The sequence below is a fragment of the Candidatus Gorgyraea atricola genome (genome assembly GCA_030765235.1).
Lineage (GTDB): Bacteria > Omnitrophota > Gorgyraeia > Gorgyraeales > Gorgyraeaceae > Gorgyraea > Gorgyraea atricola.
In genome coordinates, this window is record JAVCCW010000001.1 from 1 (window position 1) to 57,671 (window position 57,671).

53 protein-coding genes, 3 tRNA genes and 1 riboswitch (1 of these 57 running past the window's edge) are annotated in these 57,671 nt (G+C 40.0%); of the genes, 1 reads left to right on the forward strand and 55 read right to left on the reverse strand.

Annotated elements, in window-relative coordinates; translation table 11 throughout:
- From P9L93_00005 to pyrE, 38 genes are all read right to left on the reverse strand, one after another.
- Positions 1–1,005, reverse strand: a 1,005-nt coding sequence (locus P9L93_00005) for a DNA adenine methylase (GenBank protein ID MDP8229475.1), incomplete at its 3' end; no start/stop codon positions are given.
- 182 nt (positions 1,006–1,187) lie between these two features.
- Positions 1,188–1,263 (reverse strand) — tRNA-Phe (locus tag P9L93_00010).
- 96 nt (positions 1,264–1,359) lie between these two features.
- The gene (locus P9L93_00015) at positions 1,360–1,947 is read right to left on the reverse strand and encodes a transposase (protein MDP8229476.1); all 588 of its coding nucleotides are present in this window, start codon (positions 1,945–1,947) and stop codon (positions 1,360–1,362) included.
- Positions 1,948–2,094: 147 nt separating this feature from the next.
- Complete coding sequence (locus tag P9L93_00020; GenBank protein MDP8229477.1) at positions 2,095–2,913, reverse strand: hypothetical protein; 819 nt, start codon at positions 2,911–2,913, stop codon at positions 2,095–2,097.
- Positions 2,914–3,186: 273 nt separating this feature from the next.
- Positions 3,187–3,924, reverse strand: coding sequence for a hypothetical protein (locus tag P9L93_00025; GenBank protein MDP8229478.1), 738 nt, complete (start codon positions 3,922–3,924; stop codon positions 3,187–3,189).
- A gap of 55 nt (positions 3,925–3,979) precedes the next feature.
- Positions 3,980–4,192 carry a DUF2007 domain-containing protein gene (locus tag P9L93_00030; protein ID MDP8229479.1) on the reverse strand — a complete coding sequence of 71 codons (213 nt, stop codon included), beginning with the start codon at positions 4,190–4,192 and terminating at the stop codon, positions 3,980–3,982.
- A gap of 398 nt (positions 4,193–4,590) precedes the next feature.
- Positions 4,591–6,213, reverse strand: coding sequence for an ATP-binding protein (locus P9L93_00035; protein MDP8229480.1), 1,623 nt, complete (start codon positions 6,211–6,213; stop codon positions 4,591–4,593).
- A 316-nt stretch (positions 6,214–6,529) separates the two neighbouring features.
- Entirely contained in the window at positions 6,530–6,877 is a 348-nt protein-coding gene (locus tag P9L93_00040; protein MDP8229481.1) for a DUF5684 domain-containing protein, read from the reverse strand.
- Between the two features lie 26 nt (positions 6,878–6,903).
- Positions 6,904–7,251, reverse strand: a complete 348-nt coding sequence (locus tag P9L93_00045; protein ID MDP8229482.1) for a hypothetical protein — start codon at positions 7,249–7,251, stop codon at positions 6,904–6,906.
- Between the two features lie 127 nt (positions 7,252–7,378).
- Positions 7,379–8,176, reverse strand: a complete 798-nt coding sequence (locus tag P9L93_00050; protein ID MDP8229483.1) for an FAD:protein FMN transferase — start codon at positions 8,174–8,176, stop codon at positions 7,379–7,381.
- Positions 8,177–8,332: 156 nt separating this feature from the next.
- On the reverse strand, positions 8,333–8,974 hold the full coding sequence (locus P9L93_00055) for an arginine decarboxylase, pyruvoyl-dependent (protein MDP8229484.1): 642 nt from the start codon (positions 8,972–8,974) through the stop codon (positions 8,333–8,335).
- Between the two features lie 3 nt (positions 8,975–8,977).
- A complete protein-coding gene (locus P9L93_00060; protein MDP8229485.1) occupies positions 8,978–9,406 on the reverse strand; it encodes a hypothetical protein in 429 nt (142 codons plus the stop codon).
- Positions 9,407–9,467: 61 nt separating this feature from the next.
- Positions 9,468–9,800 (reverse strand): cupin domain-containing protein, encoded by a 333-nt coding sequence (locus P9L93_00065; protein MDP8229486.1) that lies wholly within the window; start codon positions 9,798–9,800, stop codon positions 9,468–9,470.
- Positions 9,773–12,424, reverse strand: a complete 2,652-nt coding sequence (locus P9L93_00070) for an SdrD B-like domain-containing protein (GenBank protein ID MDP8229487.1) — start codon at positions 12,422–12,424, stop codon at positions 9,773–9,775. Before P9L93_00070 ends, P9L93_00065 begins: the two co-directional genes overlap by 28 nt.
- A gap of 213 nt (positions 12,425–12,637) precedes the next feature.
- Positions 12,638–13,111: a hypothetical protein gene (locus P9L93_00075; protein MDP8229488.1), complete on the reverse strand. Its 474-nt coding sequence runs from the start codon at positions 13,109–13,111 to the stop codon at positions 12,638–12,640.
- On the reverse strand, positions 13,108–13,920 hold the full coding sequence (locus tag P9L93_00080) for a hypothetical protein (protein MDP8229489.1): 813 nt from the start codon (positions 13,918–13,920) through the stop codon (positions 13,108–13,110). The genes P9L93_00075 and P9L93_00080 overlap by 4 nt, the downstream gene beginning before the upstream one ends.
- 18 nt (positions 13,921–13,938) lie before the next feature.
- Positions 13,939–14,484 (reverse strand): hypothetical protein, encoded by a 546-nt coding sequence (locus P9L93_00085; protein ID MDP8229490.1) that lies wholly within the window; start codon positions 14,482–14,484, stop codon positions 13,939–13,941.
- Positions 14,485–14,494: 10 nt separating this feature from the next.
- The gene (locus P9L93_00090; GenBank protein ID MDP8229491.1) at positions 14,495–15,028 is read right to left on the reverse strand and encodes a hypothetical protein; all 534 of its coding nucleotides are present in this window, start codon (positions 15,026–15,028) and stop codon (positions 14,495–14,497) included.
- Positions 15,029–15,073: 45 nt separating this feature from the next.
- Positions 15,074–15,613, reverse strand: a complete 540-nt coding sequence (locus tag P9L93_00095) for a hypothetical protein (GenBank protein ID MDP8229492.1) — start codon at positions 15,611–15,613, stop codon at positions 15,074–15,076.
- Between the two features lie 55 nt (positions 15,614–15,668).
- Positions 15,669–15,760, reverse strand: a riboswitch (cyclic di-GMP riboswitch).
- Positions 15,761–15,815: 55 nt separating this feature from the next.
- Positions 15,816–16,364: a hypothetical protein gene (locus tag P9L93_00100; GenBank protein ID MDP8229493.1), complete on the reverse strand. Its 549-nt coding sequence runs from the start codon at positions 16,362–16,364 to the stop codon at positions 15,816–15,818.
- 72 nt (positions 16,365–16,436) lie between these two features.
- Positions 16,437–16,970: a hypothetical protein gene (locus P9L93_00105; GenBank protein ID MDP8229494.1), complete on the reverse strand. Its 534-nt coding sequence runs from the start codon at positions 16,968–16,970 to the stop codon at positions 16,437–16,439.
- 347 nt (positions 16,971–17,317) lie between these two features.
- Positions 17,318–18,031 carry a response regulator transcription factor gene (locus P9L93_00110; protein ID MDP8229495.1) on the reverse strand — a complete coding sequence of 238 codons (714 nt, stop codon included), beginning with the start codon at positions 18,029–18,031 and terminating at the stop codon, positions 17,318–17,320.
- 228 nt (positions 18,032–18,259) lie between these two features.
- Complete coding sequence (locus P9L93_00115; GenBank protein MDP8229496.1) at positions 18,260–19,330, reverse strand: tyrosine-type recombinase/integrase; 1,071 nt, start codon at positions 19,328–19,330, stop codon at positions 18,260–18,262.
- Positions 19,308–19,499 (reverse strand): helix-turn-helix domain-containing protein, encoded by a 192-nt coding sequence (locus P9L93_00120; protein ID MDP8229497.1) that lies wholly within the window; start codon positions 19,497–19,499, stop codon positions 19,308–19,310. The genes P9L93_00115 and P9L93_00120 overlap by 23 nt, the downstream gene beginning before the upstream one ends.
- Before the next feature lie 63 nt (positions 19,500–19,562).
- A complete protein-coding gene (locus tag P9L93_00125; protein MDP8229498.1) occupies positions 19,563–19,742 on the reverse strand; it encodes a helix-turn-helix transcriptional regulator in 180 nt (59 codons plus the stop codon).
- A 58-nt stretch (positions 19,743–19,800) separates the two neighbouring features.
- The gene (locus P9L93_00130) at positions 19,801–21,624 is read right to left on the reverse strand and encodes a hypothetical protein (protein MDP8229499.1); all 1,824 of its coding nucleotides are present in this window, start codon (positions 21,622–21,624) and stop codon (positions 19,801–19,803) included.
- A gap of 323 nt (positions 21,625–21,947) precedes the next feature.
- Positions 21,948–22,763, reverse strand: a complete 816-nt coding sequence (locus tag P9L93_00135) for an FRG domain-containing protein (protein MDP8229500.1) — start codon at positions 22,761–22,763, stop codon at positions 21,948–21,950.
- Between the two features lie 356 nt (positions 22,764–23,119).
- Complete coding sequence (locus P9L93_00140) at positions 23,120–23,575, reverse strand: hypothetical protein (protein ID MDP8229501.1); 456 nt, start codon at positions 23,573–23,575, stop codon at positions 23,120–23,122.
- A gap of 224 nt (positions 23,576–23,799) precedes the next feature.
- A tRNA-Asp gene (locus P9L93_00145) sits at positions 23,800–23,877 on the reverse strand.
- 63 nt (positions 23,878–23,940) lie between these two features.
- Positions 23,941–24,018, reverse strand: a tRNA-Val gene (locus P9L93_00150).
- A 56-nt stretch (positions 24,019–24,074) separates the two neighbouring features.
- Positions 24,075–24,524: a V-type ATP synthase subunit K gene (locus tag P9L93_00155; protein MDP8229502.1), complete on the reverse strand. Its 450-nt coding sequence runs from the start codon at positions 24,522–24,524 to the stop codon at positions 24,075–24,077.
- A 31-nt stretch (positions 24,525–24,555) separates the two neighbouring features.
- Positions 24,556–26,340, reverse strand: coding sequence for a hypothetical protein (locus P9L93_00160; GenBank protein MDP8229503.1), 1,785 nt, complete (start codon positions 26,338–26,340; stop codon positions 24,556–24,558).
- Positions 26,337–26,951: a V-type ATP synthase subunit D gene (locus tag P9L93_00165; GenBank protein ID MDP8229504.1), complete on the reverse strand. Its 615-nt coding sequence runs from the start codon at positions 26,949–26,951 to the stop codon at positions 26,337–26,339. The genes P9L93_00160 and P9L93_00165 overlap by 4 nt, the downstream gene beginning before the upstream one ends.
- A 2-nt stretch (positions 26,952–26,953) precedes the next feature.
- Positions 26,954–28,249 carry a V-type ATP synthase subunit B gene (locus tag P9L93_00170; GenBank protein MDP8229505.1) on the reverse strand — a complete coding sequence of 432 codons (1,296 nt, stop codon included), beginning with the start codon at positions 28,247–28,249 and terminating at the stop codon, positions 26,954–26,956.
- 68 nt (positions 28,250–28,317) lie between these two features.
- Entirely contained in the window at positions 28,318–30,039 is a 1,722-nt protein-coding gene (locus tag P9L93_00175; protein MDP8229506.1) for a V-type ATP synthase subunit A, read from the reverse strand.
- Positions 30,036–30,524 carry a DUF2764 family protein gene (locus P9L93_00180; protein MDP8229507.1) on the reverse strand — a complete coding sequence of 163 codons (489 nt, stop codon included), beginning with the start codon at positions 30,522–30,524 and terminating at the stop codon, positions 30,036–30,038. The genes P9L93_00175 and P9L93_00180 overlap by 4 nt, the downstream gene beginning before the upstream one ends.
- Positions 30,521–31,123, reverse strand: coding sequence for a hypothetical protein (locus tag P9L93_00185; GenBank protein ID MDP8229508.1), 603 nt, complete (start codon positions 31,121–31,123; stop codon positions 30,521–30,523). The genes P9L93_00180 and P9L93_00185 overlap by 4 nt, the downstream gene beginning before the upstream one ends.
- Positions 31,124–31,161: 38 nt before the next feature.
- A complete protein-coding gene (gene pyrE, locus P9L93_00190; protein MDP8229509.1) occupies positions 31,162–31,728 on the reverse strand; it encodes an orotate phosphoribosyltransferase in 567 nt (188 codons plus the stop codon).
- A gap of 122 nt (positions 31,729–31,850) precedes the next feature.
- Between pyrE and P9L93_00195 the strand changes: the two genes are divergently transcribed.
- Entirely contained in the window at positions 31,851–33,569 is a 1,719-nt protein-coding gene (locus P9L93_00195) for a methyltransferase domain-containing protein (protein ID MDP8229510.1), read from the forward strand.
- 6 nt (positions 33,570–33,575) lie between these two features.
- Here P9L93_00195 and pyrF read toward each other — a convergent pair whose 3' ends face one another.
- The 17 genes from pyrF to P9L93_00280 all read right to left on the reverse strand — a co-directional run.
- Positions 33,576–34,265, reverse strand: a complete 690-nt coding sequence (pyrF, locus tag P9L93_00200) for an orotidine-5'-phosphate decarboxylase (GenBank protein MDP8229511.1) — start codon at positions 34,263–34,265, stop codon at positions 33,576–33,578.
- On the reverse strand, positions 34,247–35,185 hold the full coding sequence (locus P9L93_00205) for a dihydroorotate dehydrogenase (GenBank protein ID MDP8229512.1): 939 nt from the start codon (positions 35,183–35,185) through the stop codon (positions 34,247–34,249). The genes pyrF and P9L93_00205 overlap by 19 nt, the downstream gene beginning before the upstream one ends.
- The gene (locus P9L93_00210; GenBank protein MDP8229513.1) at positions 35,176–35,967 is read right to left on the reverse strand and encodes a dihydroorotate dehydrogenase electron transfer subunit; all 792 of its coding nucleotides are present in this window, start codon (positions 35,965–35,967) and stop codon (positions 35,176–35,178) included. The genes P9L93_00205 and P9L93_00210 overlap by 10 nt, the downstream gene beginning before the upstream one ends.
- Before the next feature lies 1 nt (position 35,968).
- Positions 35,969–37,198: an endonuclease Q family protein gene (locus tag P9L93_00215; GenBank protein MDP8229514.1), complete on the reverse strand. Its 1,230-nt coding sequence runs from the start codon at positions 37,196–37,198 to the stop codon at positions 35,969–35,971.
- On the reverse strand, positions 37,195–38,460 hold the full coding sequence (locus tag P9L93_00220) for a dihydroorotase (GenBank protein MDP8229515.1): 1,266 nt from the start codon (positions 38,458–38,460) through the stop codon (positions 37,195–37,197). Before P9L93_00220 ends, P9L93_00215 begins: the two co-directional genes overlap by 4 nt.
- Entirely contained in the window at positions 38,444–39,415 is a 972-nt protein-coding gene (locus tag P9L93_00225) for an aspartate carbamoyltransferase catalytic subunit (protein MDP8229516.1), read from the reverse strand. Before P9L93_00225 ends, P9L93_00220 begins: the two co-directional genes overlap by 17 nt.
- A gap of 56 nt (positions 39,416–39,471) precedes the next feature.
- Positions 39,472–39,726, reverse strand: coding sequence for a GIY-YIG nuclease family protein (locus P9L93_00230; protein ID MDP8229517.1), 255 nt, complete (start codon positions 39,724–39,726; stop codon positions 39,472–39,474).
- 41 nt (positions 39,727–39,767) lie between these two features.
- Positions 39,768–40,325 carry a bifunctional pyr operon transcriptional regulator/uracil phosphoribosyltransferase PyrR gene (gene pyrR / locus P9L93_00235; GenBank protein MDP8229518.1) on the reverse strand — a complete coding sequence of 186 codons (558 nt, stop codon included), beginning with the start codon at positions 40,323–40,325 and terminating at the stop codon, positions 39,768–39,770.
- 225 nt (positions 40,326–40,550) lie between these two features.
- Positions 40,551–45,629 (reverse strand): HEAT repeat domain-containing protein, encoded by a 5,079-nt coding sequence (locus P9L93_00240; GenBank protein ID MDP8229519.1) that lies wholly within the window; start codon positions 45,627–45,629, stop codon positions 40,551–40,553.
- 3 nt (positions 45,630–45,632) lie between these two features.
- A complete protein-coding gene (locus tag P9L93_00245) occupies positions 45,633–50,540 on the reverse strand; it encodes a metallophosphoesterase family protein (GenBank protein MDP8229520.1) in 4,908 nt (1,635 codons plus the stop codon).
- Between the two features lie 187 nt (positions 50,541–50,727).
- The gene (locus P9L93_00250; GenBank protein MDP8229521.1) at positions 50,728–51,951 is read right to left on the reverse strand and encodes a glycosyltransferase; all 1,224 of its coding nucleotides are present in this window, start codon (positions 51,949–51,951) and stop codon (positions 50,728–50,730) included.
- Entirely contained in the window at positions 51,938–52,612 is a 675-nt protein-coding gene (locus tag P9L93_00255) for a DUF5752 family protein (protein MDP8229522.1), read from the reverse strand. Before P9L93_00255 ends, P9L93_00250 begins: the two co-directional genes overlap by 14 nt.
- Positions 52,613–52,627: 15 nt before the next feature.
- Positions 52,628–53,422: a trehalose-phosphatase gene (gene otsB, locus P9L93_00260; GenBank protein MDP8229523.1), complete on the reverse strand. Its 795-nt coding sequence runs from the start codon at positions 53,420–53,422 to the stop codon at positions 52,628–52,630.
- A complete protein-coding gene (locus tag P9L93_00265) occupies positions 53,406–54,884 on the reverse strand; it encodes a trehalose-6-phosphate synthase (protein ID MDP8229524.1) in 1,479 nt (492 codons plus the stop codon). The genes otsB and P9L93_00265 overlap by 17 nt, the downstream gene beginning before the upstream one ends.
- 143 nt (positions 54,885–55,027) lie before the next feature.
- Positions 55,028–55,330: a YggT family protein gene (locus tag P9L93_00270; protein MDP8229525.1), complete on the reverse strand. Its 303-nt coding sequence runs from the start codon at positions 55,328–55,330 to the stop codon at positions 55,028–55,030.
- Complete coding sequence (locus P9L93_00275) at positions 55,330–56,388, reverse strand: mechanosensitive ion channel family protein (protein ID MDP8229526.1); 1,059 nt, start codon at positions 56,386–56,388, stop codon at positions 55,330–55,332. The genes P9L93_00270 and P9L93_00275 overlap by 1 nt, the downstream gene beginning before the upstream one ends.
- A gap of 113 nt (positions 56,389–56,501) precedes the next feature.
- Positions 56,502–57,671, reverse strand: partial view of a hypothetical protein gene (locus tag P9L93_00280; protein MDP8229527.1) — the end only. It continues 4,002 nt past the right edge of the window; 1,170 of the gene's 5,172 nt are visible here — the last part of the coding sequence; its start codon lies beyond the right edge, outside the window; it ends in the stop codon at positions 56,502–56,504.

Below are 57,671 nucleotides of genomic sequence, written 5' to 3' on the forward strand. Positions count from 1 at the left end.
ATATCCAATTAAAAGCCACTCCCTGCAATTCTTTTTATGCTCTTCTGAGGCCATTGCTTCACAATGGCGGTATATAAACTCATTTGCCTGGCATTTCCTGTATTTAGATACTATGCCTATGAGCTTACTTAGCTCGTTCTTTCCTCCTGCATTGCCAAAACTTATTATCCAAAGTGGAAATTTTTCAGACTGTGCCAATAAAGCATCCAGGATATTCATTCCATCATCTGCTGAAAATTTACTCTTTGGCTTAGTATCTTCTAATATCCTATCCAATACTTTATATTCGCTCTCATAAGAAAGAGTTCCTGAATAAGGCGGGTCTAAATATAATAAGTCTCCTTCCACGCTGTTTATAAAATCAAACACGTCTTTCCTATAGACCTCGTTCTTATAGCCATTGGAGAATACGCCTTTGTTCACTCTTTGTTTCACAAGCCTCAGAATAGCCAATGGGGTCTTTAGATTATCCTTTATGTGTTTGGTATAGGTTCGTTTTATCTCATCAAAGCGCCCTTCTTCCATTGGTCTATTAAATGCATTAGGAGAGCTGAATTTTGAATAGGGCCTGACACAGAAAATATACTTGAGCAATAAATATATATCTATCAGCCTCTTAGCATTGGCAAAGGCATTATCCAAAAACAAGGCGTGTCTTTTGGTAAAGACATCTGGCACAAACTCCTGTTCAATAAAATGAGTGTTCTCTGGATTAGGCATAAATAATCTATGAATATCGGATTCCGCAAGAAGTGTATTATTGTTTTCTATCAGGGCCTTACCTGCGATATAACTTCTCTTTGCAATATCATTGGCAATCACTTTAAACCCTTGTGCCTTTGCATATAAACTTACAGCGCCGCTCCCAAGAAAAGCATCTACAAAAATCGCTCCCTGCCATTTCTCTCTCGGCAGATATTTAGAGATGTGTCTGAATATCACAGGACATAGTTTTCGTTTACCTCCGAAATATGGCAACAAGGCATTAAACATTCTCAATCGCATAGTGCCCTCCAAATAAAAAAATCACGTTTTCGTCACGTTTTTGACCTAAATGGGCACACCCTATCTGTGACGATATGTGAGCATACGTGCTGATAAGTGTTTTTGTATGTCTTAGGGAAATATAGGGTTTGGAGAGTTTTTGGAAATTTCGTAAGGGATTTTGGCAATCCCTAACATTAGGGTGGTGCCGAGGCCCAGAATCGAACTGGGGACGCACGGATTTTCAGTCCGTCGCTCTACCTGCTGAGCTACCTCGGCAAATTTAACTTTAGTTTATTTTATCAGACCCGCCCATTATGTCAATAAGAATATAGAATATAGACGTCCTATTTGGGTACACCCTACTATTAGTATTCATACAATCTTAAATTCCTTATCCATGATCTCTTCATAGGGTCGCGATGTTGAAACATATTCTTTATATGCACGCTGTCGCTCTTTTAGATTTTTGCCAAAACCCTCATAAAGAGGGTTTTCTGTTATTATATTATTTTCTTTGCCAGATGTATAATGAATGCAGCTTGACCATCTGTATTCATCAGGGCTTTTGACTATTCCAGCTCTTACAGGATTACGTTCAATATAGCGGCCGCATTCTGATAGATATTCATCTCTTGAAACCCACTTAGTTCTGTATCTGCTTTGGTATAAATAACCTTTATAGGCATATTTCCTCCTATAATAAAACCTATAAGATTGCAATAACGCCTGCATAAATTTTGCCAACACCTCTTTATTGAATATCTTAAGCAATAAATGCGGATGGGTAGACATAAGGCAATAATGATAAATTTTAAGCCTGAACTTACGTAAATACCTCCTTACAATTGATAAAAACATCTCAAAATCTTCATCATCCTTGAACAACTTTAAGCCATTATTCCCCTTCTGGATAACATGATACATAGAATCATCATATACCAACCTTTTACTCGTAGGCATAATAAAACCCCCCTTTCTGTCTTACTATATAAGACACAACAAGGGGGCCAAATTCTTTCAAATTTTTTATATTATTTCAAAGTAGGGTGTACCCAAATAGGACGTCTACTATCGACTCCTATCGACTCCTTTTTTGGTGATCACATATTAAACTTTAGATTTCTGTTGCCCCGGCATTTTCTCTATTGGGTAACCACCTTTCACAAGACCTTCTTGTATATCTAATAAAATAGCATACTTATTCATTGTAAATTGCGACAAATTCATAATTAGTTTTTCAAAAAAATCTTTTATTTGAGTTAATTCACCCAAATTTTTCAATGGCGATTGATTTTTATGGACCACATCGTGTCTTTTGTCAAAGATTTCACTCAGCTTCTCAAGATCATAAGCAGCAAGTATCCCATCTGTAAAAGAAGAAAAATCAAATATATTCTCTATATCGGGCATAATTTTTTTATATGTTTTAAATTTCTCTTTTAGACCTTGCCTTGAAAAATGCTCTAATATTTTCATCCTAAAGCCCTCTATTACAGAATCATAGTCTTTAAGCTCCAAAATTCGTTCGAGAGAAACATTTTTATCCTGTGCTAATCCTAATATAGCTCTCGAATCCTTAATCATAATCGACTGTAAAACATGCAGAAAAAACGTCTCCATGATCGTACACAACATTACGAGATTCTGATTTATTAATATAGGAGTATATTCTTTTACTTTTCTCATATTAAGGATTTCCAAATCCTGAACAACTCTTTCTTTAATTTCCTTAATTTTTTTAGGGCTAACCTCATTAAAAACATTTTTATCTAAAAGCTCTTGAATCATTCGATCGGATCCTTGTGTCATTGTATTCACTATAAAACCTTGAACATCACCTCGTTTAATTATGCTCAAGGTATTATAAACTACTAAATAGGCATCTCCCAACTTAGATATAAAATCCATCATTTTTATAGTTATCATTTTATGTCCCCTATCAATATCCCTTTTCTTTCTCGCCAACCCCTCTCCAAACCACCCTTTTAACAGCCTCTGCCCTCGCCTTGCCCCTAAAACACAAAAAAGGCAACCCCAACATTACGCCAAGATTGCCTCAATTCTCTCTAGGCATAGGGATGCTTACTTCACCGCTACCTCTAACATCCCCAACCTTTCCACTGCCACCTACATGGATAGTGCTACAGCCAGAGATGCAAAGGATTGAAATTAATATTATTACTATTAATTGTTTTTTATTCATTTCTCTCTCAATGTCTTAATTGCCCAGATGATGAATCTAATGAGTAAATAGACAGGATAACCATACACTGCTACAAGTCTACCAAAATTCAATATTTGTACCATTAAAGCATATTTAAACAATATAGCTGCATCTGTATCTTTGAATAGACTAATAGTAAGTTTTACTGGAATAAACTTTGTAGAATAGCCAAACAATATAATAAGAATCCCAACTGCTATAATTCCCAACAGAATAAGCCATTCTCTTGCTATAATCCTTACAACTTTGTTTCTTTCTAATCCTAACATATGTAAAAATTCTGTTAATGTAAACCTAGTGCTATCTTTTATATCCTTGCGCATTCTTGATATAATACCAATTGCTTCTTTCTTTATGCTTTCTAACATCCCCCCTACCTTATCTCGACCTAGTTTCCCCCATTCGGTTCTATACAATTTCTCATTCAGTGTATTTGTATCTTCAAGCAATTTTTCATCTTTGGTAATTAAGACCATCTCTCCTAAAAATGTTTGAGAGCTTCCATACATCTCATCAAATTTAGAATCTACTGCAGGATTTCCTGGAATTTTACTCCATATGAAATTACGCATTCTTACCCAATGAGCAATAATTGAATCGCATACTTTAATTTTATTCTCTATGGTTCGTTGTTTAAAATTCAACCTGACTAAAAAAACGTTGGAACCAAAACCAACAATAAACCCTATGATTATCATAAACAATTCTTTCATTTATACTTCCTCCTTAACACAAAAAACCAACCCAGATTAACTCCAGATTGGCTTATTATTTACTGTCTACAGCCTTTATGATTTCAGTGGCTCGCTCAGCATCTTTTTCATCTACTACAAGCTTATAGCCACCTGTAAAAAGAACAAGCGATGGTCCCATGCCACCGCCGTCATCAGCAACTATATTTGCATTGATATGATTGGACTTGAGAAGGCCTAATACAATATTAGCATCAGCCTCAGTTAGGTATGTTGCAACTGTCTTCATATGCCACACCTTTGTGGTTAATGGAGGCATTATACTCCTTCTGGGCCATTAAATCAAGATTTCTTCCTCCAATTCATCTTAAACAACTGCTTTAGCCCCACTCTTTTCTCTAACGGCCTCTCTACCACGTACCAGAGCCCATCCTTAGCCATAATAGCATAGACTACTCCCTTACCCTTCCAGAAGAACAGAAGATCATCGTAGTTACTGGACATGGTATTATGATAGAGGGATTGGGTGAGTTAGTCCATAGACTGTGGGGCGTGCCCCGTTCCAAATTCTTAAAGCTCATCGAACAATCCATAAGAATTGCACGCAAGTAGTTCCAAAAGATAAATCGCGTATCACTCAGAATTTGGAATGGGGCAGGAAATTGTGGCTGGGGGGGGCAACAGGACTTAAATACCTGTTAGTGTGTCCTCGGAAGGAAATTTGTCAGTTATGCTGGATTGGGAAAATTCATCGAGGTATTTTACATACTGGTTAGCTTTCTCGACTACTTTGTTTTTAATAGCTATTACATCGCTATCCGTTGCTTTTATAAAAAAGTATCCTACAATAGTTGTCCCAGAAGATTTTTTATTTTCCCAGGCAGTCGGTTTGGAATATTTTTTAATCTCACTGCTACCTGGTATATGAACTGCTAAAATGTCTGTAAACGTTAAAGTCACTGGTAAGCCCAACCCTTCACCTTTACCTCTTCCTGGACTTTCTCCGTGTGTAAACGCTCTTTCGATTGATACTTTATTGCCTTCTTTATCAATAAAACCTGTGCCGTTATCAATAACTGATACTTCTGAATAAGTAGCTCCTGTTTCTAGCATTTCTATCTGTTTTACTACTAAAGCGACTCCATCCTTTACATGTTGATAAATATTGTCTAATGTATGTCTTAAAAACGAGTCGTCAAAGTCATCATATTCAAAATTAACTTTAGATAAATGTTTTTTTGCCTCACGTTGATCGACCCTCTTCAATAAACGACTGTCAATATTAACTTCTTTATTTATGAATTTTGGACCAGCCACAACTATAACTTGAATATCCTTTCTACCCTTAAGCTCCTCTACTATCTTATTAAATCTAGGCCAATCGTGTTGAAGCATAGACAGTTCTGCTTGTAGTATTAACTGGTCAACAGATAAGTCGGCTAAATTCTCCCCCGACGCAAGATTCCCTTCAACTTTGATAATTAAGTCAAATTTCGCCAAATCCTCTTTATCATATTTAAAATCGTCAGGTCGGACTAATTTAACCCTAGCTCCCAACTCCCGCAATACTCCAGGTATGGAGTTCATACCACGTCCACCTAACCAAATAGAACTAATCTTCGGTACCACATGGTTTCTCCCTACCCTTAATAAGACAGGATCGTTCGAATATTTTTTTCGTCCTTCCAAAAGTTTCTGCGCCATGTCTCTATTAGACTGTTCGATTACATCTATATCTGTACCCAACCCGCCGCGGCGCTGACTATTAATATCATCAATAAGAATAACAGGTATATTGAAGCGCTTAAGAGTGCTCAACAACCGTAATAGATAAGGTCCCCGTATTTCTCTATCCGCCCTTGCAAGTTCAACAGAATTTTTGGCGGATAAAAGCTTATAATATTCATCCAGGAAATCTTCTACTGAAACAGAAGGATCATTAAGTTTATCCTCAAGTTGATGAGGTAACTCCAAGGCAACCGAAAAATTCATAGAGAGTTCCCCTAGTTGTTCAACATAATTAAGAAAAAGTTCACGATCCCAAATTTCATCATCTTGAGGCATTTGTTCTCCGCGATGCATATCTCCAACAATCACAATTTCACCAGCTCTGAGACAATCCGCAATTATGGACAATGCTTCGCTTGCTTCAGCAAGCTTACTAGCTGCCTTTGAATTCTGGAAAATAGACGGGACTCTTAACGCATCCCCATCAACAGGACAGGAATAAAGGATGTTATTACATAAGAATGCAATACCTAGCATTAATACTATAATTTTTAAACTATACCCTTTTCCAATCTTCCTCATAATTCACCCATAAAAATAGCCCTGTAAGGCTATATTGCTCCTATGTAAGTAATTATATCATATAAATAGGGGTTTGGGAAGGGATTTCTTGTGCCCAAAATGTGCCCATGAGAGAGCCTAATTGAGCCGGTTAGAGCCGGAGTGAGCCAGAGTGAGCCGGTTAGGCTAACTCTAAGTGTTATTTACAATTACAGCAATTTCAAGGGGTTATGGAAAATCTTGGGAAGGTATTTTCAGTCCGTCGCTCTACCTGCTGAGATTTTGAACTTATCCACAATCGTAGGGGACACTTAAGTGTCCCCTACGACTACTACGGCTACGGCTTTGAGAATGCCAAGTATCCTGGTATAAAAATACCCACTAAGGGAATAAGCATGAGTAATCCTACCCAACTAGGTTTTCCTCTAACTTCTGCAAGTGCCATCCAAACAACGATATTTATGACAATGCCTACTAAAGGAACAAAGAATAACAAAATCCACCACCCTGGCTTGCCAGCTATCTTACATACTAGATACATATTAATTATTGGAATCCAAGCCATCCATAAACTTTGAGCTCCAACCTTACTGCCTATCACCTGAAGGCAAATAGCAAAGTAAACATGGGCAACTGCTATTAAAAACAATGTCAATCTAGGATTCATCCCTAATGCCTCTTCCATGTCTCCCTCCTTTCATGAGTTATAACCTATAATTGTTTTTTTGATTCGCTTAATACAATCATTGGAATTATAATATCTCCTACTAAAGGAGAAATAAAAATGCAAAATTGAAATAGATTTATAAGCCAGATACCTTTACCCATAGCCTGACATACATATCTTATCCTAAAGATTATGATAATCTTTATAATAACAAGGCTAACAAAAAAAATAGGCACTACTATTGTAAGAAAGATATTCTTTAAAAACATAAAAAGCAACGTCGTCCACATCAAAGCTGCAAAACTAAATAAATAACTCAAAAAAGCTCTCTCGAAACTTTTTCTAGCAGAAGTTATCTTATTTTTATCAAGATTCGAAGCATGCATAATCATTCTCTAGGACTCCCCTCTTACCGTCCTAAAGTATACCCCAAATACCTCAAAATTTCAATTTTTGTGCAAAATAAGCCTTTGAGAAGAGAGTTAAGTTTACATTTAAAGCAAGACCTTAAATGTAAAGTTATTGATAGATGTAGGTTTCGATATCGTCAAGGTCAAGGGGTTTGCCTGTTACAAAGGCTGCTGTGGAGAGGGCGTCGGCTTGTTCTGCTGAAGGGGCTACGATGGTTACGCTACCTATGTCTTTGGCTGGGTTTCCAGTTATTGGGTTGATTATATGTGAGGGTCTTTCGTAGTTGGCTGATGTGGAGATAGCCTTGTCTTTAATATCCAGCTTATGTATGATTTTGCTTTTATCCTTTGGATCTCGTATGCCTATGCGCCAAGGCAAAGATCCAAGACCAAATATATTGCCGCCAAGATTTACAAGGGCTCTCTCGATACCGTGGTTACGTAAAACTTGTGTAGCTCTATCAACTGCGTATCCCTTTGCTATGCCACCTAAATCTATTTTTATATCACTATCTGCAAAACGTATGGATAATTTGTCTTTATCCAACATTATATCTCTGTACTTGCCTTCCTTAGTCACATCAAAAGCGCCCTGCGTCAAGTTGCTATAATAAATAGAACGGCTTATAAGCTCAAGTAGCTCTTCGCTTACAACTACTTCTTCCTGCCCTGCCAGATCATTTACTTTTGAGAGTTCGCTCTCTTTATCAAACTTGCTGCAAAGCCTTTCTACGCGCTCTATTTCTGCAAAAGCTGCTTTTATAGCAGTCTTATCCTGCGAATAACATGAAATCTCGCAGAATGTATCCATTAAGATTTTAGTCTCTTTAAATAATCCAGGCTGGCTACAAGCTGAAATACCGACTATAAGGAAAAAATACAAACAGAAATATCTCAAGATTTTCATAAATAGGGTAGGATTATTACCCGCCTTCGCTCAAATAAAGCGAATCTTCGAAGTATGCTTTGGCGGGTTAATTCGCACAGTGACTTATGTTCACTTACGGAGTTTACCCTCCGAAGCTTTAGCGAAGGAGGGTTCGTTCCATAAGTCACGTGCTCATTAAAATAAAAATACAGCTGCTGCTACTACAGTCGACCAGTTGCCTGCAGGATCTACTATTGTGGACTGAGTTATATTGCCTGTCTTAACTATCTTATCGCTGATCTTATACTCTTTTTTTACCTCGTCCCAGTCTTTGGAATCATCAAAGTCTGAAAGCCCGAGCGTTGATGAAAGCATCCTGGCCGCTAGCTCCTCCGCATAATCACCTGCAGTCTCATCTGTCTGGCCATACGCGTGATGTTCACTTAAATATCCATATGCGCTATCGCCTGCTGGGATCGCGCTTCCTACAGACGCGGCTATGAGCCTCCTGGATTCATTAGAACTGCAGCGCGCCAGCACGCAATACGTTATGAGGCCCGGCACCAGCTCTTTCATGCCTTCATTTCGTGAAATGATCTTACATCCTGGAGGAAAGATGCTCGAGACCTGCACGATATTACATTTCTCAATGCCTGCGTCTCTAAGCGCGAGCTCGTACGAGCGAAGTTCTTCTCTGTGAGTGCCTACACCTTTAGTAAAAAATATCTTTGTTGGCACCAGCTTAACCGGACTAATCACTGGCTGCTGCACTGCCGGCGCTGGCTGCTGTTGAACTGGCTGCTGTTGAGCTGGCTGCTGTTGAGCATTATTGTTCATATCTTATTCCTCTATGACTGTTTCTTCTTCAGCGCCTAATTCTACCTCTAAAGGAGCTATTTCTTCTTCTACCAAAACATCCACCCAGCTCGCAATAAGTGTTCCGCTCTCATCAGTATAATAACCGACCTCTGCCTCTTCGCCTGTCTTTACGTCAGAAATTTCTATGTCTTCAATGCCCCTCCACAGGATAGTCTCACCATCAACTACAGAAAATTCCCTTGTAACGCCATCAGCTGTCTTCACGCTTATCACGCCTGTCGATGCGTCAATAGATACAACATCACCTGTAATCACGCCTTCGTCTGCTTCATCGATTAATTCAATATCTTCTCCAGCTATCACTGCGTCCTCTACTGCATCCTGAGCAAAAACCGGCACTGCCAGAAATAACATAAGAAATAAAATAGCTAATAATTTGAGCTCTCTCATATTCTCCTCCTCCTTTTTATTTTAAATCCTTAGAGAAATTATAGCACAAAACTTATTTTTTTCAATTAAAAACATCAGCAGTCACAAAAATGTACTCGAGCTCCACACTGCTGTTATTCTTAACATCGTGATCTGTCCTTGGTGGAATATACAAAACTACATCTTTTTCGAGCTTGAAAATACTATCCTTGCCTACTTTTGCCTCGCCATTTCCCTTTAAAACAATTATCACCTCTTCGCGTTCGCCTGTTGTATGCGCGCCAACGCTCTGGCCCGGCTGCAATATCACATGACCAGCCTTAATCCCAGCCGTACCTGAATCTTTACTAAATAGTCTCTGGTATTTTTCCATCGATTCTAATTTTATTAATCGTGCTTGGGTATTTTTAGCCATCTTTGCCACCACCTCTCTCTTGGTTTTTGCTTTTTCTCTGATTTCTCTGGATGAATAACTTCTACCTTTGGCGCAGTATATGTCTTAATAATCTTTTTCTCTTTCTCAATAGAACCAAAATCTATATCTAATATCTCCTGGCCAGGTTTTAACTCAACCGCGTATGCAGCTACAGTTGTAAGTCTATGTCTATACGGCAACCAGACTTCATCTATGCTAACATGATATTTGCCAGGCAAGATCCCGCTAAAACCATATTTACCGTCAATGTCTGAAAATGTATCTCTGTATATCTCCCCATCCTTTATAAGCAACACCCTTACTAGAGACAGTCCCTTTTCTTCTTCGTCCATCGTAACGTTTTTATTCTTATCTTCGAAGATCCTGCCCCTGACTTTAGAAACCCTGACAAGGGGTATGGTTATGCCGCTCAGTCTTCCCCTGGGCACCTTTAATGCGTAAGGCAATGAGATCTTTGGCGTCAAGCCTACGGGGATAGAAGAGATGTCTATATCTAGTTCATATTCGCCCGGCACTATAGATGGGAATCTAAATCTACCTTTTTTATTAGTAGGCGCTCGACTCTCATCGAGAATAAACATTATTCCAGCAATCCCCTTTTCCCCTTTATCAGCTGTACCGTTATTATTTTCATCAATAAATACATTCCCATCTACTGAGCCTCTTATTTTTATAAATGGCAGGAGTATATCAAAGCTCTTCCTTGCGCTGAGCCAGAACTCCCATTCGTTAGTAACATCTGTGCGATTATTCCTCATCTCCCCTTCCACAGAAAGTGAAAAATCAGTCGTGGGATCATAAGTGATGTCAAATGACAGGATGTCACTCGCCTCTTCCCCTTTTGTGCCCTCTTGAGAAAAACTAACAGAGGAATAAAGTTTATGCGAAGGGTGATATATCAAACCAAGCTCTTTCCTTAATACCGCCTCCTCATCTCCCGCGATATCTTCTTCCAGATTATAACTATACGCAACCCATCCGCTGATCTTCTGCCATCGCTTATACGCCCGGCCAGTATATTCCAGCACTTTGGTGTCGACCAATTTTATATCATCCTTTGTCTTGCTGTATTTAGAATCAAAAGAAACCGATAGCGTGCCAAATGATTCATTTGCCCTGAACGCGACTGCTTCTTCTTTAGAGTCAGAAAGAAGCACCTGCTGCGTGCTCTGGCCCTTATTTATTTCATAAGAAAGAGAAAAAAATGGAAAATTCTTTTTAGAAAAAGAGGTCCCGAGCTCGATCCTGTCTGTATCATCAGTGGCCCTGGCAGGATCGCCTTCCAGATTATTGGTGCTTTGATTTTTATGGACCCACACCCATAATGGTTTAAAAAAACGATAGCTTGCGTATGTCCTGTAACCATCTGTATCTTTTCTTCGGCCAGGATAATCAGAACCTGCGCGGATATATTCAGCGCTTAGATAAACGCGTTCTCTTTTTAATATAGAGTTTACCCACCAGGCTGCATCTTTTTCTTCGCCGCTTCCGTTATCAAAGCGGCCGCCAGCATATTCACCCTGTATGAGAAAATTTTGCGCCTTGTGGATCGCGAAAACACTCGCCATCTCTTTTTGCTCGGCAGAACGTGAAGCAGCCGGGTCAAGTTTATCCTCATCTGACTGGAAATAGTTAATCCCTACCTCAGTAGTCCCGTCGATCTTACCTGCGACCCTACCGCCTAAAAAATCCTCTCTAAAACTAGTATCCTCTTTTTCCATGTCGAAAAATGTAAAGTTCATAGGGCCTTTGTCAAAGCGAACCCTCGCGCCTTCCTCTGAAAGCGAGCTTATAGTAAGCTCACTCAGGCTAGCCGAGACATCTCCCAGTCCTATATCCCAATTCTCACCCCCAAATTCTAACGCGATCTCCTCCTGGCTAAATCCCCTATAATTCTTTTTATCTTTATGATAAGGCCCTCTGTATGTAAAATCCATCCAGTATTTATCATCGAGCTCGCCACCTATAGTAAAATCCACATTTACTCCACGAGACTCGTCTGTTCCTAATCCAGACAGGTAAACTGTTAACTGCGCGGGTAAAGTCTTATACATGCCCTGCTCTTTGGCGCCCCTTCTCTCTAAGATAGAAGTATAGACAACCCTTTTATCAAAAACACCTTGCTCAAGAAGCATGGACTCCACTTTTAATGTCAAAACGTGTTTTGTTCCCGTAGATACATCCAAAGGAATATGTATAGTAGCGATCACCTCAGCCTGCTCTCCCACTCCCAACTCTACTGTATCCATAGAAAGGGCTACCTTCTCCTTATGGGCTGATGAGGCAGTGATCTCGAATTTATCTCTTCCATTCCCTAGATTTAAAATAGTAAACGAATAACTAAGGCCCTGACCAGGCCTGCCTTTAGCGTCTTTAGGTGGACCAATAAGTTTTATGCGGGCATGGGGCAGTATCTTGACGTTCACTCTAGCACTATCGCTTATTTGCGGATTAAGCTGAGAGGCTGCGGAAAGGACTATTTCATAAGGGGCATCCGCTAAAGCAGTAACAGGAACAGATACAGTCAGAGGCAGCGCCTTGGTTTGTTTTGGCAAAAGCGAGATAGATTTTAGCGAACTTATGATATGCCATCCCTCAGGCACGCTAGACTCAAGATCATAAGTGTCTTCTCCTGTCCCAGAATTAGTAATGGTAAAAACAGAGGTTAAAAGACTTTTAGGAGAGATGATCCTCTCTGAGGCTGAGCTAAGTCCTACTTCTACACTTAGCCCCTCTTCAGCAAAAACAGTCCCGGCGGGAAAAATCAGCGCGAAGACAAAAATTAAAGAAAAAAAAAGATCTCAAAGCTCATTCCTCTATTGGGTAGTCAATGTATATACGAGTGTAATATCATAATTGCCAGGGATATCCCGCGCCCATGAAAGAGCTATTTTGTAATCTGTAAATATATCCAGTTTCTTAGCGCTCCTGGAACCCCTTGCCACCTCTACATCATAATTAGTAATACTTGTATACCTGATCTGTGTAGCATGAGAGCCTTTTGCCTTCCAGGAAAAATCATCTATGGGCTTAATATAACCGTTGATACTACCCATATCACTGTCATTCGTCTTTACCGTGAGCTTCCAGTCGTTAGCCGTGTCCCTTAGCCTTATGAGACTGCCGGAGATCTTTTCCTTGCATCCGTTTTCATAATCATCAGCATTTATAATACCCATATTCAGCAACTTCGGCCTGATCTTTAAAAAAGTACTGGCCGCGTAAACTAATTGCGCTGAAATAACTAAGCATATGGAAACTAAAATAAAAAGTGTCGCTCTATTCTTCATTTCACCTCAAATACTGCTTCACCTGCCACAAGATATTCTTCGCCATAATCCAGGACCGCCAGCGCGGTATATTGTCCAGGCGCCAATTCTTCCTTGAGCAATGTCGTTCTTGTCCTGGCTGCCTTGGGATAAGAATTAAATTCCTGCACTTCCATGCTAGTAACCGTTTCGCCTGTAAGATCCTTGATATCTATCGTACCCTTGCACTTGAGCAGCGTCTCTCCTTCATTTTCAAATACCAGATCTATCTTGAGAAGTTCATCATCCTCGCTCCAGCTCACATTGACTTCTTTGATCTTGCCGTCACTTTTTTCTGCACCCGGGGCATTTTCAAACACCCTTACCCCGACTCTTTGAAAAGACAGTATGCTAAATTGATGCTCTCCTTTTTTAGCGCTTTTTATTGTGGGTTTGGTTGTCTGTTCCACAAATACCATCCCCCAATAAGTACCTCTTTTTTCTGGAGGAACGCTCATCTTAAACCTTATTGCCCTGCTTTCATCAGGCCCTAACTCTAATTCTTCAGGCGTAACCTCTAACCACGTCGCGCAGCTGCGCTCAACCTCTCCTGGATCAAGAAACACCTCTTTGCCATCCACCTGGATCCAGAAATCCCCTGTATAGACCTTGAGTGCTATTGTCTCGTCTCCTCTATTCCTGACATAAAAGGTGTAAGTGGCCTCTTCTCCACTAGCCACATCTGTATGAAACTCCATGGGAGTAGCGACAAACGCGGCAAAGGCCATACCCGTCACTAACAGAAAACTCGCTGTAAACATAGCCGTAATCACAAATATCTTTTTACTCATACTAGCTCCTTTTTGAACTTAAAATGATTGTGTAGAAAGCGTGTATACAATAACTATGCTATAGCTACCGGGAATATCTTTTTCCCAGTCCAGTGCGACCCTATATCTACCTCTATAAACATCATCATTTACACCTGCGTCATAACTGGCAATTTCCTGGTCATCCAAAGAAAGTGAGGTGAATTTTTTAAAGCCTGTTTGATGTCCGGTCTTTGATGTGATCTTAAGTTCAATATCTCCTGTGGCCTTTTTATAACTACCCGCGGCACTCCAATCAGAGCTCACTTTTACGCCAAGCTTCCAGTTCGTATTGGAATCTACCACCAGCTTAGGAGATTTCTTTTTGCCTTTTGCGTATCCTGCCTCATATGCCGCTTCACCTGACGCGTCCTTTAATAGATTCATAGTCTGGTTCGAGTTGTCGATCAGAAGTTTACATATCGAAGGGACCAACATGGTAATCGCGGCTGTATCATTCTCATCCGCAAAGACAGATCCTGAAAAAAATAAAACCCCCGATAGCAATATGACTAAAAAACTATTTAAGGCCATAGAGATCTTCATATGCTACTATTCATCCTCCATTAGCAACTAGCGTGAATGTTACAACCGTCTCATAAGTCCCTGGAAGATCCTTTTCGTAATCCAAGAGAACCTTGTATTGACAAGGGTGATCTTCTCTAGTCGTACCTGAAGAACTGGCGGCAAACTCTTGATCTTCCGCAGAAAGCGCTTTGTAATCTCCGAATCCATTTTCAACATTTGCAGTTGCCCTGTCTCTCAAATGAAGATCTGTTATTGCCTTATCATATGGGCCGCTAAAGCCGCTGCTTTTAGCGCTGATCTTCCATGTTTTATTGGCAGAAATTCTCAAGATAGGCTTATCAGATGCAAACTCCACAAAGCCTTCATCAAATGCAGTGTATGTTTCTGGATTATTGGTAAGTATCTCTGAAACAGCTTGATCGCTAATACCCAGATTAAAGGATGGCTCAATGATCAGTGTGACTGTGGAAACCCCATCATCTGCATCTTCTGCTGCCTGCAAGAAAGGTGCGATGATAAGGAAAAATCCTAGACATAAGATCAAAACCTTGTGTACGCTCACAACGATATTCTAAATGGTTAAGTCACAAAAGGCAAGAAAATATTCTTACGCACCCGAGGTGGAGAGTGTATAGGTCACTGTGGCAGTGTATTCGCCTGGTATGTCATTTTCATAGTCCAGGAGGACCTTGTACTGGCAGGGATGAGACTCGTTCTTAACACCTTTATTATGAGAGGCTATTTCCTGGTCAGATGCAGAGAGGGCCTTATAATCACTGAACCCATTGCTTGCATGGCCAACGTTATCATTTTTTAGCATAAGATCCGCGGTTGACTTGGAATAAGGCCCGTTAAAGCCACTGCTCCTCACGCTAAGCTTCCAGTCTTGGTTTGAACTGATCTGTAGTGTGGGCTTATCAGGTAAGAATTCTACGTAGCCAGCGCTAAACGCGCCTTCAGCGCTTGAATCCTTTACAAGCGTCTCTGACACATTTTCATCAGTAATAGTTAAATGGCAGGCAGGCTTTATGATCAGTGTAACTGTGGACACGGCCTCATCTGAATCTTCGCCTGCTTGGCCATATTTATAAGGTATAAGCACGGCCAGTATAAGACACAAGATTAAGATCAGTCGCCTTTTTTTCATTTCAGCACCCAAATAAAAAAACCTATCCCCTTGAAAGAGAATAGGTCTTAATGGTTTCGGCAACCCAGCCGCCCTTGCCCCTTTTACAGGACTGTAGGCCTGTTGGCTTTGCGTCCCACTCTTTCAAGTGGTTTGCTATTATCGTACCTTAATTACATTATAAGTATACCATAAAATCATTGCTTTTCAAGGGGTTGTATTATTATGAGGCATCTGTGGAAAGCGTGTAGGTCACTGTAGCAGTGTATTCGCCTGGTATGTCATTTTCATAGTCCAGTAGGATCTTATATTGGCAAGGGTGGTCTTCATTCTTAACGCCTCCTGAATATGTGGCTATGTCCTGATCCACTGCTGAAAGCGACTTATAGTCATTAAAGCCATTGGTCACATGTGCTGAGCCAGCATCCTTAAGCTGCAGATCGCCTATGTCCTTAGTATAGCTGCCATTAACAGTAAAACCACTGCTCCTGGCGCTTAATTTCCAGTTCTTATTGGCGGAGACCTTTAGACTGGGTTTACCAGCATCGAGCTCTGCGTAGCCATCATTAAAAGCCTGTTCAGCATCCACATCCTGGTCAAGTGTTATTGAAGAATCAGGCTGGCTAATAACAAGTCGGCATACATGAGGAATGGTGAGGCTTACTACTGAGGTCTGTGTATCAGTATCGTCCTGTGCTGCAAAAACTATACTATATCTACCAGCAATAACTAAAACTAAAATTAATATTAATATTGTCTTTATTGATTTCATGGTTGAGTCCTTGTGGATGCTGCCGGGCAGGCTTTAAAAGCTTGCCCGGCAAGGCAAACTAATCTTTTAAAATTACGACTGTGTAGCCAATGTGTAAGTCACTGTAGCAGTATATTCACCTGGTACATCCTTTGTATAGTCCAGAAGAATTCTGTACTGACAGTCATAGTTTTCATTCTTTACACCTATAGCATTAGTAGCAATGGACTGATCTATTAGAGCTAGCCCTGTAAAACTGTCAAATCCTCCTGCTACATAACTGCCTGTATGTAGAAGCTGCAGGTCTCCAACTAACTTATCATAGGTACCAACAGTTGCGAAGCCACTGCTCTTAGCAGACAATACCCAGTTCTTATTTGCAGAAACCTTTAAATTAGGCTTGCCAGCATCAAGATCCGTGTACCCTGTATCAAAATCTGTCTCAGCATCGCTATCCTGCACAAGCGTCTTTGAGGAAGCTGACTGACTGATGACCAGTTTTGCGGCATGCGGAATAGTAAGGCTGACAGCGGATGTCTCTACATCACTATCTTCACCAACTGCGTAAACAGCGCTTGAACCCACTACCAAAAGACCTACCATTAACATTATCATTAATTTCTTCATTTCCTGCCTCCTTTTTGTGTTTCCAGGTTTATCTCTTTGTAACTCCTTAAAAGGCAAACTATCTTACTGACATCACCTCCCTTGTTCACCCTTGATTGCTTGATTGTCACTTTGTTCAAACTCATCTCTTGTTTTCCTTTCTGAACCCACTACAACTATAGCACCCCCACATGAACTTTCCCTGAAGGAAATCTGAAGTTTTTATGAATTCTTTTCAGGTCTATTTTCTTATTTTTTTGTGGATGGTTCTGATTGGTTTAAGGCGATTTTGGCAAGATAAAGCCTTTGCGCAAATTTTGCGCATCTGGCTTTATTTTTAATAGATATTGTCCTGATTAGTAGATGTTTTAGGCCTGGAACTTATAACCTATGGTATGAAGAGTCTCTATACGCTTACCTTCTTTACCTAACTTCTTGCGAAGATTAGCGATATGTTTATCAATGGTATGGCTTGTTTCAAAATACTCACGTTCCCAGATAGTGCCTGATAAAAAAACCCTATTTAGAACGCGGCCCTGCTTCTTAATAAAGAGATAAAGGAGCGCGAATTCCTTGGGGGTCAAATCTATCTGTTTTCCTTTAATATATGCCATATGTGTGGACATATTGATTACGATATTACCTGCTTTAACTATCTCTTCCTCTGAGTTTTGCTTGTGGTTATTAGAACCAATAAAACAGCGGTGAAAAACCGCCTTTATCCTGGCAAGAAACAGCTCCCTCTTTAAAGGCTTGGCAATATAGTCATCCGCGCCTGAGTTCAAGGCCCGTATCTCATCATCTATGTTGGCAACCTTATCCATCATAATAAAGGGAATCCTGCTTGTAGGCTCGTTCTTCTTTAAGATTCCCAGGACATCCCAGCCGCTCAGATCTACAAGCTCTGTATTCACGATTATCATGTCTGGCTTCTTGCGCCATGCCAGCTCTACTGCCACATCAGCTGTCCTGGCAGAGAGAACCTTGGCATGCTGCTGCTGAACAAGGACCTCCTTTATGAATTTAACTGTCTTAGAATCTGAATCAGCTACTAAAATCTTTTGGCCGGTATTATTCTTCATGTCTTTCTATTCGCCTCCAAGCTTATTAAAAACTATTTAAATATAAACTAAAACCCTAAGATAAATATAGCATAACAAATCTTTTGTGTCAAGGGGAAACTATTAGGAAAGAAATAAAACTGGGTTAGATTTAGGTGTGGCGGGGACGACGGGGGATTAACCCTCGTTAGCCATTTATCGTCGGTAAAATCGTCAATTTTTAAAAGAACGTAACAGAATCGTAACAAACTACCTGTCCAACCGCTCTAATTTCTTAATCTTCCTATTAGCCTCTGGCCTAAATATATGAGCATAACCTTCTGTAGTCCTTAACTCAGTATGCCTCATCTGCTCCATTATTTCTTTTGTATTCAATCCTGCGTTAAATAAGAGGCTGCAATGTGTATGCCTAAGTTCATGTATGGTGCTTATACCAGTGATATTTGCCTTCTTTAGTATCTCTTTTAGTCTCCTTATGATTTTTCTTGTCCTAATGCCAAAAGGTATTCCATCTTCTGTAGTAAAGACATATTCACTCCTACTTTTCTTTTTAAGTCCATCTAAGACCTTTATAAGCCCATCATGCATACTGATATAGTCGGGTTTTTTCTTGCATTTTGGCTGCATAACCCATAAGACCTTGTTCTCAAAGTCAATATCCTGCCACTTTAGCTTAATAAGCTCAGTAAATCTAAGCCCTGTATGAATGAATGTATAATAAATAGGGAAGTAGAAGAGATACATTTTCTTTGTGGCTGCCATAAAGGCCTGATACTCGAGAGGAGAGAGGGCGCTTTTCTGCTTTGCATCATTTACCTCAACCTTTTTACAGCCCTTAGCCGGATTATCCTTTACTAAATTATGCCTTATTGCAAAATTAAACTGCGTACAGAGATTTTTTAAATGGTTATTGCAGGTGTTAGCCCTGTTTCCTTTAGATTCTCTTAGATATGTAATGTATTTATCTATTACTGCAGTTGTAATTTCAGACAGGAGATTCAGGCCAACAAGGTCTAAGAACCTCATAAACTCATTTATACAGCTTCTATGGGATTTAAAAGTCTCGTAAGGATAGCGCGCCTTATAGTGTTTTAGAAACTCCTCTGCGAAATGTAAATACGGCATATCGCTAACAGCTTTTTCACCTGTACGTAGTGCCTGATGTTCTGTAAGTCGGGTTAAAAGCTTTCTCCTTGCCAATTCCTTATCGTCAGTCTTAGTGCTCTCCTGGCGGCGCTTACCCTTAGCGTCATAATACCACATCCACCATACAGAGCTATCTTTCCGCCTATATAGATCACCAAACTTTTTCGCTGTCATTGCCTTTACCATTCCCTCTTATTGCCCTATCAACCTCTGCAAGAACAAATCTGGGCTTTCCATTAAACTTATAATGAGGTATCTTTGCCGTGCTTACATAATAGTAAATCGTCCCTGTGGGCAACCCTATAAACTCAGCAATCTCTTTTACGCCTACATATTTTTTCATATTCACCCCCTTGCTACTGACCAACTGACTGGACAATTGTCAAGATTTTGATTAAAAAAATATCTAAATAACCCCTTCTTTCTTCAGAAGCTTTAAATAGGCCTTTGAGATATTTGATCTTCCTCTAAGCCACCTATTTAGCGTGCCATCAGGAACCCCGATTTTCTTCGCGAATTCCCATTGACGGAGGTTATGTTTTCGCATGTAATCCTGAATCTTCGCAAGTATTTCCCGTTCCGTCATCTAAGGGAAGTATACCCTGTGACTTGACAATTGTCAAGTCTTTCTTTGTGAAAAAATATTAAAGAAAAGTTTGGTTAACAGCGGGTATCTCTATTGGTTTCACATCTTGATCTGAGATACTATTGTGTAATGCATCGAGCTCTTGGATGCGCCTTAATGGAAGAGCGCTAAACTTCGAATTAAACAATTTCCGTAAAGACTCGGCTTCTTTCTCTTGAAAATGTGGATTATTTACAGGCTTGAGTTCTGGCATATTAAAATAAGAGCTGATATTGTTTATTAACCAGTTTATTTCCGTGGAACGTAAATATAAAGGTAGTCCTTCAGATAAACTCTTACCTTTACTTCTTATATAAAGACAAAAATCCATAATGTAAAAATAAAAACAACTGCGTAAATCATCATCTAAAGTATCAATAAAAGTCTTTAGATAAAGAATTTCTATGTCTCCATAGATCTCCTTGGATGTAAATTCATTACAGCGTAGAAGTGCCTCGTTCCAACTGCGTATTACATCAAATCCATGTGAGACATCTCCGGAGAAAATATAAAAAGGCCAAAATAACTCTTCGCCATCTAGAGTATACATATATGCAAAACGTATGTCCCCTTTTTCTAATTCCGATTCTTCATTATTTGCATTAAACCCGGATTCTCTTATGACGTCTTGAACAAATTCACTCGGATTGCTAAGATGATGAAAATCTGCCAATTCATTTAATTTGTAATTTTGTTTTGTCATTTGCGAGAAATTCATGCCGTGATTGACAAATTCTGCAGCTAGTCCAGCGACAAATTTTGGAAAATATATCCATGCACCAAATTCATCACCATCTTCATGCAAATAAGGTATTTTAAGTAACATTGTTTTAGTAGCTTTCCAAATTTCGCATTCACGTTTAAACAATGCAGAATTTTCATCATACCAGTCAGGATGTTTTGAGCGTTCAAGTGCTGTCTCTATCTCATCAATGCGCGGCAAAGTAGAATGATGTAATGTAACAACTGCAGCACATTCCTTGTATTCTCTTCTCTTTTTAACTGACGATAGAGTATGATATTGGCCATTTGAATCCACATATCCCTGAACATCAAAAAGAAAAATATTTCTTGCTAAGTATTTGTCAAATCCTGCATCCCAAGCCTTTTTACAATTAGGCATTTCTCTGTTGGCCATGGTTCTTTTTCTCGCTAGACCTGCGTCTCTTGTATAATAACCTAATTCATACCTATCATCAAGGGGTGGCCCATATTCTATTCTGTCAGGACCAAAACGTTCACTAAATCTAACAGTTTCATTTGAGTTATATTCTTTATCCAGTCTTGCCTGTTCTGAAATACCCAGCCCTCTAACCTGAATCACATAGAAAGTTTCTCCATCAAGAACAACACCTTTTTTTATTGGAAAGAATATGGCTCGGAGACTAGACCTAAAAGAAAAAGCTATTCTTGCTTTTTTCTTTAGGTCTGGATTTTGTTCTATAGTTTGCTCGGGGACCGAAAATACACTAAATAAATCTATAGCTTCTTTTTCACTAATACCCAATTGTTCTAAGAACTCATGTCCTACTTCAAGCTTGAGAGATGGCGTGGGCAGTACCCATTGTGGAATCAGGTAATTAGCTCCCATAGATTTCAAATATGCCCTAGCTTCTTCTATTGTCCTAAAACTCATTGCCTCAAGAATAGCTTTTTTATTCTTTTTAGCTTGTATTGAATCTATAATTTGTTTTCCTCTTCCATTGGTGACAGGTATTCGCAGTGAACAATCTGAAATAGGACCAGAACAAACTTCTTGGTTAAATATGAATAAACACAAGAATACCGTGCTTATTAGAGATAGTGCCATCTTAAAATTGCATGTTTTTCTAAACATTTTCATAATCCAGGCAAAAAATAACCCTTTTATGGGGCTAATCTGGTTCTTTTAACTGCTATACTTTACATATATAAGTATGCCATAGAAATAGGGGATTTTCAAGGAAATTTATGCTTTGTGGAAGTTGTTGTAACTTTAAGAAAAAGAAGGGGTTAAGTTGAACTAAAACCAAACTACATAACCTTATGAGTTTACTGGTATTAAAAACCAGCGTATCTATATAATGCGATCTACTTTTTGATCTTTTATTCTAAGCGAGTTGTTATGCGTTTATTTGTACATCTTGTATAACATCACTCGCTGTATTGATTTGTCATAAATCTCTATTATTTTTTTGTATTTCTTAATTTTAAAAGCTCATAAATCATGTTTTTAGTATTTATTTCGCTCTTTGTTTTACCTCTTGGAAAAAGCAGAGAAACATCAGTTGCTACTTTCTTACAAACACTTTCAAGTGATGGAAAAAGTTGTATGGGTGTAATGTTCATTAACCCTAGTTCTCTCATCACTTGAGGTCGCTCTGTGCAAGAGATTCTGTATTTATATAGAAATTTTTGACTAAATTTTTTCTCATTTACTTCGATATGGCTTTCTATATTTTCTAAATTTGTATACAAAAACACGCCCTGCTGGAGGAGTTGCTTGGGGTTTCCGATAGATGAAGGCTGAAGTGCAGAGACATGAGTATTTTTGTCTCGATAATCATATGATTGCTTAAATGTTTTTACCCAATTAGCCAGATCAAAACAATAAATGCAAACATAATCATTTTGAGGTGAATAGTGATTTATTTCATCGAAAGCAAAAAAGGCAGCAATAAAAGGTGAGTATGTCCAATCGAGTAGCGGCGTAGGAAAACCATTGTGTCGAAGATATGCAACAAATTGTGCAAGTTCAAGATTATTATTTAAATTACGCGCCCTGCCTTCCCATGTTGCTACTGTTTCGTGAGCATAGGGTATAATATGATCGAAATAAAATTCGATATCTTCGGGAGTTTTAAACTGTTCTGTTCTATGTAGAGTCGTTTTCAAGTTCCATATACTGTTGGATTGACCACGATAAATATATTTTTTATCAATTAGAATCTGTTTTTCTACCTGATCTTTGAATTGTTTCCAACTTATATCAATAAAATTCATTTTCAACTCCCTTGTTATAACAATTGATAGGCGAACTCCCAGTTTGTATTTATTGTTTCTTCCATTTATAATTATAACAAATATATAGTGTTATGTAAATTTGTTATTATGAAACCTTTCTGGTCCAACAATGCTCAGATACTTTGATTTTTATAGAGATTGCTTTGTCGCTTTGCTCCTCGCAATGACTCTTGTGCTTAATCTTTGCAATCCACGCCTTGGGAAGCCAGATTTCTCTATCATCAAACTTGATCAGAATAGCTTTTTGGTTTTCTTTGATGAGAATGGCGTCTATCCATAAGTATGTCTTGGAGTTTAAGAGGTCTATCGTTATGATCTTTGGGAGAGACATTGGGTTACAAAAGGCCTTTCTTTCTTAAAAATTCTCTATCTGCTTCGCTCATACCTTGGAATCGCTTGAAAGGTATTTTATCTTTATTATTTTCATAACTCTTATATATGGAGTGGACATTATGTCCACTCCCAGGCTTTATTTTGTCCACTCTGAGGCGCTTTTTGTCCACTCTCTCTGGGGCCAGGACGCTGTCTAATATAAGGTATTGGGTGGGGGCTTGGCCTTTACCGCTTACAAAGTCTATGACGCCTTTCTCCTGTAGGGCGAGCCTGGATCTTTGGAGCATTTTGCGGTTTATGCCTAGGTCATCTGCAATGGTCTTGTCTTTCCATGTGAATATGTTGCCAAATCTGGAATAGAGGCCCCGGAGGTAGATTAGTAGGAGCATAGGGGTTTTGTTGATTTTGCGCTTGCGGCAGGTTGTGAAGAAAACGTAGTGAAGGTATTGGTAGTGCATGAGTTCCTTATTTAGCTTCTCGACTCGGCCTTCGGCCTCGCTCGAAGAATATTAGAGATTGCTTCGGCGCTTCGCGCCTCGCAATGACACTGGTTGAAAACGTAACAGAACGTAACAAAAATTGTCTAAAATTCAAGATTCTCAAGAAAATAAAAAAACCCTATTCACCGTCTCTCGACGATAAATAGGGTTTTAGTCGTAATCCTAATTATACTACAAAGTTATGGCGGGGACGACGGGGCTCGAACCCGCGACCTCAAGATCGACAATCTTGCGTTCTATCCAAACTGAACTACGTCCCCTGATTTTCAAATGGCTTGCCATCCGAAGTATGCTACGAAGATTCGCCCTGTGTGAACGTAGGATGGTGGGCGGTACAGGGCTCGAACCTGTGAAACCTCTTCGGTGTAAGCGAAGCGCTCTACCAACTGAGCTAACCGCCCTTTAAAGCGCTTTAATAATATACAACATCACCCAATATTTTGCAAGCACTAAAAAATTATAGCTTTCCGGCGGCCATTAGGATGAAGACCATTACAAAGAGGGCAACGGTTTCGATTATGCCTAGCACTATGAGGTAGTTACCGAATCCCTTGCCAGTTTCTGCCATTGCATCAGCTGCTGCTGCGCCTGCCTTGCCCTGCATCCATGCTGACATCCCCATTGCAATACCGCTAAGTATGCCTGCGCCAGACATGAATTGTCCCTTATTCGCAAGCTCTACAAAGGCATTCATTACGATCATGCCGTAGATGGTCTGGGAGAGCGGCGCGCCTACGAATACCGTGAGAATAAACGGCGCGTTCTTATTCTGCGCAAAGCATTTCTTCCATGAGCCTACTGCTGCCATGCCTGCTGCGCCTGCGCCAAGCGCAGAACCCATTGCAGCGAACGCAAGTGAACCTGCGACGCCAAGGTCTTTAAATTGCAATAATACATTTGCATCCATCAGCCTACCTCCTTTGGGGTCAAATTCAGACTCACAGCTTACCTCGACTTTCAGCCTCGGTAAGCTGTGTCTTCATTTGAAATGGCGTATATTCCACGCCTGACCATTCCATGTTCATGTGGCTTGAAAACTCAAGCATGTTTAATCTCACGCCATGCACTAGAATAGCCATGGCGCCCAATAAAATATTCAATGTATGCCCGAATAAAAGCACAAACGCTGTTAGAAATCCGGCAAATATGTTTCCATAACCTATGCCTGAGGCCATTTGGTTAAACGCGTCTGCCACTGCCACAGTTGCCGCGCCCACCGCAAACAGGCGTATATATGAAACAATATCTGTGAAACTATTAATTACATTGAGAAGAAGGCCTCCTATGCCAGAGCCGACTGTCTTAAATAAACTCTTACTAGGGTTCGTGCATAAAATAATGAGGCTAGCGCCTATTATTAAAAGCCACTTTGCGCTCTCAGCAAATGCCTCGCCTAAAATCAATGTCTTTGCTATAAAATATGCTGCCCACAGCATGCATATCCATCCTGCTTCAGAAAACGCCTTTATTGACGGCATTTTTCGGATAAATTTCCACAGATGCGCAATACTCAGGTGAATAGCGCCTATAAGAAAACAGAGTGCCTGGATAGTTTCCTCTTGCCTTAAAAGCGGGAGGAGCGGATGAACTCTCTCTGGCAACCATGCCTGGCCAAAGAATGTACCTGTTAATAATCCCCACGTAATAGCGCAGAGACTTAAAAGATATGTAAGAAAAAATATAGACCTGTCCTTCACCTTGTTTCTAAATTTCACATGGCAGAATAGATTCAGAACAAAAAATATTGCGCCGTAACCAGCGTCACCTATAAGCATACCGAAAAATATTGAAAAGAATACCAAAAACCACAGGCTTATATCTACTTCCCTGTAGCCAGGAATAGTGTTTATCATCTTAAAAAGAGGCCTGATCATCTCTATCCATCGAGGATTCCTTATTAGGGTAGGGACATTGTCGCTCTCCAATGGATCCTCGACAATAAGGCCCCAGCTTTCTCTTTCTGCTATTTTTTCAATAGATTTTACCTTGTCCCGAGGAGAGTACCCTATTAGATACGATAATTTCTCAAAGCTCCCAAGACCTGCAGATACCTTGTTAAACTCTATTAGCGAAGAAAGTTTTTTCCCGTATGAAAAAAGTGACTTTTTATATTTTGAAAGAACTGCCAGGCCATTTTCTATCTCGCGCAATTTCTCTTCTTCTCTTTTTAGGCTCGCTAACATCTCTTCAAGGCCTTGTTCAGGTAATTGTATGACCTCAAAAGGCAATTTTATCTCTTCTCTTGAGATGGCTGCACAATAAAAGATGTTACCTTTATTAAAAAGCTCCTTTATTATTATGCCTTCTGGTATATTACGTAACTCTTTCTTTGTGAGCTTACAAAGCCTTACCCATACACCCTTTGCCTCGAGTTTGTAAATAAGTTCTGGGTCAAAATCTCCCCAGTCTTTCCATTTTTCTATAGCCTTCTTTATGTTCTTTATTCCCTCTGTAAGAACTTCTTCTTTATCTACGAAATTCAAGATCTCCTGCATTAGTTTATCTGGATGGCTATGTGTTTTTTGGAATCCAGGTGGATCAGGCAATGCATCTATGGCCTTAAAAAGAGAAAGATATTTTTCTTTGAGAAGGCTTATGTTTTCATTTTCTGGAGGCCTTTGGTGCTCGACATGCACAACGCCTGATCTTGCCAAGGCCTTGAGTGTCGCGTCAATATCCTTTGACTGTACTATTATGCTCAGTTTTTTCATTGAAACTATCATGCTACACCTTCTAAAACCATTTCCTCGATCTTACTCTTTGCTATCTTTGAACGGCCCACTGCATTTGTCTGCTGGTCGCCTAGATATATCCTTATGAGGTGGATGTTTTCTTTGCACTCGGGTATCTTTATTTTTTCAAATAGATTAACGCGCTGCGTGGCTATTCTTAATTCATGCTCCAGGATTCGCATCTGCTGTTTGATTATTTTTTCCTCTTCTAAAAATACTACGAGCGTTCGTATTTTATTAATAGCAATGTCTGTCCACAAGGGCGTCAAAAACAGATCATACTCTGGCTCCTCAAAGTCCACGCGCTCAAAAACCGGGATATCCACGCCAGCAATGTTTGCCGCAACAGTAACTACATTGCCCTCTCTCACCCATTTGGCAATGTGTTCAGTGCTTTCATTCAAGAGGCCTGCCCATTCACTGATTTCAGTCTCAAGGTTATCTATCTCCTGTATCTTTAATTTTAACCTGGCGTGCACCTGTTGTATTTCCAGCTGTAGCTGCTGTTTTTTTAACTGCAAAAAAGGCAGGAAATGCTCGAACTGCCTCAACGCATCTCGCTGCCTCTTTAGTTCGCCTTTTGTAAATCGAACCTTTGGCATGATTATTTTTTCGGCCAGAATTCTTCTATTAGTTCAGTCTTAATGCCTGTCTCAAATGGCTCGAAATTCTCTGCCATGATCTCCCAGCCTAGATCCAGGGCCTTTTCAAGTGGGATGTTCACAGAAAGATTCATCATCCTCTGCTCAAAATTCTTTCCGTATTGCAAAAGTTTTTTGTCCCACTCGCTCATCTGGAAACCCATTGATTGTTTTTCCAAACTCGAGCGATAATCAGCAAACAGCTGGATCATCCTGTCCATCACAGCGCGGTGGTCTTTTCTGGTCTTGCCATTTACCTGTTGCTTGAGACGACTGAGACTACCGAATGGCTCAATAGACTTATTCCTTAAATAGAGTTGGCCCTCTGTTATGTAGCCAGTATTGTCAGGCACTGGGTGAGTAACATCATCGCCTGGCATCGTAGTCACTGCCAGGATCGTAATAGAGCCGGCTGTATCAAAATCCACTGCCTTTTCATAGCGGCTAGCGAGCTGGCTGTATAGATCGCCTGGATAACCTCTATTAGATGGTATCTGTTCCATAGTGATCGAGATCTCTTTTAACGCGTCTGCAAAATTCGTCATATCTGTTAAAAGCACCAGCACGCGCTTTCCTTTAAGCGCAAACTCCTCTGCAACAGCCAGGCTTATGTCAGGGACTAAAAGACATTCAACAGTAGGATCAGATGCTGTGTGTACAAAAAATATCGAGCGTGAAAGCGAGCCGTGTTTATCTAAGGCATCACGGAAAAAGAGATAGTCGTCGTATTTAAGGCCCATGCCTCCTAAGATAATCAGATCTACCTCTGCCTGCATTGCAATGCGCGCAAGTACCTCATTGTATGGCTCACCAGGTACTGAAAAGATAGGAAGTTTTTGGGACTCGACAAGAGAATTAAACACATCTATCATCGGGATGCCAGTGCGGACCATTTTGTTGGGTATGATCCTCTTAGCAGGATTTACAGGCGGGCCTCCTATTTCTATCATATCTTCTTCAAGCCGTGGGCCATTGTCTCTGGGTAGGCCTGCGCCATTAAAAATGCGGCCTAAAAGATTTTTACCAAATGATATCCTCATTGCATGGCCCAGGAATCTTACTTTATCCCCTGTTGAGACACCCTGACTTCCTGCAAAGACCTGAAGATGTATGCGCTCGTTGTCGATCCTTATAACCTGGGCAAGGGACTTACCTGCCCTTGAAGATATCTCTGCAAGGTCCTTGTATCCGATATCCTTTGCCTCGACTGTCACGACATTCCCAGCGATCTGAATTATGCGGTTATATATTTTCTGCATATATTTAGAACTTGTAGGCGTCCTATTTGGGTACACCCTACGATACTCTCAGAATTTGGAATGGGGTTCTATTTAAAGACCTTTGTCTTTATATCCTTTTCCTTCTCAAAAAATACATCTGTTTTCCACTCGATGGAATTCCACTCTATGAACTTCTGTCTTAAGGTTTGAAAGAATTTCCTGGCAGAATCTTTGTCTTTGAGAGAAAATTCTTTCTCAAGGAATTCGTAAATCACGCCAAATATGTATTTTTGTCTCTCTTCTATAGTAGCCGCATCTACTTCATCAAATGCATTCTGCTGCAGATACACTGAATCTATAAACTCTGCCTTTAGATATATGATAAAATCCTCTAAAGACGTGCCTTCCTCACCTACTACCTTCATCATCTGACCTACTTCATTGCCTTTCTTAAGGATCTCCTGCGCGAGTTGTATCTGTTTCTCGTCTATAAAGCTCTTGTATTTGCTCCAGCTCTCAAGGGGGTCTATTGCAGGATATTTTCTCGCGTTAGAGCGATCTCTTGAAAGGCCATGGAATGCGCCTACTACCTTAAGCGTGGCCTGTGTCACAGGCTCTTCAAAGTTTCCACCAGCAGGACTTACTGTGCCGCCTATTGTTACTGAGCCAATGTTACCATCGCGTAGCTTCATCAGTCCTGCCCTTTCATAAAACGAAGCAATCCTTGTCTCAAGGTACGCGGGGAACGCCTCTTCACCAGGGATTTCCTCCAGACGGCCTGACATCTCGCGCATTGCCTGTGCCCAGCGCGATGTAGAATCAGCCAGGAGCAATACATTGAGTCCCATCTGGCGATAATATTCAGCTATTGTAACAGCTGTATATACACTTGATTCTCTTGCAGCAACAGGCATTGAACTGGTGTTACAGATAATAACTGTGCGCTCTATTAAAGGTTTGTTTGTCTTAGGATCTATTAATTCAGGGAATGTCCTGAGAGTCTCAACAACCTCTCCTGCCCTTTCACCGCATGCAGCTATGACTACAATATCTATCTCTGCGTGCTTGCTAATAAGCTGCTGCAATACAGTCTTGCCAGAACCAAAAGGACCTGGCACGCAATATGTGCCGCCCAATGCAACAGGCATCAGTGTATCCATGATCCTGATTTTAGTAACAATAGGTTTTTCAGGTTTTAATTTTTCATTATATGCGGTTATTGGAATTTTTACAGGCCAGATCTGCTGCATTGCAGCATCATGTAGTTTGCCTTGTTCATCTTTTAGCTTTGCAATTACATGCTTTAAATCATAATTACCTTTAGCTACAATACTGTCGAGCACTAATTCACCCTGCAGGCCAAATGGAACCATTATCCAATGCTTAAATATGCCTTCTTTTACAAAACCAAGTTTTCCGCCTGAGCGCAATTTATCACCCTTTTTTGCAAAAGGCGTGAATTCCCATTTTACCTCATCAGGCAATGCCTCTAGATATACTCCGCGTTTTAAGAAAAATCCGCATTTTTCAGCAAGCTGCGGCAATGGATTCTGCAGTCCATCAAATATCTGACCTAAAAGCCCCGGGCCTAATTCAACTGATAGAAGTTCTTCTGTAAACTCAACCTTTTCCCCGGCCTTAAGACCCTTTGTATCCTCGTAGACCTGTAACTCTGCGCGGTTGCCCCTGACGCGTATAACCTCTGCCTTTAGTCGTTCCGCGCCATGCAGAATATAGGCCACCTCATTCTGCACCACATAGTCGCTAAACTCCGCGATAACCATGTTTCCATTTATGCCTACTATCTTCCCTTGTCTTTTATCGCTCATACTTTCACCAAAGTCTCTAAAACCTGCGTGCCGTCTTGAGAATTTATTGTTTGCCAGCGTTCTAAAATCTTTAGTTTCAATGCATATGTAACTAAAAAATCCATGTTAAAATAATGGCATTTTGATAATTCTTCTAATTTTTCCCATCTGAGCTGGTCAAGGAATCGCTCTGCCTCAAGAGGTGAATCCATATTCACAGCCCAATGCGCTGAGGAAATTAAAAGCGGATCGCGATTATCTTCGCCGTGGATATATTTGCTAGGATCCTTTGATCTTTTAGTAGCTCTAAAGACTGCAATTTCATTCCTGAGGGCTATACTAAACCTACCCCATTCTTTCCATTCTTCAGCTCTTTCTATAGTCTCCATGTCACTTGGGCTAAGCTGAGTCTTGCATGACTTTAGAAAATCTTCATAGGATATGGCTGGTTTTTCGCCGAACTCAAGCATTGGAAGGCTGGAAACTAAATAATAATATTTTCTCATTTTAATAATTTCGTAAGTTCTGGATTAAGATACGCGCAAAGAGCCTGCGTAAGTCCTTCGTCTGTAAAATCAAAAAATGATTTTCCCTTGTCAAAACTTATGGAGAAGCCTGCATTGATATTAGGTGATGCCTTAAACTCTATTCCTTCTTTAACCTTTTCTTTTAATTTTGATAGCATCGTCTTCTTAAGCTTTTCAAGGTCTTCTTTCTTTACCAAAACTGCTACGTCAGAACTGGCTCCGCCTTTTTTAATGTAATTTTCTATCAATTCTACTAACAAATTTACAATATCCTCGCTAGACACAGCCTTTGCAGTCTCTGAAGCAACAATTTTACTAAAGATCTTTCTGATCTCATCCTTTAGAGAAAGCATTAGATCTCTGGATGCCTGTTTAAGAGCGACCTCGCCTGTCTTTTTTGTTTTCTCAGCAATATCTTCGGCCTCCTCGATTATAGAGTGCGCCTTGTTCTTTGCGCTAGAGATGATCCTCTCAGCATTCTTTTTTGCCTGCAGCTCTATTACCTTGGCATTTTCCCCTGCCTGCTGCACACCCTCCTGATTGATCTTCTCAAGAAGCTCTTTTAATTTCTCGGACATGATCAACACCTCTTTTGGCACACTAAAGTGTGCCCTACCTAACGACTGCCTGGTTTTGTGATTTCTATGCCCTTTTTGCACAAAGGGCACTCTTCGGGGGGAAATACTGGGAGATCTAATTTTAATAGACTAATTGATTTTACACCAAAATCGATTTTCTTTCCACTTCTATCTATAATACTACCTACGCCTACTATAGTAGCACTGAATGATTTTACAACCTCTAAAACCTCTTTTGTAGAAAGGCCCGTAGTAATAACATCCTCGACCACTAAGACCCTATCTTCAGGCTTTATATCAAATCCTCGCCTTAAAACCATCTTGCCATCTTTACGCTCTGTAAACAAAGAGCGCACGCCAAGTGAGCGAGCCACTTCAGATGATACAACCACTCCTCCCAAGGCAGGCGCTACTACACAGGTAGGTTTATCCTTCTTAAAATTCTCTGCTAATTGGCTACATAATTTCCCTGCATATTCAGGATGTTGTAACACAAGCGCACACTGCAGGTAGTCCCCACTATGCAGCCCACTGGAAAGCCTAAAATGCCCCTTCAAAAGTGCGCGAGTTTCCTCGAAAATCTTAAGAATTTCCTCTTTTTTCATTGAAATAATCATAACACAGCAAAGCTAAAAAAACAATTGAAATAATGCTATTTTTGGTGTATACTTAATATAGATATAAGCAATGGCGTCAATCAAAAAAGGCGCCTTTTTCTGTGCGGATTATGAGAAAGATTAAAAAACAATTCCATGTTAAAATTATTTCATTAGCAATAAGTATTCTCTTCTTATTCACTAGCACAGCATCTACCTGTCCTCTGCCTAGTAATACGCTAAGAGTTCCTATTGGAAATTACGAAAATATAATTAAAAAGATGCAGTCCAAGTCAAAACAAGCAAAGGTGGAAATCTTTAATTTATTATGCGCTAACAACTGGCTTACTGTGGAAGAAATTAATAGAAATACAGGTCTTTCTAAAACAATCGTTCAAGAGAGTTTGGACTTTCTTTTAAGTGCAGGAGTCGTTATAGAAAAAAACGAGCATATCTATAAGATCAATCCAATATTGGAAAATTTAAGCTTAGTAAATAAAACGCAAAGTGTGTTGAAAGATAGCCGAAGACATAACGAAGATAAGCTTAAACAAGATATTAAAAATCTCATACCAATTCAAGAGTTAGTCAAAAGATTAGCACTTCATAAATATCCTGGGGAATACATATATAATACAGAGCTTGCAATTCATGCAGTTAATACTTTAGGAAATCGAAAAGAAAAAGAGGCTATAGGGCCGCTTATTGATCTTTTAGATCAAGCTTTTCGTGGCGAATGGTATTCTCTCGTTATTAGCACTGTAAGGGCCTTGGGCAAAATAGGCGCTAAGGAGGCAAAATATCCATTAGGTAGGCTATTGCAAAATAAACGCCCCGAATACAGAGCAACAGCAAGAGAGGCCCTTTTGCAAATAGACTCTCAGTTTTATTATGACTTACAAAAAAAGACAATATTGTCTGTACTTTCTGCTAAAGAATTAGAGCTTTTAATACAACGTTTGGGAGGAGGAGATTATGATACTCAGGCTTTTGATAGATTACATAGTAAATTAGACAAAGTGTACGCATTTGATACAGTATACGTAGTTGTTAATAAAACAGGTGGGATTAAAGCATGGAAAGAGGCACCAAAAGAAAAGCGCAAAAATCTTGTATCGGAAATTAAAGAAGATTACGATGAGTATGAACATAGCGTTTCCAGAAAGCCTGGCATAAAAATAGCCCTTAGGTCTATTTTTGGAAAAGCAGTTCCTGCAGATATTATAAATAAAAAGAGTAAGGTTCTGCTTCTAGGAATAGGCGAAGGGATAACAGCTAATTTAGCTGTACAACAAGGCATAAAAACTATAGTTGGCCTAGACATCTCAGCTAAAATGCTTAAACTAGCTGAGAACAATCTTGAAAAACTTGAGAAGGATGTAGATATACGTCTAATAGAAGGTGACATGTTTGACATAGGAGAGTTGTTTAAGAATGAAAAATTCCCTATAATCACATTGAGCAATGTGCTCATATTCTATCCATATGATGATAGAAAATATGTATTATCAGAAACGCTAAAATTATTAGAAGAAGGCGGGTATATCGCTATTTGTTATCGAAGCGCGGATGAAGAACATCATGCTAAAAGGAATGAATGCCTAATGCAACCTGAAGATTATGTAGGTCTCCTAAAAGAAGAGTTGGGTTTTGATGATGCTGGTTATTATATTGGGGCTGTGGAGAGAGATGAAGATTCTAGCTCTGATGTTTCTACTGGTCCTAAAGAAGAAACAATATTAAGCCACACTTATATTGTCTGGGGGCGAAAAAAGCTAAAAGGTAAGTTAAAATCAAGAATCGGTTCTCAGCTAATAGGTAATATAAAAAATCTTAAGCGCCACTTATAAAAAGCATCAACCGCTACCCTTCTCATAACCTGTAACAATATCCTGCAATGCCTTAGACGGGTCTTTCACTTTTGTGACTGGTCGGCCGATTACAATATAATCTGCGCCAGACTTAATAGCTTCTTGTGGCGTGGCAGTTCTTTTCTGGTCTTGTTTTGCGCTTCCTTCTGGTCTTATTCCTGGTGTGACGATTAGAAAATCTTTTCCTAATTCTTTTCTGATCTTGGCTGTTTCTTGAGGAGATGCTACGACGCCGTCAAGGCCAGACTGTTTTGCTGATTTAGCGAGATTTAACACTTGAGCTTCTGTGGCGTTAGCTATGCTTGTAAGAACAGTCACGCCTAAAATTCTTGGTCTATCTACTCCTAACTTCTCACTTTCCTCTTCTGCGCCTTCAATAGCTGCCTTCATCATATCGCTGCCGCCTGAGGCATGGACATTAAACATGAATACGCCTAGCCGCGTAACAACTCTTGCAGAATTTTTGACTGTATTGGGAATATCGTGAAACTTTAGGTCTAGGAAGATTTCTTTATCATATTTTTTGATAATATCTATTACCTTTGGCCCGCAGGAATAAAATAACTCCATGCCTACCTTGAAGATACTTACGTGAGGACTAAGGATAGTTAGAAGTCGCTCTGTTTCTTTGATTGTACTCACATCCAACGCTATTATTATTTTTTCTTTGTCCATGCCTCGATTCCTTTTATTATTTTTTCACACACACTTGGGTCTACAAAATTTGCTGTGCCGATCTGAACTGCTTTTGCGCCTGCCAGGAGAAATTCTATCGCGTCTTCTGAAGTCATTATACCACCCATACCTATGACTGGCTTATTAATATTCTTCGCAACCTCCCAAACCATCCTTAGGGCAATTGGCTTTATAGCTGGCCCACTTAAACCACCTGTAATATTGCCAAGCTTTGGCTTTTCTGTCTCAATATCTATTGCCATTGCAAGAAATGTATTCACGAGACTCACTGCATCTGTACCACCCTTACATGCAGCCTTAGCAATCTCCACAATATCAGTAACATTCGGCGAGAGCTTTGTAATCAAAGTCTTATCTGTGACCTTCCTAACGCTTTTAACAACATCATAAGTCGATTCCGGACACTGCGCAACCAACCCTTGTCCCTTGCCTGCCCCGTACGAAATCTTTGATTCTCGTATGGGGTCCCTTGCCTGCCCCGTACGAAATCTTTGATTCTCGCATGGGGTCCCTTGTCCCTTAACATTTGGGCACGATATGTTAAGCTCAATACCATCCACAGCTTCTTCCTTATCAAGTCTCTTTGCTAGCTTTACAAAATCTCCTGATATGCTCACAATAATCGGAACGCCTATCTTTGCTAGATACGGCAATTTCTCGTCGATAAAATTCTCAACGCCCTCGTTCTGTAGGCCTATAGCATTAAGCATACCTGATGCAGTCTCACAAACCCTTGGCATAGGATTGCCATCTCTTGGCTTAAGCGTGATCGTCTTTGTAACAATCGCGCCAAGCTTCTTCAAATCCACCAGCTCTTCAAATTCCTTTGCATACCCAAAGGTACCTGACGCCACCATCACCGGATTCTTTAATTTAAGTTTTCCTATTTTTATTTCCATATCAAATCTTTTGCATCAAACACAGGGCCATCCTTACACACTAACTCACACCCTTGTCCCTTGTCCCTTGTCCCTTGTCCCTTTACTTTAACGGCGCAACCCAAACACACCCCAACCCCGCACGCCATTGTCTCCTCCAATGAAACTTCACACATTAGTTCTTTCTTTCTGCATATAGCAGTAATACTTTTAAGCATTGGCTTAGGTCCGCAAGCATACACCCTTGTCTCTTGTCCCATGTCCCTTGTCCCTAATAACTCTGGCACAAATCCCTTGTGGCCGCAGCTTCCATCATCAGTAGCGATATGGACCTCTGCGCTCAGATCTTTAAAATCCTTTTCGCACAATATTAAATTTTTAGTCCTAGCGCCAATTAATACAGTAGTTTTTATTTTTTTCTTTGCCAATTCTTCAGCGAGAAAAACAAGCGGTGCCACTCCTATGCCCCCGCAGACTAAAATAGCTGATAGCTGAGAGCTGACAGCTGAAGGCAATCCAAAACCATTGCCCAAAGGTCCTAAAACATCAATATGTTCTCCTGGTTTTCTCTCAGATAAAACCTCTGTGCCCTTACCTATTACTTCATATAAAATCTCTAGATCTTTAGCCCGGTGAATGCTAAAAGGTCTTCTGAGTAATGGATCCAGCCCATCACTGCACCGTATCTGCACAAATTGGCCTGGCTTTGCAGTCTTTGCAATATAAGGCGCATCAAGCGTCATCTTGTAATAGCTGTCACTTATCTTCTTATTCGATAAAATTTTAGCCTTTATGTCTTTCATGTCAAAATAAATCCATTTGTTTCTCGGAATTATCCTCTTTCTTCAATATTTCTATCTTACCATATTCTCCGTCAAAACCTGGTAAGATATTTACGTTGCCGTTTCTTACATTTATGATAGCCTTTGCTATTTTTTTCGGGAGCTTAGTTAAGAGTTCATCTTTTCTTACTTCTGTAAGTACTTCAAATTCCGTACCCACTCTCGGGACTATTGCGCTATATTCTTTTTCAACAGCCTTTGAGCCATCACCCACGCCCAGCACATCTGAAATGATCTCAGAAAGTGGTATCATCCTCTTATATGGAACGCTTCCTTTAGGCACAAACCCTTCTGGCCTGTCTGCAAGCGTGTCTACTCTATTCATCACGCCTACTGTCAGTGACTTCCCGCACACAGGACAAGTATTCTTGTTCTTTTTCGTTTCAGAAGGGCTAAATCTTACTTTGCAATTCCTATGGCCATCGTAATGATACTTGCCCTCTTCAGGAAAAAACTCCACTGTGTGCAAAAACTTCTTATTATCCTTTACCTTTAATGCGTCTGTTACAGATTTGTAGGACATCTCTACATCAAAGACATTTGCCTCTCTTCCGATCTTCCGAGGACTGTGTGAATCAGAATTTGAAATAAGATTAAATCTATCGAGCTTACTCCATCTCCAGTTCATCCCAGGATCCGACGATAAACCAGTCTCGAGCGCATAGATATCCTTGGTGTATTCCTCAAAACATTCCTCTATTGAATCAAATCCAGACTTTGAGCCGAATAAACTAAACCATGGCGTCCATATATGGCCAGGCACAAGAAACACGTCTTTACTGACTCCGAAAACAACCTCTGCCAGTTCTTTTGCGTCTATGCCTATAATAGGCCTGCCATCACTGGACAGATTCCCATAGCCAGAGAGTACATCATTTATTTTATCAACTACTTTAAAACTCGGCGCAAAAATAAGATTATGGATCTTACGAACCTTGTCATTTTTAGAATATATGCTCGATATCTCTGCGGTGAGTATAAAATTTACGCCATTATACTCAAAAAACCCATTGCCTGAATCCTTCAGGTGCTTTTTTAATTCCTCAAGCCAGAGATGGTGCGTAAAATCTCCCGTGCCCAGAAGAGATATGCCTTTGTACTTTGCCGTCTCAGAAAGTGTCTTTACCTCCATTTGCGGGCTTGTTGCGCGGCTATATTTAGAATGTATGTGAAAATCAGCTACGAATTTCATACTACCTTTCCCTTGCAAATCGTGTATTCAACTATGCCTTTTAATTTTCTTCCTAAAAATGCGGAATTCTTTGACCTAGACAGAAAATGCTTTTTCTTGACCACCCATTCCTTTTCCGGAGAAACTATAATCACATCTGCTATAGCGCCAACACTCAATGTACCTTTGTCTATACGCAGAATCTTTGAAGGATTACTAGACATCTTCCTAACTAAATCGCTCCAGCTAAGTATCCCCGGAGAAATCAGCTCTTTTATCGCCACTGCAAGCTCTGTCTCTAAACCTATGCTCCCTAACGCTGCATATTCGAACTCAATATCTTTTTCATTCTCTGTATGAGGCGCGTGATCAGAAGCAATCGCATCTATAGCGCCATCCTTCAGTCCTTGTTTTATCGCGCTAACATCTTCTTTGGCCCTTAAAGGAGGATTGATCTTCATATTCGTATTGTAATCTATCAGATCATCTTCGCTCAGACTAAAATAATGAGGCGCAGTCTCTGCGCTCACCTTTATACCTTTTTTCTTTGCCTTTCTTATGATCTCTACTGACTCTTTGCAGCTTACATGCGCAATGTGGACTGCTGCACCTGATTTTTCTGCCAGTTTAATATCCCGCTCTACCCTTTTATGCTCTGATTCGCCAGAGATTCCTCTCATGCCAAGCCTTGTAGCAATAAAACCGCGATTGATCATGCCTCTACCAGAAAGAGACTTATCCTCAGAGTGGCATACCACAAGCATTTTTTCTTTTTTCGAATCCTTAAGCGCCTTTAACATCAATTCACCATCGTCGACAGATAAACCATCATCTGAAATAGCAACTGCACCTGCTTTTTTTAAAGCGGCAATATCGCATAGCTTCTTGCCATTTCGACCCATTGTAATAGCGCCAGCAATAAGTACATTAACATTTGCGGTTTTATTTATTATATTCTTTAAGAGTTCTACATTCTCTGTACTATCTATTGCAGGCGTGGTATTAGGCATTGCAAGAACAGTTGTCACGCCTCCTTTAGCCGCGGCCTTTGTGCCGCTGGCAACAGTCTCTTTGTCCTCTCGGCCAGGTTCTCTTAAATGAACATGCATGTCTACGATTCCTGGCATAACTATCTTGCCCTTTGCGTCAATCGTTTTTTCTGCGTCTACCTTTATAGTATCTGCCACCCTGGATATCTTATCCCCGATTATAAGGACATCCATTACCTTTTCTATTTTATTAACTGGGTCTATCACTAGACCGCCCTTAATTAGTATTTTCATTGCTTTTCTTCTCTCTTGCCTGTGAAAGCCAATATAGTACAGCCATTCTCACTGCTATACCATTAGTGACCTGCTCCAGAATTACAGAATTAAGACCATCTGCTACGTCGCTTGATATCTCGATACCTCTATTTATCGGGCCAGGGTGCATTACAATAATGTCCTTCTTGGCCTTTTTCAATCTCTCTTCTGTTATGCCAAATTTTTTAAAATATTCTATTTGCTTTGGAAATACGCCCTCTTCATCGCGCTCAAACTGCATCCTCAATACATTTACAGCGTCGGCATTCGAAAGCGCCTCGTCTATATTATCAGTGATGCCAACACCCATCTTTTCTATGCCAGGTGGTATCAATATCTTAGGCGCGCACACTGTGACCTTTGCGCCCAGCTTAGTAAGACCCCATATGTTTGAACGCGCTACGCGCGAATGCGCGATGTCCCCGACTATGCTGACTTTTAAACCTTCTATGCGGCCTGATTTCTTTTTCAGGGTAAATATATCCAAAAGACCCTGTGTAGGATGTTCATGCCAGCCATCTCCTGCATTAACAACGCTTATATTCACATGTTTCGCGAGCATGGCTGCCGCGCCTGAGCAATTATGCCTCACCACAATAATATCTGCCTTTAATGCCTCTATATTTTTGCCAGTATCGTTTAGTGTCTCGCCTTTTTTCACGCTCGATGTCTCAGTGGCAATATTTATTACATCAGCTGAGAGCCTTTTGGCAGCGATCTCAAAGGATACCCTTGTCCTTGTAGAAGGTTCGTAGAATAGATTGACTACAGTCTTGCCTCGAAGCGCAGGGACCTTCTTAATAGGCCTATCCAGTATCTCTCTAAAAGAATCCGCAGTATCTAAAAGCAATTCTACATCTTCTTTTGAAAGATATTCCAGGCCCAGAAGATCTTTGTGAGCCCAGTTTGGTTTTTTCTTAGTCTGCCTGGTCATTTTTAATGAGCACTTGACTTACGGAGTCCGTAGGACGACGTAAGTCAATGTGCGAATTAAACCCCACACCCAGCAATGTATTGCTTTAAAGATTCTTTCAGTCTACTCTTTAGAGCAGTCAATGCTTGAGCATGAAGTTTTAATTGTTTTTCTCTATTCCGAGCATCGGTTTCTGATTTATAAGCTTCATAATATATAACTTCAGAAGGATATTTACTGCTGTGTTCTCTATATCGTCTCTCCAAATCATTCGTATAGCCATAATAAAGTTCTTTTGTCCTCTTACTTTTCAAGACATATACAAAATACATTGCTGGGTGTGGGGTCAATTCGGACAGACAGCTTACGAAAATCAATGATTTTCGTAAGCTGTGTCCTCATTGACTTCTATAAAAACACTGTCTTCTTTATCTATCTCTTCCAAGTTTAACTGTACCAGTTCATTTTGCGATGTCGGCAGATTCTTGCCCACATAATCAGCCCTTATGGGAAGCTCCCTATGGCCCCTATCTACAAGAATCGCCAGCTGAATAGTCTTTGGCCTCCCAAAATCTACAAGCGCGTCCAGGGCGCACCTGATGGTCCTGCCCGTATATAAAACATCATCGACTAGGATCACGGCCTTACCTTCTATATCAAAATCTATCTCTGTTTTGTGCATTATCGGCTGCTCAGATACCAGACTTAGATCATCCCTGTAAAGCGTTATATCGAGCGCTCCTACAGGTAAGGTAACGCCATCTATGCGATTGATCGCCTGAGCGATCCTCTCCGCAAGCGCGTACCCTCTTGTCCTAACACCAATGATCACAAGATCTTCTGAGCCTTTATTCCTCTCCAATATCTCATGGCTCATCCTTGTAACCGCACGATCTATCTCTTCTTTTGTCAGAACATTTTTCCTTGCCAACCTAGCCTCCAAAAAAAATACCTTCCCGCTACCTGCCCCGTTCGATAATTACAACATCTTCATTATCGAACGGGGATTATAGCAAGAAGGTCTATGATTTATGCCCTCTAAATTATTCATTTTCTCTTCCCTTTCCAGCCTCTCAGGGCTGATTTAAAGGTGTTTATTATTAAACATATTATACTATTTTTGTATGCTCCTGTCAATCATTTTATCCGTTAAACTCTAGAGATCGCCCATCCGAACTTTTATGGTTTTCAAGTTATCAACAAAATCTAAAACTAAATGAGTTCTATTATACCCCAGCAACTCTATTAGATCTTTGCGTTCAATCTTGAAGTGTTCTGCTGCTCCTGGTCCACCATAAAATCCCCAACGAATTATATTCTCTCCTAATAACCCATGGAAGATAATCTCTTTTCCTGTGTCAAGATTTTTTATCCTGTACTTGCCTCGCAAAGATAACGTCGGCCTCTCATTAAATGCTGAGGCAATCCTGTCAGACTGCTCATGCGATATCTCAAAATTAAAATGAGTATATCTGTCATAAAACCGTACTGGCTTTGCCAACATCCCCCCAGGACCAACCACCCTATCAAGAAGCGCTATCCCATTTACTAACACTCTCCCTAATTTCAAATGACTTAAGTTCTGCTCGTCTATCACTTCTATATTAGCCTTGATTAATTCTTCTTTGAGATCATCATTTTCACCTAAAAAATTCCGGTCCCTATCTCTGCCTGACCTTAGCCGCTCCTGAATCTGTTCAACTGTATCTCCGCCCAACATCAGTACCGTACTTATTGCCGTAGTGGTATTTCTCCCCAAAACAGTGAACTTATTCGAATCTTTATTAAGCGCCACCAAGGCCGTACTCTCCTCTGCAAGATGTATCTCTTCGGGAAATTCTATCCAACGCGGTCTGCCCTCTTCATCTATAACAAAATCCATATTACCTGCATGCAGTTTACATAGCTGTTGCCCCTCATAACTATCATCCTTAATCAACCCCCTTACAATAGTTGAGTTAGTAATAGGGTCTGACATAACACCTGCATGAGGTTTGGCTACGACCAATTCTACGTTATCGTTCTTTTGATTATAAATCAGAAGTACATTATCATCCAAAGTAAGATATACTCCTTCCACAGCTTTCTTTAACACTCTTTTAGCGACCAAGTCCTCTATTTGATGTGATACACTTCGTTCTATGGCATTACTATCCTGCTCGACTTCCTCTGAGACCCAACCTAACTGCCTGCCTACTGAAATTTCATTGCTACCATTTAAGAAAACGAGGCTCCTGTTCTCAGCATCATACCTTAAAGGAACGACTTTCTGCTCATAATCAAATGACCATTTTGTCCAAGCAACCTCCTCTATTTTACCTGTGTTCTTTGTACAGACATCAGGCTTATCTTTGTCTTCATATAGATCCTGCCCCTGATAAATTTTTATATCAGGCAGACCTATTTTTTTACGGTCTGTATAAAGTCCTCTTAAACTATCATCTTCGTTAAGAAGCAATACATATACGCCATTTTTGTAAACTTTAGCCGCTATTTCTTTAAAACCTATATCTTCAGTAAGCTGCACCTTATTAATAGCTACTGGCTTATGCTCTGATTCCCATTTCTTAACATCTGCCTCGTATTCTGTTTCGTTGGCAAAGAATATATGCCGAAGTGCCTTTTCGAAAGGATAATCGAATTTCCAGCCAATACTTTGTATCTTAGAAGAATCGCCTATCATTGTCCCTGGGAATCCTGGCGTTGGCATCCGATAGGCAATATTTTTCTCCAAATCTCCCATGCTCAACGCCCTCATAATACTCGCTATCATTTCATTTATACCCCAGACCTTCTTCAAACCCACATTAAATACCGCTGCTGAATTCTCTGGCGTTCCTTCCCATTTAGCATGTTTCAAAATATGCAAAATACCTTTGGCTAAATCTGAAACGAATATCACATCTCTGCCAAAATCCCCTGGCATTATAAATATAGGCACTGATTGATTATTCTCAATCGCCCATATTGTCTGGGCTACCATATTGGCATTCCTGCCTTTTTGGAGCTCCTGACGGCCTGCATTATATACACTAAAATTCCTGGAGGCGTAAACATCAGCTTCGTATTCATGATGATAGTGCTTAGCCACTAACTCCATACTTAGCTTCATAAATTCATATGGGGTTATCCACTTTTTTTCTTCAAGATGATTATCTTTTATCTCAACAAATTTATCGAGTATATCCAATGTCGGCACTTCGCTAACTAGCTCGCCTATCGGGAACAACTTACAAAACGAACTTGTTGAGGCAAATACCGTACGAATATCATACATCACAGCAAGATCCATCACAGTCTTAAATTCATATAAGCTTGTTAGCACCTCCTGCGTAACACAATGAGGAAAACGACCAGCATAAAGGGCTAACTCGGGAGAAAAATCATTATATAAAATCCTCAACAACTCTCCAAATTCTGCTTTAGTATTTATTCTGGCATACATTACCTCTTCTGGGGTAATTTTATCTATTTTTCTTGACCCGCTTAATTCGTCCACCATTTTATTCCATTTTATTGCTATCTCTTCTGGACTGCCTGTCCAATTCAACCACTGTGGAAATCCCCTTGTAACAAACTGCGGTTCTGAAGAATACCCTCCTAAATATACTATACCGTTTATTTTCTTATAATCTTCTGGCCGATACTGCCGGCAAAAGCTGCTACTATCCTGCCTTAACAGTTTTACTCCTGGGATATTGTCATTTGCTGGACTGCCTAAAAGCAGGTTATCTACAGTTACCACTTCTTCATCTTGATTGACCAGCTGAAGAGCTGCCTCATACCCTATCATGCCTGCTGCTCCTATAACAACCTTTGTTCCGGGCTTAATAGGTTCATTATCGTTCTTGAAAAGCACATGAACGCCGTTACCTACAGGATTATTTACATCGCTTGGAAAACTTGCATATTTCTTTGGTCTATTATGACCAATCGCCTTCATTTTTTTTGCTGGAGTTAATAACGCTAACGTCTTCCCTTTCACCGTTACTCTATTTATAGACTCCTTTACTCTTAAACCTATTGCCGAAGCCTTCCTGACTAAAGGATCGCTGTCATTGCTCAAAGTATTGTTTAAAGCGTCTTCTGCTCTTGGATCATCGAAATTACCTAATGCTTGAGTTGCAGCTTGGCGAACACGGCTTCTTTCATGTTTATCTCCCGATACTTCTATTAGAAGTCCTATTGCTTTCTCGCTCTGCATTCTGCTTAAACCTTCGGCTGCAGCTTCAAGAATAGCGCTATTTCTAATATTTCTATCCCTTGATCTTAATAGTCCTATCAAAGTTTTCTCTGCAGATACGCCTCCTATTCTGCCTAAGGCCCTGACAAAAGCCGCTTGACCATCTTTAGCTAATGCATTTTGCAAAGCCTCTACTGCTACTTGGTCACCTATCTCTCCTAATATGTAGGCTATTTCTAAACGAACACGAATATCATCACTTGACTTTAACTCCTCTTTTAATAAATTTAAAGCTGCTTGACCTTGTTCTATTAACAATCCTGATATTGTCCTGACAGCTATTTTATTGCCAGACTCTATTGCCTCTTGCAATTGTTGCATCAAAAGACCTGCCGTGGCCACATTCTCTCCTGAAGCCAAATAATCTTTGACTGGCTGTAAGGCTTCAGCTAAAATACGCATCTTTTCTTTTCCGACTTCGCCAGCTAAGTCAACTTCATTCGGTGTCTTAATCGGCACAAATTGGTCATCCCTGTCTATTACCACAGCAATATAGGGCCAGATTGTTGTAAAATCTCCTGTATAGCGCTCTAATTGCAAACCAACATAAATATATTCAGTTGCGCCTATTGTCTCCTCGGTTTCTTTAACATCTATATATACTGGGATATCAACAGCATTGACTATTTCTGTTAATTCTTCAAAGCTTAATTTCTTATCATACTCATCAGAAAGTTTAAACTGATTAAATAAGCCGTCTACTGAAAGAAGAAACATCCCTGTATTAAAATATGGGTAAAGCCTCGACACTTCTTCTTTGCTCATTTTATCTACCGATTCACTTGCCTCTTTAGTAAAAGCTGGTTTTTCTACGATCTGTGTTGTCTTTCTGCCATCTAGATATGTTATATCAGCATACAAACCGCCTTTTTCTCCTCTATTATCTCCTAACAGCGTCATAAAAACTGGCTCAGGTCTATTTTCTTTTTTGGCCTTAATGATTTCTTCCTCAAATAAGCCTTTTAATTCATCACTTACCTTACCCGCAGGATTGTTCATATGAGAATAAAAGATAAATTTGGTCTCATTTCTTTTTAATTCAGCCAATACATTGCTTAGGACAATCCACTTGATAAAATCCCAATGTCCAGCAGGATTAAAAACTAAATTGCCTTTCTGTGTCCTTAAAGGGTCTCCTGCCTTACCCATTTGAGTAGCAATACCTCTGTCTAATGCTTCTATGGTATTTTGCATATCTGCCCCAGTCATCTTCCCGTCTTTGACAGCTTTTCTTAATTGTCCTGCTTTTTTCTTTCGATATTCTTTCAGGAATTTATCAGTAGGATTAAGACGGATCTGCATGCCTTGTTTAAACACCTTCACGTTTTCTTTGCCATAACCAAAGTAATCATTGTCTTTCAATAGTTCTTTTACTGTATCTGCAGTTTGAAAGCTTACCATTATAACTTCGTCTTGCTGTAACTCAGGGTCATTAGCAGCTCTTTTTAAATCATCCCTGGCTTTAGCTGCTGCAGCAAACTTTAGCTCCAGAAATGAATGAGGATTAGCGTCGAGTCCTGGTATCACAAAACTAAAAGCGGCATTAAACAATCCTTTTGTCCTGGTAGAAAGGCCTCCTGCAGAAAAAGCAGAAGCACTTTTTATCTTTTTGCCAAGAGCAGTCCATCTAATGATATCTTCCGTAGACTGTTTTCCCATAATTATTGCTTCGGAAGAACCCCGCATACTGCCTTTAATAGCATTGTTTTCGTAAGGAGTCATTCCTTGCCTTATCTTTTCTTGAAATACCAGATTAATATCCTCTTCGGTCTCGTGATATTTATATTCTTTGAGTAGTTCTTGCTCATCTTGGATAATCTGAAGTTTCTCTAATGTTTTTTTCTTGATCGGAATCCTTAAAGCAGTAGATTTATTGCAGGAATGTAATGGATAGGCGGTATTAGTCGAAAGAAATACTCCAACTAGAATAATGGCTATAACTTTGATGAAAGGAATTTTGATTTTATTTCTATGGCTCATTAGAATTGGCATATTTTATAATTGATCTCTAGTATCAGGAAACCCTGATAATTGTTCTGTAAATGTACCGCTATCTTTAATAAACAATTCCGAAACGCTTGGAGCAGATAATACCCTAAGAGGGTACCCTTTTATGCACTGCTGCCAGCGAGGACTCTTCTTTAACACATCTAAGAGTTTTATTTTTCTCTCATCCCCATCAATAGAAGCCTCACCATCTTCTACTAACTGTGTAGCCTCGATCCTATCTAGTCCGATAGACATAGACTCTATCCTGCCGATAAGCTCATCTTTGGTGATAGACCTCATGTTAAATAGATCTGCCACACCCTCACCTAATTGACTGTACTCTTTTATGTCCTTCCATGATAAATCCCATTTGTAATAAGCCCATTCTGTCAATCCCATATGATGACTCATCAGTTGCCGCATTTCTTCATTTTCAAAAATTTCCTTCAGCGGAGTATTTTCCATCTTGAAAATCTTACCATCAGATAGGTCAATATAAGCAGCTCCAGCATCTTCAAAACCACCAGTGCCTTCTTTTCTGGAAACCTTAGCATCTATCAGCAATAACCTGCCATATGTCCCGACCTTGCTTATATGCCCCCCCATAATTAAATCCACATCGCAATCCTTTGCCATCCTCTGGGTGAGCATTTCGCCACTAAATGAGAAGCTTTTATCTTTTACACCAGTAAACTTATATACCGGATTATCCGACTCACCTTCGTTCAGAAAACTAAAACCAGAGAAATTCTTTACCTTAAGATAAAGCAGGGCATATTCTCCCATGGCCAAATTTGTATGTGCCCATTGAATAAGCTCTTCGTTATCAATATCTTCCCTTAGTCTTTCCCACATAAACTGAGCAAACTGCAAGAAGGTAAATCCTTTGATAAGATATTTCTTACCACTCTTGCGGTAATTATCCTTCTGAACTTTTAACTCTTTTATCTTAGCCCATTTTAAGAATTCCTTGAAATCTATGCGCTCTACTTCATACTCATGAACGCTCTTGTCTTGATCCATTGCCCAGGGCACGGTATGCATAAGAAGAATCTTTTCAGAGCCGGCCTCGACGATTTTATATAAATCACTTCTAAGCACGTCTTTCACTAATTTCTTGGCTTCAGGGCTCTTTTTAATATTCTCGGTTATCTCCTGCATAATCCCCTGCCAGTCCTCTGAAAGAATAGCCAAAGGACGATGCTTTTTTATAGCTTCTTTTATCTCATCTATGCTTCTATATTTATTTGCATTTTCCTCAGACATCAAAGGCCAAAGATACTCAATGCGAGTTTTAGCAAACTGATAATCATCCGTTTCTGCTATTGAAATCAAATAAATCATTAATGCTGCTAATTCTGCTTTTGATTTTGGACCTCTCTTACTGATACCTGTAGCTTCATCTATTTTATTCTTCTCTTTTTCTTCTTCTATGCTAATTCCTTCATAACTTTTTTCAGCCAGGTTTTTGAATTTCTCTATAAGTTTTCGATCGATGCCTAAGTATCCTATCATATTATCCATTGCCTCTTTGCCATAGCGATATCCATGCAAAATAGCATGGGTAATATAATCTGGTCTTCCTAAAGCAGCCAGCATAAACCAGAGGTCATGATTGCCAACCAGGATATCGGCCTCTTTCCACATCTCAGGAGCAATCCATGCAGGCCCCCTGTCAACCCAATCTCCAAGTATAGCCATCTTCACCTTACCTTTATATGTATTCTTTAAGGCCTTAAATAAGACATTAATGGTTACAGTAGTACCATGCGGATCGCTAACAATAAAATACGTTTCCTTTTCCTGATCTAAATCTTTTACTGCGTCTTTTAAAGGCGTTAACCTATCGCTATGAGTCTTTGTTCCTATAGTATATAAATACGCATACTTGGTTTCCGCATTGTATCTAAACAAAGTGATTGTTTTTTCATCTATAGATATGGAATCCAGTGGTAAATGTTCAGCTGATGACAGCTGTATCTCCTGATAAGATACCCAGCCTTGTGTCTTGACGACCTTGCTGTATTCATTTGGATCTTTAGTAAACAGAAATATCTTTTTTCCCTGCGTACGAGCATACGTAAATGTCCGTGATGTACAATTTTTATCTGAAGGTGGCCAGACCCAAATAATAAAATCGTCTTTCCCTAACTGCTCCATCATCCATTGCCCTCTTGCCGACCCCGTATCTCTCAAAGATCGTAAACCAATGATTCTATCATCAGGAGTCATTTCAAATTTGACCCCTTTGGACTCCAGATGTGGCTTTAATTCATGCGCTGTTAGGTTGTCAATGCTCTTTCCCAGCCCAACATGATTTAAATACTCTTGCGCTTCAGCTTTGGTAATTTTGTTTCTTTCAACATTAGCATAACTCTTTATTGTGTTCCCATCTACCAATCTCCATGGCCTTACATCTCTCTTATCTCTTCCCTGGCCCACCATTGTAACTCGATTTCCCTTGCCTCGCTGTACCATTGTGCCTACAACTATCCGATCTATCCCCTGAGGATCTTCTCCGACCAATACCTCAACATTCCCCCTATCAGCTAAAAGTTCAGCTACATCCCTTGCAAACTTTTTAGCATCATCATCCAGGTAATCACGGGTACCACCAAAAAGCACCTTTATCTTTAAATCCTTCTTCGCATCAAGGTATTCTTTAATATAAACTACATCACGCATAAGATGAATATTTTCTATAGGCGCTTTGCCTTTTATGGTTTCCAGATGTTGCTGGATTTCTGCAAGGGCGGGGATGCTGGGCGTTAGAATAGTTGTCTTGACTGTCTCCGCTTTTGGATGCTGAGGCTCAACATAAGTCACCTTTTCCTCATCAATAGAGAATATCTTTTTGCCTTCACCCTGTGCGTATTTAAATGTCCTGGATGTGTGTGAATCGCCTGTAGCAAAGAGCCAAACAACAGAGTCATCTTTTTCTTTGAGCTGATCTATTGTCCAGCGGCCTCGCATTGACTGTTTATCTCTATAACTTAGGCCACTTGTCATAGAAGATGGAACTAACTCAAAACTGACTCCTTCTGACTCTAAGTGTCTTTTTATCTCCCCATAAGAGAGTCCATAAATATCTTTTACGATCCCGATAGCTTTTAAATATTCATTAACTTCACTTTTACTGAGGTCTCCTCTAGAGATATATCTTTTTAGCATGGTCTCATTGGTAACTCTCCATATCTCATCGTCTTTTACACCTACAATCACAAGACTGGATGGTTTACCTGTTTTAAAAAATGCTGCTATAGCCAGCCTATCTATGCTTGTAGGATCATCGCCGATAATTAACCGAACATTTTTATTCTGGGCTATAAGATTCGCAAAGACATCGATAAAAGATTCACCTTTAGTACCTAGATTCCTGCTTCCGCCAAAGAATATAGACGCTTTGCCTTTTATGGTTTCCAGATGTTGCTGGATTTCTGCAAGGGCGGGGATGCTGGGCGTTATATTTGGATTGGAGGCAAGGGATGTAGAAGGTTTGATATTAATTATATATTGTCCTTCTTTCTCTTCTATCACAAAATCTCCGTGTGTCTTTTCGATCTCAAGTGCCTTCCTGATATTTTCAACAGTAAGCCAATCTATCTCACTCGAGATTTTTTTTACTATATCTTGCGGCATCTTTTTTATAATTTTTGGGATTATTTTGTGAACTATCTCTTCTAGTTCTTTGTTGTTTTTCGCTGCCTCAGTCGCTGTAAGCAAAGTATATCTAAAGCTAGAAGCACCTGAACATTCTATTCCCAGATCCATAAGCAGCTCCAATTGCTCCATATCTTTTGCTATATCAGATACTTCTGACAGCATAAGGCCGATTATACCTGCGTCGCCTTTGGTAAATCTTATGCTTAAATTGGGCAGCTGATTACACATATCTTTTAGTTCAGTTGTATTCTGTGCCAGTTTAGCTGCTGCGGAAACACCCCATCTTCTAAAGGGATTATCAAGGTCTATATTATTCTTGTCGAATTCTATATTTAACTTAAGTAAATAATCACACATATCTTTTAGTTCAGTTGTATTCTGTGACACTTTTACTACTACTAGCATGTGAAGCTCTAAAGTATGACCAGGATATATTTTATTTTTAGCGAATTTTCTTGCAAGGCTGCGAATAAGTTTCAATGCATTCTTTCTTTCGGTGGCAATTGTGAACTTTTCATTTATCGCTTTTTCCACTGTTTTCCACTCCTTAAATATCCACCCAGGTCTTGTGCTAAATACCGCGCCTTTCTCTTCCAATGCCACAAGTGCAGCTTGGCCTCTAGGATCTTCCACATCCTTAACTATAACCATCAATTCTGGGATAGATTTTTCTTTTCCATATAATCCCATAAATTCTTTTACCAGCATAACCTGTTTATATAAATCCTCTTTTTCTGTGACTATGTTTCCTTCTCTATCTTCATTGTATCTATCTAAAATATTTTTTGTCTCAACAAAATCAAATATAGGAGCTTCTTTTAAAATTACAGAAACTACTTTATCATCTTGCATATAAGTAATACCTGTTATAGCCTCCTCATTAAATTCCAGATGAGATTCTATGGAAGAAATTAAAGCAACTATCTTGGTTCCATCCTTTCTTTCTGCTATAGAAGCCTTTCCTTCATCGATCAACTTTTGAACTCTATCTTTAGACATTGCTTTTTCAGGATATAGAGAGGCGACTTCTTTAACTGTAGCAAGATAATTTAATGCTTCTTCTGATGTTAGGTATCTTGAAAGGTCATATTTTCTTAAAAATAACGCTTTTTGGGTCTCTTGTATGCGCTCATCATTCCTGCGACTATCCAGCCTCACCCTAAGATTTTCAGATAAATCATCAGAAAGCGCGTATGAAGAATTTGCAAGTAGAAAAGTTACGAGGATTATAAAACTTATCGTTTTCCCCATCTTCTTGCCCCCCCTTAATAATACTTTGTTAAGGTCTAACATAATAGAGTCAAAAAAATAGTCTTGCTTTATTCACAAAAGGCTATATTGGGTTGGTTTTATTCGTTTATAAGTTAAGTATACCACGGAAAACGGTTTCTTTCAAGAAAAATCTTAGAGGTATAGCGTAAGATTGGAAATAGTGCGTCTATAGCGTTACCACATCATTCTCGTTATAGAGCGAGAGGAATAGGAGCATATATTCCTTTAAATGGCGGGTCAGGAGGAAGTTTTGTCTTATGTGCTCGCGGCCGTTCTCGCCAAGTTTCTTAGCATAGTCAGGCGCGTTCAAGAGCTGTTTTATGGCAAATGCCGCGCCTTCTATAGTGTGGCATAAAAGTCCGCCGTATTTGTGCTTTATCTGTAGAGGTATGCCTCCTACAGCTGATGCAACAACTGGCTTACCTTTCCATAAGGCCTCTGAAACAGTAAGAGCAAAACCCTCTCTCAAGGACTTCTGAACAACCACATCTGCGACTCTCTGAAATACATTTATCTCATAAGGAATATCTTCGACAAGCAATGCGTGGATATCAGGATCATTTCCTTTTGCCTCAAGGACCTGCTTGTATATCTTATCTGTCTCAGGATCATCTGCTGCGCGATTCCCCACCAGAAGAAGCTGGCAATCTACGTATTTCTTTACCAGTTTATACGCCTCTATAACTCCCACAGGATCTTTGAGCGCGTCATATCGGGAGATCTGGCACACGATAGGCTTTGCCTGCGGGTCGATCTTGTATTTATTCAATACCGTATCTATTTCCTTCTGTGTGACCTCTCTATTCTTATCGCTAAAAGGGTCTATGGATGGTGATATTAAGATCTGTCGCGGTTTCATGGTGTGAGAAAAATGCGCGCTGGAAAATACCGCGGTATCATACTTATTAAAAAATCCTTCCAGGAAATGCCAGACATTTTTTTCTGGCTTTGAAACATCCACGTGACAACGCCATATCCATTTGCTATTTTTCATCTTAGGCTTTCTCTTGATCAATGCTATGGGCTGCGGGTCGTGTATGAACATGATGTCCCCATACAGATTCATCTCTCTTATATTCTGCGCGCTGATATCATTAAAGATATCCCACATCTTATTCGTAATCCTGGCTTCTTTTCCATGCAGGGCATTATGCATACTCTTTGTAACATCAAAAAAATCTGGAGAGCCCTTTATTACGTCCCACTGCGCGCTGACCTTGAGTTCCTGCATAAGAGGCGTGATCTTGGAGAGTATCTCAGCTACACCCCCGCCCATAGCAGTGGAATTGATATGCTGTATGGTCTTGCCCTTTAGATAGCCGGCAAGCATCCTTAGCTCATCTACAGTGCTTTTCCCAACTACCTCTTCGTATCTTTCAAGCATTGACATTTTTTAATCTCTCTTCCACTAGATCTATTATCTTCTTCCTTAAATCTTCCATTGTATATGTATACGGATCCAGGGACTGCAGTTTATACGCAAGTTCCTTCTCTCCTAAAGACGTGCCCAGCCAGAAAGAAAAATCATTCGTCTCTTTGTCCAGGCGAAGCCTAGCCTCAAACATGTGAAAATATATTGAATTAACCGTGATCTTCTCCAATATCTCCAAAAAATCCTTGAGGGTCTTTGCCACATATGGCGTGGTTATAATAAAACTGATGCTCTTTATAAAATGAAATCTCTTCTCAGGCGAGGCAAATCTCAGCTTTACACTAGGACATCCTTTTATGTGTTCGCTTATGATCCTTACTATCTCGTTCCTCAATAGTCTTATGGTATGGAACTGGATCGTGTCAATACTCGCGACCTTCTCTGCCAGCACATCTTCATTTAGGGCGCTCGCTATCCAATAGCTAAAATCATTCGGAGGTTCAGGGGAAAGACTTTCGTGCTGCTGCAGGAAATGATGGGTATGATAGTAAATAGATGAGCCAGGTACCTTTTTAATAAGATCCAAGAGCTCTGTTATATTAGAGGCCTTGAGACTCGTGAGGACTCTTAGATGAAGACGCGTAGAAAATCTGAAGCTCTTGTCATTATCTTTGCCCATATGAAATGAATTCTATCACAGATCAAGCATTCTTTCTATAAAAAGTTTCACTTCACTCGTGTTTTTTAAAAAATAATCCGCCTTGCTTTTTATTTTCCTGGGCCCCACGAATATGGATATGCCTTTGCCCTTAATGGCCTTAAATGCATCTTCATCAGTAACATCATCGCCTATATGTATAGGTAGCGCGCGTTTATATTTCTTAAGCAGGCATAGCACTGCCTTGCCCTTGTCCCATTCAATGCCAGGCCTTACCTCTAAAACCATCTTACCTGCTGAGCTTTTAAGTTTTCTTGAAAGGACATATGGAGCCACGATTCTACTAAATGCTCTTTTAACTAATATTCTCTTCGCAGGCTTTACGAGCCTGTAATGCACGCTCAGCGTACAGCCTTTGTCCTCCACTATTACACCTTTAATATCAGCCAATGCCTTGTTTAACTTTGAAGTTACCTGTTCCACCGCGTAGGTGGAATTAATTCCACCTACGCGGTGGAACAGGTTTGCTCCATCCTCTATCTCCAAGCCATGATTCCCAGCATATACAATACCCTTGATGCCAACCATTTTCTTTACATTTGCCAGAGACCTTCCGCTTATAATAGCGAGTTTAAATCTAGGGTCTTTCTTTAGTTTTTTTAAGGAGTTTCTTACTGCTGGAGAGATCTTTGCCAATTCTGGCGTTGCCACAATAGGTGTAAGCGTGCCATCATAATCAAAAAATAAAAATGTCAAAGGAGATTTTTGTATCTGAGGGGAAATCTTGGCCCAACTGCTAAAAAGATATTTCATGTCATTCTTTAAATTCAAATTTCAAGAGCTCTGAAAGAAGCTTACCTGCCCACTTATAGATATTGTTGTCTCTAACCTGTTTGCGCATCTTCTGCATACGAGACTTCGCGTCTTTTTTATTCATCTCGACAGCGACCTTTAATTTATCCGCGAAATCATCTGTATCATAAGGATTTATCATGATCGCATCGTGCAGTTCACGAAAAGAACCTGTGAATTTGCTCAACACCAGGACTCCTGATGAATCTGTGTGCGCAGAGACATACTCCTTTGCCACAAGATTCATGCCGTCGTGGAGCGGACTCACCACGCATATATTAGCAAGCTTATAAAATGCTATGACCTCTGGATATGTTATATAGCGCCTTACAAATACTATGGGCTGCCATCCTTCGTATGAATGCTTCCAGTTTATCTCCTCTACAAGCGCGTTTATCTCGTCATTGAGATTTTTATAAGCAGGGATGTGCATCCTGGAAAGCCTGCCCATCTGTATAAAAACAAATTTTCCTCTATATTCAGGATATTTTTCCACAAACCTGTCTACTGCACGCAATCTTTCTAATATTCCTTTTGTATAATCGATCCTGTCCAGGCCAAGCATGATAAAATCATAATTTAGCAGAAATTCCTCTTTGAGGTTCTGCATGTATTCTTCTACCTGGTCAGATTTTGAAAGTTCTTCTACATAGTCATGGTCCACGCCTATTGGAAAAGGCCTTATAATAGTCTCGTGCCCTCCTTTTATAATAGAAAATCTCTCACGATCCACTCTTGCTTCTATCTCTTTTTCCACAGTAGAGATAAAATTCTCACAGTGATATCTTAGATGGAACCCTAAAAGGTCGTTTGCCAAAAGTCCCTCCAGGATCTCTGTCTTCTTGGGGCAGATCCTGAATACCTCTGGATTCGGCCATGGGATATGCCAGAAGTGGGCAGTGATTATATTATTGCCGCCTGCCTCCTTTAAAAATTTCGGCAAAAGCGCCATGTGGTAATCCTGTATCCATACAAATGCTTTTCTATTGCCTATCTCCTTAAGTATTGCGTCTGCGAATTTCCTGTTGACCTTCTCGTACATGCGCCAGTCCGTTTCTTCAAACTTAGGCGGTGTATAAGATATATGCGAGAGAGGCCATAAGGCCTCGTTTGAAAAACCATAGTAATAACCGTCTTCCTCTTCTTTTGTCAACCATACACGAAGAAGTGTATACTTCGGGTCATCTGGCGGCACCTGGACTCTATTGTCTTTATCTACTGTCTTTTTATCAGCATCCCCGCTTCCATGCGCAACCCACAGGCCGCTACACGCCTTCATAACAGGGTCTAAGGCAGTTATTACGCCTCCTGCTGAACGCTGACAGATGATCTTCCCCTTTTTATGCGTGTGCATATAGGGCTCTCTATTAGACACGACTATCAATAAATAGTCGCCCAATTGTTTCTCTATGACTTTCTTGAGATCGTCCTTAGTCCACATAATAAAACCTCGTTTTTCGTTATTCGGTTGCGTAAATCGAATCGTTATTCGTTGATAGGTTGCGTTTTATTACGTCCAACGATTAACGATCAACGATCAACGTTTCGATCTACGCAACCGTACAGCGTATAACAATCTTGTATCTATCTTAATTTAAAACTTATATCTAAGAGGGTTCTTACTAAAAAGCTGCGTAAAAAAATGATCGCGAGAAAGGCTATTATCGGTGATATATCAATACCGATCCCTGCCCGCAAAGGAAGCATTTTTCTTATGGGATAAAGAATCGGCTCTGTGGTCTTGTATAAAAATTGGACTACGGAGTTAAGTGGATCCGGATTCACCCAGCTTATTATAGCGCGGATCAATATAAGCCAGTAAAGAACTGTCAACGCTATGTTCAATAGATTCGCCACTGCTGCGAGAAAATTTGAAAGAACAAACATTACTGTGCCTTCTCCTGTGCATAATTTATAGCGCGTATTGGATAAGGTATGTTAATGCCTTCTTTAGCATAGCGCTCGTGAAGCCTTTTTATAAACTCATGCTTGATCAGATAATTATCTACGAATTCCTTTGCGCGCAGAATAACCGTAAAATTTATACTAAAATCCGCGAATGTATGGTAGCGGATAAAAGGGTTAAACTCCGGCACCCCGCCCTGCACTATCTTCATTACGTCTTTACCCACCTCGCAAGTCACCTTTTCAACATGCTTCAGGTCTGAATCATAATGCACACCCACCTGCACCAGCACTGCCAGCTCCTTCTGTGGATAATAATAATTTATGATCTTCGAACTAACCAAGCTCTTATTAGGCATTACCACCACATTATTCGGCAGCATCCTTATCCAGCTCGAACGCCAGCCAATCTTTTCCACATAACCCTCTTCTCCTGAATCAAGCTTCACAAACTGGCCTACCTTTATCGGCTTATCAATAATGATCTGCATGCCCGCGAATAAATTCTCCAATGTCGGCTGTAAAGCCAATGCCACAGCCAAAGAACCAATGCCAAGTGAAGCCAGTATAGGCGTAATGGATACCCCAAAGCTATCCAGAAGTATCAAAACACCCAGCGCTATCACCACTATCCTTACAAACCCTCTTACAACCCCGCCAGATGTCTTTAATATATCCACCTTGTGCGAGTAATTATGTACGAAGTTATTGGTCAGCTTATCTAAAAATAGAATAATAGCGACTATCGTGGTCGCCTTAAATGCCAGTATCACATAGCGCGTCAGCTCAGAATTAGCGCTTATAGGAGAGATCCTTTGGATAATAAATACACCACTGGCAAATATCAATAATGTTAAAGGAAAGTTCAATGCGCCCAACAAGATATCATCCAGCTTAGAACGCGTGCGGCTACACAGCTTCTCCACCCGCTTAAATACCACCTTTTTAACAACTAAAAGTACGCTCACCCACACAAAATACACCACAGGTGCATATATGAAGGCAGGAATCCTTAAACCAAATAGAGTGATTTCTTTCATAATATATTCATAATAAACGAGTTGGGCGAATTTGTCAAGAAAAATCAGAAAACATCAAAAAACAGGCCTTTTGCGTAAGTCAATAAACAACACAAAAGGCCTTTAAACAATCTTTACATTGAACTATCTAGTACCTTGCTTCTTTTCTCTATGGTATCTAATATGCTAGGTCTTGCCTTCTCTAATATATCAGCTACTTCATCAAAATATGCCTTGAGCGCATGTCTTGTATCTTCATTGTTCTCATCAAATATAAGACTCATTGCCCAGCCAGGCTTATCCTTAGCAACTAATTTTCCATCTTCTAATTTCTGGCCGTCCTCTCGCTTAATATCATATCCAGAAAGTGCCAGGAGATTACCCAGCCAGTGCATCTTTAAATAATCAGATGAATACTTGACATTTGAGTTCTTAAATTGCTCAAGATGATTCATGCCGATTAAAGATGTAGTAAGACACTTCTGAGCAGCCTTAATCATGGCATGATATGCATGACCTGAGCCAGGAAGCTTGCCTACGTCAGCAAACTTTTTCAGGGTCTTTCTCCATAATACATCATCTCCATGATTCAATACATCCCGCATGGCCAAACCATCTTTAGTATAAGATGTCTCACCAGAGTGCGCCAATTCGCCATATTCAATATCCCCTTTCTTTAGAGCAATACTGTGGATAGCTGCAGATACATGGGCTGGATCAAATATATTTAGAGCCCTGCCTGTTTTGGCAGAAAGAGCTTCGAGTTCATTTATCAATTCCTCTTCTGTAAACAATCCCCTCTGTACCATAGCATGCCAATTCAAGGTAATCTCATCTTTTGTAGCTGCATAGCGGCTTTCTGTTATAGCCTTAATTGTCCTTGTAAAATTAGCCTTCTTAAGCCTCATCCAGTCCACAATCTTTTTATAAAACTCTACTGGTGGCTGGTCTACTGCGCATATATTCCACTGCTCTGCAACGCCGAATACTGACCAGTGAACTACACTCATTATCCTGGCTAAAAGCACCTTATCATCAAGCTGTTGTGCTGCCTCATCATCATCAAAGTCTAAGACCATAACTGAATATCCAGCCTTCTTTAGCTGATCTATCTTTTTCTCAGAAACATTCGTCAATCCTTTGACTCGTATAACCAAAAATGCCTTGTCATTCTTACCAGTGACAACAGGCTCGCAGTTTTTGAGGTCTAAATCATCATTCATCACTATCTTTAATAAATGGTCCCTGTCTTTACCCAAAGACTCTTCAAAATCCTGCTTAATCCAGAGCGCTCCATCTTCCCA

Bases quoted from the DNA above. Each gene is read 5' to 3' on its own strand.
- P9L93_00015 (MDP8229476.1), bottom strand. From the start codon at position 1,947: ATGCCTACGAGTAAAAGGTTGGTATATGATGATTCTATGTATCATGTT.
- P9L93_00020 (MDP8229477.1), bottom strand. From the start codon at position 2,913: ATGATAACTATAAAAATGATGGATTTTATATCTAAGTTGGGAGATGCC.
- P9L93_00025 (MDP8229478.1), bottom strand. From the start codon at position 3,924: ATGAAAGAATTGTTTATGATAATCATAGGGTTTATTGTTGGTTTTGGT.
- P9L93_00030 (MDP8229479.1), bottom strand. From the start codon at position 4,192: ATGAAGACAGTTGCAACATACCTAACTGAGGCTGATGCTAATATTGTA.
- P9L93_00035 (MDP8229480.1), bottom strand. From the start codon at position 6,213: ATGAGGAAGATTGGAAAAGGGTATAGTTTAAAAATTATAGTATTAATG.
- P9L93_00040 (MDP8229481.1), bottom strand. From the start codon at position 6,877: ATGGAAGAGGCATTAGGGATGAATCCTAGATTGACATTGTTTTTAATA.
- P9L93_00045 (MDP8229482.1), bottom strand. From the start codon at position 7,251: ATGATTATGCATGCTTCGAATCTTGATAAAAATAAGATAACTTCTGCT.
- P9L93_00050 (MDP8229483.1), bottom strand. From the start codon at position 8,176: ATGAAAATCTTGAGATATTTCTGTTTGTATTTTTTCCTTATAGTCGGT.
- P9L93_00055 (MDP8229484.1), bottom strand. From the start codon at position 8,974: ATGAACAATAATGCTCAACAGCAGCCAGCTCAACAGCAGCCAGTTCAA.
- P9L93_00060 (MDP8229485.1), bottom strand. From the start codon at position 9,406: ATGAGAGAGCTCAAATTATTAGCTATTTTATTTCTTATGTTATTTCTG.
- P9L93_00065 (MDP8229486.1), bottom strand. From the start codon at position 9,800: ATGGCTAAAAATACCCAAGCACGATTAATAAAATTAGAATCGATGGAA.
- P9L93_00075 (MDP8229488.1), bottom strand. From the start codon at position 13,111: ATGAAGAATAGAGCGACACTTTTTATTTTAGTTTCCATATGCTTAGTT.
- P9L93_00080 (MDP8229489.1), bottom strand. From the start codon at position 13,920: ATGAGTAAAAAGATATTTGTGATTACGGCTATGTTTACAGCGAGTTTT.
- P9L93_00085 (MDP8229490.1), bottom strand. From the start codon at position 14,484: ATGAAGATCTCTATGGCCTTAAATAGTTTTTTAGTCATATTGCTATCG.
- P9L93_00095 (MDP8229492.1), bottom strand. From the start codon at position 15,613: ATGAAAAAAAGGCGACTGATCTTAATCTTGTGTCTTATACTGGCCGTG.
- P9L93_00100 (MDP8229493.1), bottom strand. From the start codon at position 16,364: ATGAAATCAATAAAGACAATATTAATATTAATTTTAGTTTTAGTTATT.
- P9L93_00105 (MDP8229494.1), bottom strand. From the start codon at position 16,970: ATGAAGAAATTAATGATAATGTTAATGGTAGGTCTTTTGGTAGTGGGT.
- P9L93_00110 (MDP8229495.1), bottom strand. From the start codon at position 18,031: ATGAAGAATAATACCGGCCAAAAGATTTTAGTAGCTGATTCAGATTCT.
- P9L93_00115 (MDP8229496.1), bottom strand. From the start codon at position 19,330: ATGACAGCGAAAAAGTTTGGTGATCTATATAGGCGGAAAGATAGCTCT.
- P9L93_00120 (MDP8229497.1), bottom strand. From the start codon at position 19,499: ATGAAAAAATATGTAGGCGTAAAAGAGATTGCTGAGTTTATAGGGTTG.
- P9L93_00125 (MDP8229498.1), bottom strand. From the start codon at position 19,742: ATGACGGAACGGGAAATACTTGCGAAGATTCAGGATTACATGCGAAAA.
- P9L93_00130 (MDP8229499.1), bottom strand. From the start codon at position 21,624: ATGAAAATGTTTAGAAAAACATGCAATTTTAAGATGGCACTATCTCTA.
- P9L93_00135 (MDP8229500.1), bottom strand. From the start codon at position 22,763: ATGAATTTTATTGATATAAGTTGGAAACAATTCAAAGATCAGGTAGAA.
- P9L93_00140 (MDP8229501.1), bottom strand. From the start codon at position 23,575: ATGCACTACCAATACCTTCACTACGTTTTCTTCACAACCTGCCGCAAG.
- P9L93_00155 (MDP8229502.1), bottom strand. From the start codon at position 24,524: ATGGATGCAAATGTATTATTGCAATTTAAAGACCTTGGCGTCGCAGGT.
- P9L93_00160 (MDP8229503.1), bottom strand. From the start codon at position 26,340: ATGATAGTTTCAATGAAAAAACTGAGCATAATAGTACAGTCAAAGGAT.
- P9L93_00165 (MDP8229504.1), bottom strand. From the start codon at position 26,951: ATGCCAAAGGTTCGATTTACAAAAGGCGAACTAAAGAGGCAGCGAGAT.
- P9L93_00170 (MDP8229505.1), bottom strand. From the start codon at position 28,249: ATGCAGAAAATATATAACCGCATAATTCAGATCGCTGGGAATGTCGTG.
- P9L93_00175 (MDP8229506.1), bottom strand. From the start codon at position 30,039: ATGAGCGATAAAAGACAAGGGAAGATAGTAGGCATAAATGGAAACATG.
- P9L93_00180 (MDP8229507.1), bottom strand. From the start codon at position 30,524: ATGAGAAAATATTATTATTTAGTTTCCAGCCTTCCAATGCTTGAGTTC.
- P9L93_00185 (MDP8229508.1), bottom strand. From the start codon at position 31,123: ATGTCCGAGAAATTAAAAGAGCTTCTTGAGAAGATCAATCAGGAGGGT.
- pyrE (MDP8229509.1), bottom strand. From the start codon at position 31,728: ATGAAAAAAGAGGAAATTCTTAAGATTTTCGAGGAAACTCGCGCACTT.
- P9L93_00195 (MDP8229510.1), top strand. From the start codon at position 31,851: ATGAGAAAGATTAAAAAACAATTCCATGTTAAAATTATTTCATTAGCA.
- pyrF (MDP8229511.1), bottom strand. From the start codon at position 34,265: ATGGACAAAGAAAAAATAATAATAGCGTTGGATGTGAGTACAATCAAA.
- P9L93_00205 (MDP8229512.1), bottom strand. From the start codon at position 35,185: ATGGAAATAAAAATAGGAAAACTTAAATTAAAGAATCCGGTGATGGTG.
- P9L93_00210 (MDP8229513.1), bottom strand. From the start codon at position 35,967: ATGAAAGACATAAAGGCTAAAATTTTATCGAATAAGAAGATAAGTGAC.
- P9L93_00215 (MDP8229514.1), bottom strand. From the start codon at position 37,198: ATGAAATTCGTAGCTGATTTTCACATACATTCTAAATATAGCCGCGCA.
- P9L93_00220 (MDP8229515.1), bottom strand. From the start codon at position 38,460: ATGAAAATACTAATTAAGGGCGGTCTAGTGATAGACCCAGTTAATAAA.
- P9L93_00225 (MDP8229516.1), bottom strand. From the start codon at position 39,415: ATGACCAGGCAGACTAAGAAAAAACCAAACTGGGCTCACAAAGATCTT.
- P9L93_00230 (MDP8229517.1), bottom strand. From the start codon at position 39,726: ATGTATTTTGTATATGTCTTGAAAAGTAAGAGGACAAAAGAACTTTAT.
- P9L93_00240 (MDP8229519.1), bottom strand. From the start codon at position 45,629: ATGCCAATTCTAATGAGCCATAGAAATAAAATCAAAATTCCTTTCATC.
- P9L93_00245 (MDP8229520.1), bottom strand. From the start codon at position 50,540: ATGGGGAAAACGATAAGTTTTATAATCCTCGTAACTTTTCTACTTGCA.
- P9L93_00250 (MDP8229521.1), bottom strand. From the start codon at position 51,951: ATGTCAATGCTTGAAAGATACGAAGAGGTAGTTGGGAAAAGCACTGTA.
- P9L93_00255 (MDP8229522.1), bottom strand. From the start codon at position 52,612: ATGGGCAAAGATAATGACAAGAGCTTCAGATTTTCTACGCGTCTTCAT.
- P9L93_00265 (MDP8229524.1), bottom strand. From the start codon at position 54,884: ATGTGGACTAAGGACGATCTCAAGAAAGTCATAGAGAAACAATTGGGC.
- P9L93_00270 (MDP8229525.1), bottom strand. From the start codon at position 55,330: ATGTTTGTTCTTTCAAATTTTCTCGCAGCAGTGGCGAATCTATTGAAC.
- P9L93_00275 (MDP8229526.1), bottom strand. From the start codon at position 56,388: ATGAAAGAAATCACTCTATTTGGTTTAAGGATTCCTGCCTTCATATAT.